Source organism: Pandoraea pneumonica (assembly GCF_049918595.1).
Classification (GTDB): domain Bacteria; phylum Pseudomonadota; class Gammaproteobacteria; order Burkholderiales; family Burkholderiaceae; genus Pandoraea; species Pandoraea pneumonica_A.
Genome location: NZ_JBNCRZ010000001.1, coordinates 851634 through 909304, shown reverse-complemented (window position 1 = coordinate 909304; position 57671 = coordinate 851634). Strand labels below are relative to the sequence as shown.

At 62.9% G+C, this 57671-nt stretch carries 50 protein-coding genes (2 of these 50 cut by a window edge); 36 read left to right on the top strand and 14 right to left on the bottom strand.

What is annotated here, in order from left to right:
* From ACPWR9_RS04265 to ACPWR9_RS04240, 6 genes are all read left to right on the top strand, one after another.
* Positions 1–919 carry the 3' portion of an EscU/YscU/HrcU family type III secretion system export apparatus switch protein gene (locus ACPWR9_RS04265; protein WP_426296328.1) on the top strand. 212 nt of this gene lie to the left of the window's left edge, so the window shows 919 of its 1131 coding nt (coding positions 213–1131); its start codon lies off the left edge, out of view; its stop codon occupies positions 917–919.
* A 118-nt stretch (positions 920–1037) separates the two neighbouring features.
* On the top strand, positions 1038–2273 hold the full coding sequence (gene sicA / locus ACPWR9_RS04260) for a type III secretion system translocator chaperone SicA (RefSeq protein WP_426296329.1): 1236 nt from the start codon (positions 1038–1040) through the stop codon (positions 2271–2273).
* On the top strand, positions 2270–3991 hold the full coding sequence (sctE, locus tag ACPWR9_RS04255) for a type III secretion system translocon subunit SctE (protein ID WP_426296330.1): 1722 nt from the start codon (positions 2270–2272) through the stop codon (positions 3989–3991). Before sicA ends, sctE begins: the two co-directional genes overlap by 4 nt.
* 15 nt (positions 3992–4006) lie before the next feature.
* Positions 4007–5029 carry an IpaC/SipC family type III secretion system effector gene (locus tag ACPWR9_RS04250; protein ID WP_426296331.1) on the top strand — a complete coding sequence of 341 codons (1023 nt, stop codon included), beginning with the start codon at positions 4007–4009 and terminating at the stop codon, positions 5027–5029.
* Between the two features lie 27 nt (positions 5030–5056).
* Positions 5057–6082, top strand: a complete 1026-nt coding sequence (locus tag ACPWR9_RS04245; RefSeq protein WP_426296332.1) for an IpaD/SipD/SspD family type III secretion system needle tip protein — start codon at positions 5057–5059, stop codon at positions 6080–6082.
* Positions 6079–6609: a hypothetical protein gene (locus tag ACPWR9_RS04240; protein WP_426296333.1), complete on the top strand. Its 531-nt coding sequence runs from the start codon at positions 6079–6081 to the stop codon at positions 6607–6609. Before ACPWR9_RS04245 ends, ACPWR9_RS04240 begins: the two co-directional genes overlap by 4 nt.
* A gap of 36 nt (positions 6610–6645) precedes the next feature.
* On the opposite strand, the gene ACPWR9_RS04235 is transcribed toward ACPWR9_RS04240, so the two are convergent.
* The gene (locus ACPWR9_RS04235; protein WP_426296334.1) at positions 6646–8304 is read right to left on the bottom strand and encodes a winged helix-turn-helix domain-containing protein; all 1659 of its coding nucleotides are present in this window, start codon (positions 8302–8304) and stop codon (positions 6646–6648) included.
* Positions 8305–8537: 233 nt separating this feature from the next.
* Between ACPWR9_RS04235 and ACPWR9_RS04230 the strand changes: the two genes are divergently transcribed.
* From ACPWR9_RS04230 to ACPWR9_RS04220, 3 genes are all read left to right on the top strand, one after another.
* The gene (locus ACPWR9_RS04230) at positions 8538–8999 is read left to right on the top strand and encodes a hypothetical protein (protein ID WP_426296335.1); all 462 of its coding nucleotides are present in this window, start codon (positions 8538–8540) and stop codon (positions 8997–8999) included.
* Complete coding sequence (locus ACPWR9_RS04225) at positions 8996–9334, top strand: hypothetical protein (RefSeq protein ID WP_426296336.1); 339 nt, start codon at positions 8996–8998, stop codon at positions 9332–9334. The genes ACPWR9_RS04230 and ACPWR9_RS04225 overlap by 4 nt, the downstream gene beginning before the upstream one ends.
* 71 nt (positions 9335–9405) lie before the next feature.
* Positions 9406–11817: a hypothetical protein gene (locus ACPWR9_RS04220; protein WP_426296337.1), complete on the top strand. Its 2412-nt coding sequence runs from the start codon at positions 9406–9408 to the stop codon at positions 11815–11817.
* A 66-nt stretch (positions 11818–11883) separates the two neighbouring features.
* Here ACPWR9_RS04220 and ACPWR9_RS04215 read toward each other — a convergent pair whose 3' ends face one another.
* The 9 genes from ACPWR9_RS04215 to mreC form a co-directional block, all read right to left on the bottom strand.
* On the bottom strand, positions 11884–12531 hold the full coding sequence (locus ACPWR9_RS04215; protein ID WP_426296338.1) for a hypothetical protein: 648 nt from the start codon (positions 12529–12531) through the stop codon (positions 11884–11886).
* Between the two features lie 31 nt (positions 12532–12562).
* A complete protein-coding gene (locus ACPWR9_RS04210) occupies positions 12563–12949 on the bottom strand; it encodes a CesT family type III secretion system chaperone (protein WP_426296339.1) in 387 nt (128 codons plus the stop codon).
* Positions 12921–13784 carry a hypothetical protein gene (locus ACPWR9_RS04205; protein ID WP_426296340.1) on the bottom strand — a complete coding sequence of 288 codons (864 nt, stop codon included), beginning with the start codon at positions 13782–13784 and terminating at the stop codon, positions 12921–12923. The genes ACPWR9_RS04210 and ACPWR9_RS04205 overlap by 29 nt, the downstream gene beginning before the upstream one ends.
* Before the next feature lie 121 nt (positions 13785–13905).
* Positions 13906–15303, bottom strand: a complete 1398-nt coding sequence (locus ACPWR9_RS04200; protein WP_426296341.1) for a hypothetical protein — start codon at positions 15301–15303, stop codon at positions 13906–13908.
* A gap of 72 nt (positions 15304–15375) precedes the next feature.
* Complete coding sequence (locus ACPWR9_RS04195) at positions 15376–16170, bottom strand: hypothetical protein (protein ID WP_426296342.1); 795 nt, start codon at positions 16168–16170, stop codon at positions 15376–15378.
* 166 nt (positions 16171–16336) lie between these two features.
* Positions 16337–17485 (bottom strand): rod shape-determining protein RodA, encoded by a 1149-nt coding sequence (gene rodA, locus ACPWR9_RS04190; RefSeq protein ID WP_150680369.1) that lies wholly within the window; start codon positions 17483–17485, stop codon positions 16337–16339.
* Entirely contained in the window at positions 17485–19725 is a 2241-nt protein-coding gene (mrdA, locus tag ACPWR9_RS04185) for a penicillin-binding protein 2 (RefSeq protein ID WP_426296343.1), read from the bottom strand. The genes rodA and mrdA overlap by 1 nt, the downstream gene beginning before the upstream one ends.
* Positions 19726–19777: 52 nt before the next feature.
* Positions 19778–20290: a rod shape-determining protein MreD gene (gene mreD / locus ACPWR9_RS04180; protein ID WP_010805639.1), complete on the bottom strand. Its 513-nt coding sequence runs from the start codon at positions 20288–20290 to the stop codon at positions 19778–19780.
* Positions 20291–20299: 9 nt separating this feature from the next.
* Positions 20300–21268, bottom strand: a complete 969-nt coding sequence (gene mreC / locus ACPWR9_RS04175) for a rod shape-determining protein MreC (RefSeq protein WP_150679628.1) — start codon at positions 21266–21268, stop codon at positions 20300–20302.
* On the opposite strand from mreC, the gene ACPWR9_RS04170 reads away from it, so the two are divergent.
* Entirely contained in the window at positions 21267–21431 is a 165-nt protein-coding gene (locus ACPWR9_RS04170) for a hypothetical protein (RefSeq protein WP_426296344.1), read from the top strand. The genes mreC and ACPWR9_RS04170 overlap by 2 nt on opposite strands.
* 21 nt (positions 21432–21452) lie before the next feature.
* Here ACPWR9_RS04170 and ACPWR9_RS04165 read toward each other — a convergent pair whose 3' ends face one another.
* A complete protein-coding gene (locus ACPWR9_RS04165; RefSeq protein WP_010805637.1) occupies positions 21453–22496 on the bottom strand; it encodes a rod shape-determining protein in 1044 nt (347 codons plus the stop codon).
* A gap of 553 nt (positions 22497–23049) precedes the next feature.
* Here ACPWR9_RS04165 and gatC point away from each other — a divergent pair.
* From gatC to ACPWR9_RS04090, 15 genes are all read left to right on the top strand, one after another.
* Positions 23050–23349 carry an Asp-tRNA(Asn)/Glu-tRNA(Gln) amidotransferase subunit GatC gene (gene gatC, locus ACPWR9_RS04160; RefSeq protein ID WP_058376796.1) on the top strand — a complete coding sequence of 100 codons (300 nt, stop codon included), beginning with the start codon at positions 23050–23052 and terminating at the stop codon, positions 23347–23349.
* Positions 23350–23480: 131 nt separating this feature from the next.
* Positions 23481–24971 carry an Asp-tRNA(Asn)/Glu-tRNA(Gln) amidotransferase subunit GatA gene (gene gatA / locus ACPWR9_RS04155; protein ID WP_426296345.1) on the top strand — a complete coding sequence of 497 codons (1491 nt, stop codon included), beginning with the start codon at positions 23481–23483 and terminating at the stop codon, positions 24969–24971.
* A gap of 75 nt (positions 24972–25046) precedes the next feature.
* The gene (locus ACPWR9_RS04150) at positions 25047–25502 is read left to right on the top strand and encodes a hypothetical protein (protein ID WP_426296625.1); all 456 of its coding nucleotides are present in this window, start codon (positions 25047–25049) and stop codon (positions 25500–25502) included.
* Between the two features lie 162 nt (positions 25503–25664).
* Positions 25665–27137, top strand: a complete 1473-nt coding sequence (gene gatB, locus ACPWR9_RS04145) for an Asp-tRNA(Asn)/Glu-tRNA(Gln) amidotransferase subunit GatB (protein ID WP_426296626.1) — start codon at positions 25665–25667, stop codon at positions 27135–27137.
* Positions 27138–27374: 237 nt separating this feature from the next.
* Positions 27375–28181 (top strand): polyphosphate kinase 2 family protein, encoded by an 807-nt coding sequence (locus ACPWR9_RS04140; RefSeq protein ID WP_426296627.1) that lies wholly within the window; start codon positions 27375–27377, stop codon positions 28179–28181.
* A 149-nt stretch (positions 28182–28330) separates the two neighbouring features.
* The gene (locus tag ACPWR9_RS04135; RefSeq protein WP_426296346.1) at positions 28331–29629 is read left to right on the top strand and encodes an efflux RND transporter periplasmic adaptor subunit; all 1299 of its coding nucleotides are present in this window, start codon (positions 28331–28333) and stop codon (positions 29627–29629) included.
* Positions 29626–32787: an efflux RND transporter permease subunit gene (locus ACPWR9_RS04130; RefSeq protein ID WP_426296347.1), complete on the top strand. Its 3162-nt coding sequence runs from the start codon at positions 29626–29628 to the stop codon at positions 32785–32787. The genes ACPWR9_RS04135 and ACPWR9_RS04130 overlap by 4 nt, the downstream gene beginning before the upstream one ends.
* A 524-nt stretch (positions 32788–33311) precedes the next feature.
* On the top strand, positions 33312–33953 hold the full coding sequence (locus tag ACPWR9_RS04125) for a type II secretion system protein (RefSeq protein WP_426296348.1): 642 nt from the start codon (positions 33312–33314) through the stop codon (positions 33951–33953).
* 223 nt (positions 33954–34176) lie between these two features.
* Positions 34177–34518, top strand: a complete 342-nt coding sequence (locus ACPWR9_RS04120) for a TcpQ domain-containing protein (RefSeq protein WP_426296349.1) — start codon at positions 34177–34179, stop codon at positions 34516–34518.
* 50 nt (positions 34519–34568) lie between these two features.
* Positions 34569–36323 carry a secretin N-terminal domain-containing protein gene (locus tag ACPWR9_RS04115; RefSeq protein WP_426296350.1) on the top strand — a complete coding sequence of 585 codons (1755 nt, stop codon included), beginning with the start codon at positions 34569–34571 and terminating at the stop codon, positions 36321–36323.
* Position 36324: 1 nt separating this feature from the next.
* The gene (gene pilO2 / locus ACPWR9_RS04110) at positions 36325–37626 is read left to right on the top strand and encodes a type 4b pilus protein PilO2 (protein ID WP_426296351.1); all 1302 of its coding nucleotides are present in this window, start codon (positions 36325–36327) and stop codon (positions 37624–37626) included.
* The gene (locus tag ACPWR9_RS04105; RefSeq protein ID WP_426296352.1) at positions 37616–38068 is read left to right on the top strand and encodes a hypothetical protein; all 453 of its coding nucleotides are present in this window, start codon (positions 37616–37618) and stop codon (positions 38066–38068) included. The genes pilO2 and ACPWR9_RS04105 overlap by 11 nt, the downstream gene beginning before the upstream one ends.
* Positions 38052–39776, top strand: coding sequence for a GspE/PulE family protein (locus tag ACPWR9_RS04100; RefSeq protein WP_426296353.1), 1725 nt, complete (start codon positions 38052–38054; stop codon positions 39774–39776). The genes ACPWR9_RS04105 and ACPWR9_RS04100 overlap by 17 nt, the downstream gene beginning before the upstream one ends.
* 57 nt (positions 39777–39833) lie before the next feature.
* A complete protein-coding gene (locus ACPWR9_RS04095) occupies positions 39834–40925 on the top strand; it encodes a hypothetical protein (protein ID WP_426296354.1) in 1092 nt (363 codons plus the stop codon).
* Positions 40925–41818, top strand: coding sequence for a prepilin peptidase (locus tag ACPWR9_RS04090; protein ID WP_426296355.1), 894 nt, complete (start codon positions 40925–40927; stop codon positions 41816–41818). The genes ACPWR9_RS04095 and ACPWR9_RS04090 overlap by 1 nt, the downstream gene beginning before the upstream one ends.
* Here the strand turns inward: ACPWR9_RS04090 and ACPWR9_RS04085 are convergent.
* On the bottom strand, positions 41789–43468 hold the full coding sequence (locus tag ACPWR9_RS04085; protein ID WP_426296356.1) for a GMC family oxidoreductase: 1680 nt from the start codon (positions 43466–43468) through the stop codon (positions 41789–41791). The genes ACPWR9_RS04090 and ACPWR9_RS04085 overlap by 30 nt on opposite strands.
* 272 nt (positions 43469–43740) lie before the next feature.
* Here ACPWR9_RS04085 and ACPWR9_RS04080 point away from each other — a divergent pair, with 272 nt between their 5' ends.
* Positions 43741–45405: an isovaleryl-CoA dehydrogenase gene (locus ACPWR9_RS04080; RefSeq protein ID WP_426296357.1), complete on the top strand. Its 1665-nt coding sequence runs from the start codon at positions 43741–43743 to the stop codon at positions 45403–45405.
* A 165-nt stretch (positions 45406–45570) separates the two neighbouring features.
* Positions 45571–46959: a coniferyl aldehyde dehydrogenase gene (locus tag ACPWR9_RS04075; protein WP_426296628.1), complete on the top strand. Its 1389-nt coding sequence runs from the start codon at positions 45571–45573 to the stop codon at positions 46957–46959.
* Between the two features lie 114 nt (positions 46960–47073).
* Here ACPWR9_RS04075 and metK read toward each other — a convergent pair whose 3' ends face one another.
* Positions 47074–48252 carry a methionine adenosyltransferase gene (gene metK, locus ACPWR9_RS04070; RefSeq protein ID WP_150679644.1) on the bottom strand — a complete coding sequence of 393 codons (1179 nt, stop codon included), beginning with the start codon at positions 48250–48252 and terminating at the stop codon, positions 47074–47076.
* Between the two features lie 191 nt (positions 48253–48443).
* Here metK and ACPWR9_RS04065 point away from each other — a divergent pair, with 191 nt between their 5' ends.
* From ACPWR9_RS04065 to ACPWR9_RS04045, 5 genes are all read left to right on the top strand, one after another.
* A complete protein-coding gene (locus ACPWR9_RS04065) occupies positions 48444–49340 on the top strand; it encodes a lipid A biosynthesis lauroyl acyltransferase (RefSeq protein ID WP_150679645.1) in 897 nt (298 codons plus the stop codon).
* Between the two features lie 42 nt (positions 49341–49382).
* Positions 49383–50234: a diaminopimelate epimerase gene (gene dapF, locus ACPWR9_RS04060; protein WP_426296358.1), complete on the top strand. Its 852-nt coding sequence runs from the start codon at positions 49383–49385 to the stop codon at positions 50232–50234.
* Positions 50235–50403: 169 nt separating this feature from the next.
* A complete protein-coding gene (locus tag ACPWR9_RS04055; protein ID WP_150679647.1) occupies positions 50404–51081 on the top strand; it encodes a DUF484 family protein in 678 nt (225 codons plus the stop codon).
* Positions 51082–51154: 73 nt separating this feature from the next.
* On the top strand, positions 51155–52102 hold the full coding sequence (gene xerC / locus ACPWR9_RS04050; RefSeq protein WP_426296629.1) for a tyrosine recombinase XerC: 948 nt from the start codon (positions 51155–51157) through the stop codon (positions 52100–52102).
* 145 nt (positions 52103–52247) lie between these two features.
* Positions 52248–53462, top strand: a complete 1215-nt coding sequence (locus ACPWR9_RS04045) for a class I SAM-dependent rRNA methyltransferase (RefSeq protein ID WP_426296359.1) — start codon at positions 52248–52250, stop codon at positions 53460–53462.
* A 13-nt stretch (positions 53463–53475) separates the two neighbouring features.
* On the opposite strand, the gene ACPWR9_RS04040 is transcribed toward ACPWR9_RS04045, so the two are convergent.
* Positions 53476–54351: a DMT family transporter gene (locus ACPWR9_RS04040; protein WP_426296360.1), complete on the bottom strand. Its 876-nt coding sequence runs from the start codon at positions 54349–54351 to the stop codon at positions 53476–53478.
* A 135-nt stretch (positions 54352–54486) separates the two neighbouring features.
* On the opposite strand from ACPWR9_RS04040, the gene ACPWR9_RS04035 reads away from it, so the two are divergent.
* The 4 genes from ACPWR9_RS04035 to ACPWR9_RS04020 all read left to right on the top strand — a co-directional run.
* Positions 54487–54981 (top strand): Fur family transcriptional regulator, encoded by a 495-nt coding sequence (locus ACPWR9_RS04035; RefSeq protein WP_150566077.1) that lies wholly within the window; start codon positions 54487–54489, stop codon positions 54979–54981.
* 91 nt (positions 54982–55072) lie between these two features.
* A complete protein-coding gene (locus ACPWR9_RS04030) occupies positions 55073–56152 on the top strand; it encodes a CobW family GTP-binding protein (protein WP_426296361.1) in 1080 nt (359 codons plus the stop codon).
* A 389-nt stretch (positions 56153–56541) separates the two neighbouring features.
* A complete protein-coding gene (gene dksA, locus ACPWR9_RS04025; protein WP_150680373.1) occupies positions 56542–56961 on the top strand; it encodes an RNA polymerase-binding protein DksA in 420 nt (139 codons plus the stop codon).
* Between the two features lie 274 nt (positions 56962–57235).
* On the top strand, positions 57236–57671 hold the 5' portion of the coding sequence (locus ACPWR9_RS04020; RefSeq protein ID WP_426296362.1) for a hypothetical protein. 14 nt of this gene lie beyond the right edge of the window; 436 of the gene's 450 nt are visible here — the first part of the coding sequence; it begins with the start codon at positions 57236–57238; its stop codon lies beyond the right edge, outside the window.

Here is a 57671-nt window from a genome sequence, read left to right as displayed (position 1 = left end):
CAGCCTCTTTCAGCACGGCTTGCGCATGCTCGCGCCGGTCTTGCTCGTGTGCGCGACGGCGGCGGTGCTGCCTGCGCTCATGCAAACCGGCTTCGTCTGGGCGAGCGAAGCGCTCAAGCTCAATTTCGGCGCGATGAGTCCGCTGCAAGGCGCCAAGAAGATCTTCAGCCTGCGCACCGTGAAAGATGCCGTGAAATCGTTGCTCTACCTCGCGAGCTTTGTGGGCATCGCCACAGCGCTGTGGTTCAACGCGCGGGGGCTGCTATTCGCTCAGGTGCATATGAGCCCTGCGGGCGTTGCCGCTGCGTGGCGGGTGCTCGTCGGCAAGCTCGCGTGGATCACGCTGGCGTGCATTGCGCCCATCGCCGTGCTCGACGCGATGATCGAATTCTGGCTGTTCATTCGCGAGCACCGCATGGAGGTGCAAGAGGTCAAGCGCGAGCACAAGGAAAGCGAGGGCAACCCGGAAATCAAGGCGAAACGCCGCGAGCGCCATATGGAGTTGTTGTCCGAGCCGCAGCGGGCCGACATTCGCGATTCCCGCCTGATTATCGCCAACCCCACACATATCGCTGTGGGCATTTACTTCCGCCCCGACATCATCGCGTTGCCGTTTATCTCGGTGATGGAGACCAATCAACGTGCGTTAGCCGTGCGCACTTATGCCGAGTCGGTCGGCGTGCCGGTCATTCGCGACATACGGCTCGCACGCCAGTTGTATCGCACGCATCGCCGCTACACGTTCGTCACGCTCGATGCGCTGGACGCCATCATGCGCCTGCTGCAATGGCTCGACGACGTCGAGCGCGCGGGCGCACAAGACGACACCACCATCGACGAGCCAGCGGACACCGCTGCCGACGACACGCACACCGCCGACGCGGGATCGAATGCGCCGCAAGAAGTTCGTCGGGAATAAGCCGCTTTCTGCAAGTTTTTCAGGAGGTGGATTGGTTTAATGAAACGCATCGGGATGCCGCTGACTGCCGGAAGCAGCAACGTCGACACCCCCATTGAATGAGCACTCGGGAGGAGGGATGGGACGACAGGATGAGCAGATACGTTCGGCACCGGTCATTGGATCGCTGACGAATTTGCGCCGCGCTCGCACTGCGGCCAATGCGCTTGCACAACCGCGTGAGACGCACGGCGCGATGCAGGAGACGTTACGCGCCGTAGCGCGCGACGCGATGTCGGGACTCGTAGGGGTGGCCAGCGATAGCCGCATCCAATTGCCCGGTGAACTCGCACGCCCATTGCGCACCCACACGTTCACATCGCTTTCCTTTTGCCGGCGCAGTGCAGCGCTGGCGCTGCGTGTTTGTGCGCGGCGTGCTGAGGCGCGGCACACACGCGCCAGAGAAGCGTTCAGTGCGAGTCAGCAGGCAGCGATTAAGGCCGACTACGTCGTTGCCGAGGCGCAAATGGTGGTCGACGTGCTCTCGCCGCGCGATCCGCAATACGCGCGGGCATCCCAAAAATCACAGACGGCGCTCGCGTTGGCGCGTGCGGCAGCCGCGCGCGCCGATGCCTGCTATCGAGCCCTTCGCGCGGGCAGCGTCGATGGCTGGATTCGCTGTCTGGCGTCGATGCCGCTGCCGGTGACGGACGCAGATACGAGCAAAGCAAACCTCACCGGCAGGACGGTGAAGGGCGCCAACTGGCGCATGGCTGGCGGGACGCCGTGCGGATTTCTACCGACCGGACGATTGGCCGGTCGACGACTCACCCGGTGTCGGGTATCGGAAGGAGTAAAAGCGATGTCAAACGCGGCAAAGCAGTTGGAAACTGAAGAGGTTCGTGCCACGGGAGCGATCTGGGATGCAGTGATCGCCGGGGCCAGTCTGAAAGACATTCAAGGCATCTCCAGCGAGACGATGGATGGCTTGTACGCGCATGCGTACGACTTCTATAGCAAGGGGCAATTGGCGCAGGCGGAAGCCTTCTTCCGCTTCTTGTGCATTTACGATTTTTACAACCCGGAGTACATCGTCGGACTGGCTGCCGTTTGTCAGCTCAAGGGCGAATATCAAAAGGCGGTGGATCTCTACGCCATGGCCTTTGCCGTGGGCAAGAACGACTATCGGCCGGTGTTCTACGCCGGGCAATGTCAGATGCTGATGCAGGATGCGCCCGCCGCCCGCGAGTGCTTCTCGCTGGTGTGCGAGAGCAGCTTCGACGGCGATTTGCGCAGCAAGGCCAAGGCCTATCTGACGGCCCTCGATGGTGCACCGGCGCAGGACACGGGGGCGAGCGCCAAGGAGGCCGCATGAGCTCGACCGCCATCGACACCCGGGCGCCTTCGTATGCGCCGCCATCGGCCGACGGCGGCGACGCTTCTTCCGCCAGTCAATCTGCGCCGCCTGTCCCGGCGAGCAACGCGAACGTGATGCACGACCTGCTGAGGGCCAGCATCGACAAGACGCCGACGTCGCAAGACACACCGGTCGACATGTCCGACGCCCCGGCGTTAGCCCCGCCCCGCAAGCATGACAAGGGCGACCTGACGGCGTTGCTCGGCCGCATGATGCAGATGCTGGGTGAGCGTTCGCTCTCGGAAATCGAGACGCGTCTGGCGCAGTGGCAGGCGCAGGAGTCGTCCAAGCAGGCTGTCCGGAGCAAGGAGAGCGAGGCGTTCCTGAACGCCGTGCGCGAGGCCCAGGATGCGCTGAGCGCACTCGAAGGCGCGGGAAAGTCGACGAACGAGGCGCGCGCAGCGCTCGACCGGGCGCGCGACAAACTTGCCCAGGCCCAGGCGGCACTCGATGCGGCCGCGCCCGATTCCCCCGAGGCCATCGCCGCGAAGACGGCACGCGACACGGCCAAAGCGGAGCTCGATGCCGCGGCCAAAAAATTCGACGATGCGAAGTCGGCGCAGAGCAAGGCGCAAGACGCGGCCACCGCGGCCGCCAAAAAGAGCGATGCCTTGCTGAGCGATGTCATGGCCGCGCCAGATGCCAAACCAGGGGCCGAAGGGGAGGAGCATCTCGATCAAATCAAGTCGCTACTCGCCATGATGGCGATGTACGCCAAGTTGGTGGGCGACTCGGCGCAGACCGCCATCGAAGAGGATATGAAGTTCTTCGAGACGATGCGCGAAGCGCGTGAGAACGATCTCCAGAAGCGCAATGCCGATTACCGCGAGCAGGTGCAGAAAGCGGAACGCCTCAACAAGGCGATGGGGTGGTTAGGCAAGATCCTCGGCGCGATCATCACCGTGGTGGGTATCGTCGGCGCGGCGCTCACCGGTGGCCTGACCACGCCGATGATCGTTCTGGGCGGCGCCATGCTCGCCGATACCACGGTGGGTGCCGCGACCGGCTTCTCGCTATTGGGCGAAGCGCTCAAACCATTGATGACGAGTGTGATTCAGCCGATGGCGGCGGCGATTGGCGGCGCCATCGGTGGCTTCCTCGAAAAGATGGGGGTGGGCAAAGCGACGGCGGAAATGATCGGCGGTGTGGTCGGGGCAGTCGTCGCCGCGGTTGTCGTCATCGCCGCGTTGGCGCTCACGATGGTGGCAGGCTCGGCCGTCGCTAGCAAACTGGGCGGCACCCTCGGCAATCTCGTCGGCGAGGCGGTGAAGAAGATCGTCCCCGATTTGGTTCGAGAATCGCTCAAGTCGGGCAGCAAGCTGATGAGTCAGAGCCTATCGTCGCTAGCGTCGCGCATGGGCGCCAATGAGGGCACGGGGCAGGTCATCGGCAGTGCGCTGACGAAGACGGCCGCGTTGGGCGAAGTGGGGTTGGTCGGCACGCAGTCCGGCGGGCAGGTCGCTGCGGGTGTCTTCGAGAAGAACGCGGCGGACATTTCTGCGGACATGGTCGTCTCGCGCGAAGTGCTGAACAAAATCAGCGAATGGGTCAAACAGGCCGCGCAGAGCTTTACCGCGTCGGATAACGTTTTCACCGGCTTGCTCAGCAGCATGTCGGACGCGGCCAAGAATCAGAACGACGCGGGCCGCTTCATCTTGAACAACGTCCGCGCTTGAGTCCGGAGAGAGATCATGAATACTGTTATCGAAAACCGCCCGGCGTATGTGGCACCGAGCCAGTTGTTACCCGCGTGGGATGAGGCAGCAACGAAAGTCGGTATGGCGCGGCTATTCGACGCCGACGCACAGACCCACGCGCAAAGTGCAACTCACGCGCCGGGGCTGGATGTTCCTTCGTCGCAAGCGGATCGCAATGCTGCGCATGAGTGGCTGCGCCAGTTGAACGCCGCTGGCAACGGCGACGTGCCGGATAGCGATAAACCTGCCAGCGATGACGGGTTTGGCGGGCTCATGTCGAGTCAGGCACTCGTCCTGTTGCGGTACTTCGCCTTCTTTCAAAAGGCCTTCGAGAACGACATCAAGCTTCGCGCCGCGTTGACGCAGTTGAATGCGGATACGCTCAAAGGATCGGTCGACGCCATCAAGCGGGGCGGCATGGCCACCATGATGGGTAACTTGTCGGGGGCGACGATCTCGGTCGCCATGGCCGGGGCCGGGGCGTACCAGCAGTTAAAGAAGGTGCCGGAGGCGAGTGCGCTCAAAGATGGCACGGGAGCCGACGTCCCCTCGCCGACCCCGACATCGACGCCGGGGACAAACGCACCGAATGTCGACGCGACACCCGGCGCGACACCCAGCGGGACGCCCGATGTGGACACGCCAGCGTCGAGCACAACGCCCGCGCCGTCGACGCCGGACGTGGACGTTCCCGAAGGGGGCACGCCTGCGCAGGTGACGCCCGAGGCACGCCATCCGCTCGATGACCAGCGCTTCAAGGCGCAGGTGCTGCTGCAATTGGCAAACACGACGGGCAGCGTCGCGACCGGATCGGGCAATTACGCCTCCGCCATTGCGCAGGCTGACCGGCAGCAGAAGGATGCGGCGATGCAAGTCCATAAGGAATCCACCAGCTCGACACAAGAGCAAGCCAATCGCGATCACTCGATGATTACCGACATGCTCAAAGCGATCGAGACGGCAATGCAATCGCGCACCAGCGCGATGGGTGTGATCGCCGGGAACATACGTGCCTGAGGGCCGAAACATTAGGAGATAAGTCACATGAGCGAAGCGGTGAATGCCAACTACCGGCCCGTGCCAGCGCCAATGAATTCCGATATGACGGTCTTGGCGACGCGCCCGCCCGATGCGCCGATGGAAGTGGTGCACGACCCGGCGACCGATGAAGATCGTGCGGGTGATGTTGTCCTGCTGGCGGGCGCACTTCAGGCGGCGGAAAATTTGGGGGATCGCTTGCGCTCGCTAGATCGCGAGATTCGCCTGCAATCACCTTCACCGGCCACCGCCGATGCGGTCGCGGTCAGTGCGCACGATCTGTCGCGTCGTCTTAAGGGGCTGGCGGCCCTCGATGTGCCGGTCAACGACAAGAATCGCAATGGCTTGGGGACCATGGGCAGCGATGATGACCCTAAGTGGTGGGATGACCCTGCTTTTGACAATGGGGCCTTCTGGAAGGAGATTGCCGAGGCGATCTCCAAGCTCAAAGCCGAGTACCTCGATAGCTACAGCGACGCGGCCGACAAATATCTCAAGTTCAACGAGGCAATCAGCAAGATCGTGGCGCAGTTGTCGACGTGGATCAAGACGGACGGCAAGGGGGAAAAGGTCACACTGGATATCGAGGCACTGAAAGCGGCGCTGGAGGAGGTCAAAAAGGCGTTCGAGCTACCGAATCCCGCGGCGGTGCTTTATCCCCCTCAGGAAAAAGACGCCGACGAGATCAAGGGCGCGAGCAAGGAAGATGCCGAGAAGTGGGCCAAGGATCTCGGCGTCCCCGAGAGCTGCGTCAAGGAGCAACCGGAAGGCAGCGGCAAGTACGTTGTCGTCATCGACACTGGGCCGGTTCAGACCATGATCGACAATGTGCCCAAGAACGGGGAAATGAACCCCTTCGAACTCGATATCTGGCGCTCCGGCTTCTCGTCGCAGGAGAACCTGATCAAAACGTCGATGCAGTCGCTGCTTCAACGCTTCTCCACAGCGACCTCGGTCTACGACAATCTCGTCAAGGTGCTGAGTGCCACGATCAACACCACGCTCGAAGCCTGCAAAGGATATTTGCGGTGAGACACCCGACCGGTGTTCTCGGCGAGGCGGCGCGCCAGCGAGTGCCGCCGACGTTGGCACCCTTTGCGCACCACGCGGGATTTCGGGCTGGGCCGCTACGCAACCTTCCGTCGCAGCGATATCTGTCGGCGATGCTGGCCAGTGGCGACGCGGCGTCGATCGGCGTGGCGCTGATGATGGTGATTCGCGATGCGCTCGACCCCACACCGCTCGACGACATCGCCCTGCGCCGCCGATACATGGCCATGCGCGACGCGATATTGCCGCGCGATGCGATGCGGCAACGGGGCATTCTCGAGCAGTTCGCCACCGGTGAAGCGCGGCTGTTGGCCGACGCCTTGGGTGGACTGATCACGCTGCTCGCGGAACATCCACAGCGAGACTCGTTGCGTGCTTTCGCTTCCGAGTTGATCTTGCGCGGCTCGGCAGCCAGCGTTGAAATTCGCCGGAATCCGCTCGTGGCGGCGATGCTTGCCGGACTCGGGTTGTGCGCGATGCCGCTTCGCGGTGACAGCGGCGTGATGTAACAAGGCCCCCGCCTTTGCAGGTGGGGGCCTTTGGCTTCAGAGCGAAAACAGCGCATCCAGACGCGGATCGTGCCGGTAAAACCGTTGCCAGGGATACCAGTCCATCCGCATTTTTCGCCACGTCTCGCGCGCCGCGGGCAAGCCGTGCACGCGCAAGATCAGGGGCAACAGCCCGGCGCGTACCTGACGGCAATCGACCTCAGCGAGCAGTTGTTCGCCCGCGTGCTTCGCCGCCGGATCGCCGGCGCCGACTTCGACGTAATGACGGTTGATGAGGAGTAGCCCGGCATCGTCGCCGGTCTCGCGCACCGTGCGAACAAGGGCTTCGGCCGCGTCGTGATGACCCTGGTGCGAGAGCATGACCGCCATCGTGCTGGTGAGCACAGGGTGATGCTGGCCGTGTCGCTGCAAATTCTCTCGAGTGAACACGATCGCCTCATCGGTGCGCCGGTCGAAGAACATCGCCCAGGCTTTGAGCATCACCGCGGCGACAAAACTCGGATCGTGTTCGAGCGTCATGTCGAGCGCGGCTTCGGCGGCCGTGGCTTGTCCGGCCAGCACACAGTGCCAGGCGTGGTGATAGCGCACGTACGGGTTCGTCGGTGCCGACCACAATGCGCGATCGAACAGAATGTTCGCAACGCTACTTTCGAACTTCATGCTGTGCAAGATCGCAAGCAGACTGATCGCGTGCGGGTCGCGCGGGGCCAGCGCGAGCGCGGCTTCCACGGCGCCACGCGCCCCTTGCATCGCTGCCTTCTGATCGAACAGCCCCAAATGCGCGAGCGCGAGATAACACTCTGCCTGACCGCAGTACGGTGACGTGCGCGACGCACCGTCGCCTACGCATTGATGGAATAGCTGCAATGACTGACGCAAGCTCGACGGCGTGTGTTGCTGGAGTTTGAAGCGCGCGTGCAGGAACGTCGTGGCCGTATCGAACGTGTCGAACGAGTGCGAGAAATGCACCGATGCCGTGAGGCCCGGGACATGCTTCGTGATCATGTCGGTGACGCGAATTTCGATGGGCAACGTGCCAGCGTTGTCCGCGAGTGAAAAGTCTTCGCTGAAGAGCAACTGATGACCGGCCGAATGCACCAGCTCGATACGCAAGCGGTCGTCGTCGATGCGATGACCGCACACATAAAAATCGGGTGAGAACCGCTCGACGAACGTCGCGATGTCGTGACATTCGAGCGACGTGCGAGTGATCGACGCCGGGAGCACGCGCAGACCATATGCGGTGTATTCGAAGAGCCGTGTCACCAGCCGGTCGTGCAACAGCAGCGCCTGCGACGTGTTGTGCATGCGAAAGGGCATGACGGCCAATGTGCACAGGGCCGCCGCCCGCGAGGCGGCTGACACGATCGCGACGGAGCGCCGGATGCGGTACCCCGTGCCATAAACCGTCTCGACAATGCGATCGGCTTTTTTCTCGCGCAGTAGGCGCCGCACGGCATAAATGCAGCGGGTGAGCGACTCTTCGCTCACGTCCTGCTGCGGCCAGACGAGGCTGAGCAGCTTGTCCTTGCTGACGGTTTCCCCCGCCGCTTCGAGCAGCACGCGCAAGACGGCCGCTTCTTTGGGTGGCAGGCACGTCTGCCGGTCTGCCTGCGTCAAAACACCATTGGCATCGAGCGAAAAATCGTCGAACAGAAACGTCTTGCCTTGGTGCGGGGTGCTGATTTGATTCATCTGCCGTCTCTCCTGCCCGCCCATGTTCCTCAAAGCGTGGAGACTATTCGAAGAACCCTCGTTTTCACCGTAGCGGTGCGTCACAAATGGGTGATTTCCCGCGAGGGGTGGCGGTGCGCGACCTATATCCCCCGCACGCTTGGGCGAAAGCTGGAATTCAGCCGAGCCGCTGGACCGGGATCATGGCTACCAGCAAGACGTATTTCAAAAAATCGTCCCCCTAATCAGAAATCATGGAAGCGCCAATCTCACCCCACCGGTCGATTTCGTCCTCCGAACTGCGGCGGGCACGTGGGCTTCACGGGGAACTGGCCGAACGGGCGGCACCGGCGCAGTCGGGATGTAGCGCGCGATGGTTGTGCGATGCGATGCACGAGCGCTGGCAGGCAGACGTCACCTTGCACCGAGAGGTGATCTATCTCGAGGCTTGCGATGGCGACGTCTGCGTGGTTCGTCACACCGATGCGACGCGCATCGAGCGACATATGGCAGGGGTCGGTGACGCAGGCGCGACACACGCGATGGGATTGAACGCGGCGTTGTGCCGCCAGTGGATGGCTTTCGATTCCACTGGCGGCACGCTCACGCTGCATGGCTACGTGCCGGCACCGATGGATCCGGACAGCCGGTTGATCGCGTTGCGCGATTTCCTTCTCACGTCGAGCGCCATCAAGCGCGAGATCACAGCGCGATGACCGGCGACGGCTTTGCCTTCATCGTGCCGACGCTGGAAGCGGAATTGCCTGACGTCGTGGGCGCGTTCTTTCAGGTGCGCTCGCTTGCGGGCTTCGCGCCGTTCTGGATTTTGGAATACGTCCACGGCCACTTGACGTTGATGTTGTCCATGCCTGCCGACGCCCCGCCGCCGGCCGTTCGTTTCGGCGAGCGCAGCGCGGATGGCGAGTCGTGGCTGTGCTGTCCCGCGCGTTATCGCTCGCAATGGGTGCAGTTGATTCATGCCAGCGATGTGAGCCCCACAAGGGCGGCCATTGTTGCCTTGGTCGAGAGATTCCTGTGTGAATCTCTTTGACATTGAAATCTGTGCGGCGCACCTGACCCGGGGATGCTGCCTCACAAATTTTCATGAAGGAGCCTCAACCAATGATTCAGTTTGAACGGGCAAATATTCCGTTAACCCCGTGGGTCGACTCGACGATTCAGCGCTCGCGGGTGTCGGTCGAAACTTCCTGCGACGCCGCCGATATGGAGATCGGATGCGAAGCGCTCCCAGGCCTCGCCGCGAATGACAGCCATCACAACGACTTGGTGGTCCTGCGCGATCTGCATTTGTCGGGTGTGGAGGTCCCGGTTTCCTACGAGGATGTTCGCAGCGTCGCGATTTCGCTGGCCCAGGTTTTCATGAGTTTTCGTGAAAAACTGAATCTCTCCGGCAGCGGCAGGGTGGAGCGCAAGCTCGCCGAGCGCTACGCGAGTCTGATGGCGCGAGGGCCGGGGCAAGGGGCCGATGCGGCGGAGATGATCGAGACCTACCGGTTCTTTCGGACCATGCAGCACGCCTTGGAACGGCTTGCGCTGAAGTATCCGGAGCGCGATGTGGTGCTCATCAGCGCGATGTATGTCAGCCGGGCCATGAAGTGGCAGTTTCGCGCCAGCGCGCACGAAATGATCAAGGAGACGCTCAACAACGCGTACTACGCGCGGCTGGTGTCGATGATGCCGGGGTCGTCCACGTCGTGGGGCGTGTCGTTCAACGTTCGGGGCGAGGTGGTGCCCGGTGTTGGCGTCGGTCTCAATTTCGGTTACGACGCCGGTATCGAGTTCACCCCGACGGAGTGGTACGTCGAGAGCGATAGCCGCTCGGCGTCGCTAAGCGCGGATGCCGAAATCCTGAGCTTTCTGTCGGCCAACTGTTCGGCCGGGGTGAGTGCGTCGCGCGCCGATATTTATGCGTCGCTGTCGGACTACGTGGCCAGCGCCAGCCACAAGTTCCGAACGTGGATCAACGAAGGGCCGGTCGCGCTGATTGGCAAGGTGCGCGACCTGTTCTCGCTGTCTTCCACCTACGATCGCGATCTCGAGCGTGCGGACCTCAGCCGGGTATTTATCGATCAGCACTTGAAGAACATCGGCTGCCGCAGTATCGACATCGCCCAGCGAAAGTCGTTGCCGGGGCCTCTCGAACAGCACAACACCATTGCCGGATCGGTCGATATGGGGGCCTCGGCGAACTTCTTCGTGTCGGCGGGCGTGACCGCATCGGCCCGCAAGTTCAGGACGACCAAGGTGGTCAAGATCGATGTTCTGGAGCTCGCCACGTCGCGGCCTGAGGCGGCGCGAAGTGTCTTGCAAGGTGTGGCGCCCAAACACGATGCCAAGTCGTTGATGGAGGCGATGAAGCGCCACGTCGAAAAGTCCAGCGCGGAGGTGTCCCACGAACTGATGACGGGGAAAAAGCGCCATGCGATCACGGCAATGGAAGTGGGCTCGCTCGGACTGCTCGAGCAATTGGCGCGACTCAAACTCGACAACCGGCTGACGCCTGGTGAGGAAAAAGACTACATGGCGTTCATCGAGGCCTTCGAACGAATACTTCGCCCGAAGGCTCTGGCCAAGCACGAAATCCAAAGCCAACAGGACAAGTGGCAGGCAGCGCTGGGGTTACATGCCGGTTTCGGCAACGTTCTGCCGAACGGCGGAGCGGTGCAAGTGACATACGAGAAAGTGACGCGCGACGAAGATCCCTTTTACTGCGGCAGCTATCTCGATATCAAGGTCGCAGGCGCCGTCAATCTCATCGGCGGTGTCAACGAGGCCCTGACGCAGGCCGGCGTGAGCCTTGAGAGCGCATGGGACGTCACGAATATCGTCGACGCCGTCAAAGCGGGCGATATCGCTTACGACGCGGGATTGCAAACCACGCTGCGCTACAAACTCAAGGAGGGCGGCGTGGCCCTCTTGTATGCCACGACCGCCGCCGCGACGAACTACCGCTCGACGACTCGGGCACCGTTCGCGCCGGTCTCGGCGAGCGTGACGTCGACGTCGTCATCGACGGTGGTCGAATCGCTCACGTTCGGCAGCGACTGTCTCGATATGCTGGTGCCCATCGCAAGACAACGTCTGGTGGAGTCGGACCATGGTGGCCGGCACTGGTGGTCTAACTTCATCGAGCGTCAACGCGGGACGTTCGACACGCTGTTCTTCAATCTTGCAGAAGGACGGCCGGACAGCCCCTTACACAGGGATTTCCGCAATATCGAGCAGGAAGTGCCGTCCACGGCACCGTTGATGAAAACACTGATCGCATGCGCTCAGCGCATGGCCCAACTACCGACGCCGTCGAATCGCGAAAAGGCCCACGAGGCACTGGCCGACGTGCTGCTGGCTTATATCGGTGGTGGTTACAGCGAGAAGGTCAGCAGCCACTGGCAACACGTGTCGGATCGCAAGCGCGCGCGCGACGAAGCCCACGACGATACGGTGCAAACGCCAGTCACGCAGCGGCCGCGGCTCGAGCCGCGACCGTTCAGCAGACGTCCGTTGGCCGCATAAACACGCAACGACGGGGTACCGGCGCGGGCAAATGCCCGCGCCGTGCTTATCTGGCAATACGGTGCGTTATGCCCTGACCACCGCGTTGGCAGGCGGGGTGAGCTGCGGAGCGCTCGACCAGCTGGACGTGTCTGACGTGCGTGTCAATGCAGGGTGTGTCGGTTGTGAATGCGAGCGCAAAGCTGTCACCGGCGGCGCGCTTGCCCGAGCGCCTTGCGCCGCCGTGCTCGCTGGCATGACGCGCATGGTGGGCATTTTGGGCATGGTGGGCGAAACGGGCTGGCTCGTCCGGGACAAGATCGCACTGCGCGTGCCTGCATTTAGACGGTTAGCCGCGTTGGCGGCGTTCAGCGCATCGCGCAGCGTCGTCGGATTGGCCCGCGGGGGGACGACGACGGGTGGCCTTGGGGCCGTTTTGTCGCCCAGAAACCGCTTGATGAAGTGCGTTGCTTTAACGCCCAAAAAGACGGCCCGTACGTGTGCAAAAAGCTGCCGCAATCGACTCGTGGGTTGTTCGCGTCCGCTAGTGTCGGCTTTTCTGAAGCCTTGAATGAAGCGGCTAACGCGCATGGTCTGTCTCGGGTGGAGGTAGAAGCTAGTGCCACCGTACGACACGAACCCGCCCTTTTTGGTCATGCCGATTCGCGTATTCGCGGGCAGGTCGATCAATTCGGCCACGTTTTGGTGATGGTGAGTTGAGTGGATGGTTGGCATCGTGTGATCTCCAATGTTGAAAGGGGGGAATTCACCCGGCACCGGGCAGGGTCTGGGCGACATCGATGAGCTCGCCAAAGGCGTCGGCGAGCGACACCCGATCGTGTCCGGCGAGCGGCATTTTCAGCCAGCAGTTCAGTCTTCCGTCATCGTTGAGCGAGACCACGGGTTGATAAATGGCTGCGCGCAGGTGATTGGCCTGAAGTGCGGTGACGATCGAATCGGTCGAGGGGCGCCCGTTGATTTCGGCCAACATGAACCACGACACCTGATCGATGGCGCCGAAGTGCACACATAGCCTGTCTTCCACATCGAGACTCACAACTTCCTGATCCGGCTCGGGCGCGAACGCCGGAAAGCCGATATGGAGCAACAACTCGCCGACAACGTTATGAAAGGGGTGAAGATCTTGCGTCATGGAGCGTCCTTGGCGTTGGGGGTGAATCAATCGGAGGCGGGGCGAAGCGTGCCGCGGGCGACGCGAGCGAGAGGGCAGACACCGCCCCGGTTTCGTCGTCGCCCGCGCCGCGACGATGGCGTGCTTTGGCGAACCGCGTGAGTTCCTGATACTGGCCGAAGGTGGGATCGAACGTGAGCGTACCCACGCGGATGTCTCTGAGCACGTTGTCGAGCGAGACCTTGCCGCGCTCGAACAAGGCGGCCGTCGCCAGCCACATCCCCAGCCGTGCACTCCGGTGGGTGGCCTGTATGGCTGGGCAGTTTCGTGTCAGCGCAAGCGTCTCGACGTGATAGACGCTGGTGCGGCGTGTGCGTTGGGCGGGGGTTCCCGTCCGCAGCCGCTCGGTGAGCTGATGCAAATGGGCGAGCGCGTCGGCATGAACGATCGGGTGCCCGTCGCGTGTCCAAGCCTGTATGGCCGGGAAGGTGACGACGCCCGCGCCGTGCGTCAGCGAAACGACGCCGGTACGCATGCGGATGCCATCCAACGGACTCACGTTCTGCGCCAACAAATACGTCGAATAAGCGATGTCGCCGAAGCGTTGACTGGCGCACGACAACGTCGGGTACTCGGCGTTGCGCGCCCGCAGTTCGCTGTCCGAGGCGAGGGTGACCAGCACCGACGGCGGGTCGGCGAACCAGCGGCGCAAGTATCGTTCGATGCCTCCCGCCCTGGGCGGCTCGCGCCGTAGGGCCAGTGTGCGGCCGGCGTGCCGCAACGAAGGGTATTGGCACGTGGCAGTCGTGTTCCCGGCAGGCCCGGGTGATGAGGTGTCGATGGCATCGAGCAGCATGGCGGATCTCCCGCACGCGAGGGCGTCGCGTGATGTGGTTAGTGCATGGTTCGTGCAAAAGGGACGGCAGGCCGGTCACTGCATTGCCAAGCCGGTTGATGCGCCGGACGGCGGGTACGACTTAACGGTCTTTGAGCAAAGGCAACCGGAGGTCGTCGGCAAACGCACTGATGACGTGAATCTGGTGCGTTGTGCCGATCAACTGGGGCGACCCCGTGAGACGAATATCCGTAATCGCCTCTTCGACGCTCACCTGTTGGCATGACCCCGGCGATTCGGCATACAACGCCATCGCGGCGATGAGCACACCCGCAATGCTCTGCGTGTCGTCGAACACAATCACGGGACAACCACCGACCGACGTGTCTGCCTCGCCGTGCGGTTTGGCATGCGGTGGCACATGCCGTGCGGCGTCTTCGATGAACTGAAGTGTTTGCGTGACATACAACTTGTCGGCGGTGACGTCCGGCGTGTGGCGATACGGTGCATGCAGCGTGGCGAACGTGACTTCTTGCGAAGCCGACTTCAGCGTGGTCGCGTACACGCTGAAGTCAGTCATACATGTCGCTGCGGCACTTGTGACGACGTGACGCGTGTCGCGCCGAATCTGCCCCGAGCGTTCATCGTGGGCGGCGCGGGTGCAGACGCAATCCCCCGTCGATGAACCGCTGATTGCCGCCGTTGCGCCGATGTGCACGACGACCGATGGACGAAGTGTCGCCAGCAGTTCGAGATGGCGCTCGACGTCGGCAGGCTGCGGTGACTGACAGGCCACTGCGATGAGTCGACCGCCAACGTGGATGGCATTCGCAGGCAACAAGGCGCCGTTGCGGGCACGCAGCACTGTCTGACGTGCGACCCAGAGCGTGCGATCGCGGCTCGTCGACAACTCGCGATGAAAGTGATCGCGGTAGGGCGAGTCATGCGCCGTGAGCAGCTTGTACAGGCCCGTGACACTCTGCGCCGACCCCATGCGCAACCGGAGCTCCGATGGCGCGTCATGCGGCAGACACCGCTCGGCGATGTCGATCGTGCACAGACTGTCCTTGCCACGCCAACTGAGCTGACGTTTGACCCCCTGAAGCATTCGATCTTTCACGCTGGCAGTGGCGTTGCGCAATAACCAGACGAGCACGTGCGGCTGGTCGAGCCGCATGGTTCGGGTGCTCGAAAGCGCGCCGGCATTGCGCCGGATCCGCGCACTGATGGGCGTCACGGGTTTGAGCGACGCTGTCATCATCTCGCGTGCGCGCCGCCACTGCTGCGGATGCTGGTAGGCGCTCCAACCGACGAGCAACATCAGGTAACCGTCGTGGCTCACGCCGATGATGGTGCGGGCCGGATCGATCGCGTGACGGCAAATGAGACGGTGCAGTCGCTCGGCTTCATGACTGGTCATGGTCGCGGCGTTGATCTGCGTGTGGATCGAGGCCATGCGCTGGGTTTCCTCCAAAATCCAGAACGAGCATGGCGCCATGGTCGTCGCCACGCTGCGATGACGCTTGCAGGTTTGGCTCATGTCTACGGTGGCCTGGCAGGCCCCGGCGGGATATCGCATGACGTCCTGCCGGGGCCGAGGGGCCATGCGGGATCAGAGGCTGCCAGTGGCGATCAGGAGGCGAAGCAGGTCTGAACTGACGTTCGGCTGCTGCCGCAACTGCTCGACTACGGTAGCGTTTCGCGCAAGCAGGTCTGGGCGCGGTTTCGGCACCGGCGGCGGGCTGTCGTTGCCTGATGCGTTCGACGGCGTTCGCGAGCGAGGCTTAGGCACTGGCGGCTCGAAGGTTTCTTGTCTGGATGACGACTCGACCTGCGTTTGCAGATACGCCATGTAGTGACGCAGCAGCGCGGGCCGGTTCATCTTGGGTGGCAAGGGCGGGGGTGTGTCGTCGTCGTGGGTTTGGGCGATCGATGGCGATGGCGCCGACGATTGCGCCGACGATTGCGCGAGCGACGAGGACGGCGTCGTCAACTGGGGAGCGCTTTCGGAGCGGGACATGAACGTCCACTTCACATCGATCTTCGGTGCACGTTCCGACGCGCGATGTGCCACGGACGATTTCCTCGTGAGCACGGGGCTGCCGGTGTACGAATCGCGATGCTTTCGCAGCGTCATGACGAGCGCTTGCGTCGCCGGGTGACTCAGACGGAGCTTGTCTTGCTGGAACGTCAATTTGGCACTCTCGCTGAGCTTGGTCTCTTTGAGAAACTTCAACGCCCGGTGTGTCTCGTTGGGGTGGAGCAGATACTGCATGCCCTTGTAGATCGCGAGGGTGCCGTCTTTGCGAATACCGATGCGTCGATCGTGCGTGTCGAAGGCTTCCGTTCTCAAATACTCCATCGTGGCGGTGGAGTTGTTGGCGAGTGAGTTCAGCGTAATTGACATGGCATATTTCCTCTTCCGGTGCGGGAATAGGATTGTTTTTACGCCATGCGTGTACGACCGACTCGCAGATAACGCTCATCGACCTGAGTGTGAGCGCGCGGTGCAAAGACAAACGGCAGAGCGAAGGCTCTGCCGTTGTTGTGAGGGGACAGCGTGCCGCGCGTCGTCAGCTCTGCATCAAGCGTTTTTCGCGCGCAACGCTCATTAGAATGCCGACCCCGAGGCCAAGCGTGACGAGCGCTGTGCCACCGTAACTCATGAACGGCAGCGGCACGCCCACCACCGGCAGAATGCCGCTCACCATGCCCATGTTCACGAACGCGTAGGTGAAGAAGATCATCGTCACCGCGCCCGCGAGCAGGCGGCCAAACAGCGTCGCGCCCGAAGCGGCAATCATCAATCCGCGGGCGACCAGCAGCAAATACAGCAGGATCAGGACGCCTTCGCCGATCAGACCGAATTCTTCGGCGAACACCGCGAAGATGAAGTCGGTGTGTTTCTCGGGGATGAATTCCAAATGCGCCTGCGTGCCCTTGAGCCAACCTTTGCCCATGGTGCCGCCCGAGCCGATGGCGATCACCGACTGAATCGTGTGGAAACCCTTGCCCAGCGGATCGGAGGTCGGGTCCAGCAGTGTGCACACGCGGTGCTTTTGATAGTCGTGCAGGATGTGCCACTCGACATCGGGCTGGCAAATCTTGTCTTCGAGCGCGAGGATCGTGCCGATGCCGATCACACCCGCGACGAGCACCGGCAGAATCAGCTTCCACGACAATCCGGCCAGATAGATCACGTACAGCCCGGCGGCAGCCACGAGCAAGCCGGTGCCCAAGTCGGGCTGCTTGGCGATCAGTCCCACCGGAATGCCGAGCAGTGCGAGCGCGGCGAGATAGTCGAACCAGCGGATATTGCCTTCGCGCTTCTGGAAGTACCACGCCAGCATCAGCGGCATGGCGATCTTCATGATCTCGGATGGCTGAATGACCATGCCGACGTTCAGCCAGCGCTTCGCGCCCTTCTTCGTCAGACCGAACATCGCCACCGCAATGAGTAGCGCCACGCCCGCGGTGTAGAGCGGCACCGCGAATTTCATCAGTGTCTGCGTGGGCATCATCGCGAGCACCCACATCAGGATGAAGGTCAGCACGATGTTGCGAATCTGGTCTTCGACGCGCCCGGGCACGTCGATGCTCGCGCTGTAGAGCGTGACGAGCCCTACGCACAGCAGCAGAAAGACGATCAGCGCGAGCGGCTTGTCGAAGGCGGCGAACAGGCGCTTGACCTGTTCTTTCCACGTATGTTTGTCGAGCGCCATCATGGCGTTCCTCCTTGCGCGCTTTGGGCACGGATAGCGGCGCGATGGCGGGCCTCGTCGGCAACGGTCGGGCTCACGGCGGGCTGACGTTGCGGGGCTTTGGGGGCATTCGGCGTGTTGGCCGCAGCGGGTGCCGTACCCGGTGCCGTAGCCGACGCCGCGCTGGAGGCAACTCGCGGCACGGTCGTCGCCGTGGCGGTGCCACCGTAAGCGGCGGCGCGCAGGCCGAGTTCGGCGGCGCTAGCGGGCGGTGCGTCGGGGGCCGCCGACACCGTGGCCGCAGCACCGGAAGCCGCACCCGGTACGGACGCACCGGCTTGCAATGCAGCCGCTTCGGCGGCGCGTTCCTTCGGTTCGTCGATCAGGTAATAGTCGAGCAGGCGGCGCGCCACCGGACCGGCCTGCGCACCACCCCAACCGGCGTTTTCGACGATCAGGGCGATGGCGATCTTCGGGTTTTCGGCCGGCGCGAAGGCGATGAACAAGGCGTGATCGCGCTTGAATTCGGGAATCGCGTTGTGGTTGTACTTCTCGTTCTTGCCGAGCGAGTACACCTGCGCCGTACCGGTCTTGCCGCCAGCATCGTACGGTGCGCCCGCGAATGCCTGACGGCCCGTGCCTTCCTTGATCACGCCGACCATCGCCCGTTTGACGAAATCGATGTCCGACTGCTTGTACGGCAGACGGGCGCTCTCCTTCGGCACGGTGAGCTGGCGCGAGTGCGAAACCGGGTCTTCGACGGCTTTCACAAGGTGAGGCTTCATCACCACGCCGTCATTGGCCAGCGTGGCCGTGGCGTGGGCCAGTTGCAGAATCGTGAACGAGTTGTAGCCCTGGCCGATACCCAGGCTGATCGTCTCGCCGTCGTACCACTTCTGTTGCGCCGCTGTTTTGTACGCCTTGCGCTTCCACTCGGTCGAGGGCAGGATGCCGCGCGCCTCGCCTTCGATGTCGATTCCGGTCAACTGGCCGAAGCCGAGCGGCTTCATGAAGTCGTGGATCGCGTTCACGCCGAGGTCGTGCGCGAGCATGTAGTAATAGGTGTCGTTCGACACCACGATCGAGCGGTACATGTCGATCCAGCCCTGACCGTTACGCACGTCGTTGCGGAACGTGTGATTGCCCAGCGTGAACGAGCCCGTGTCCTGGAAGCCCCAGTTCGTGGTGCGCTTGCCCAGCGTGAGCGCGGCGAGCGCCATGAACGGTTTGTAGGTCGAGCCGATCGGGTACGTGCCGCGCAACGGGCGGTTGAGCAGCGGTCGGTCGGGGGAGTTGTTCAGCGCGTCCCAGTTCTGTTGGTCGATGCCTTCGACGAACATGTTCGGGTCGAAGCTAGGTGCCGACACGAATGCGAGCACGTCGCCCGTCTTCGGCTCGATAGCTACCACAGCACCGCGACGGCCCGCGAACGCCTGCTCGGCCACCTGCTGAAGCTTGATATCGATGGACAGCACGAGGTTGTCGCCCGGCGTCGCGGGCGTGCGCGAGATCGTGCGCACCGGACGCCCACCTGCCGTGACTTCGATTTCCTCGAAGCCGGTGATGCCGTGCAGTTGCGTCTCGTAGCTCTGTTCTACGCCAATCTTGCCGACGTAGTCCGTGCCCTTGTAGTTGTTCACGTCGCGCCGGATGTCGTACTTCGCGCTGTCGCTGTCGTTCTCCTCGCTCATCGCCTCGATGCGCTGACGGTCGCGCTGCGAGATGCGGCCGATATAGCCGATCACGTGCGCGGCCGTCTCGCCGAGCGGGTATTGCCGGAACAGACGCGCATGCACGTCGACCCCGGGGAACCGGAAGCGCTGCGCGGTAAAGCGGGCGACTTCGTCGTCCGTCAGGCGCGTGCGGATCGGCAAGCTCTCGAAGCTCTTGCTGTCGTCCATCAGCTTCTTGAAGCGGGCGCGGTCGCGCGGCGTGATTTCGATCACGTCGGACAGATCGGTAATCAGGTCTTCGAGCGGACGGCCGATCTTCGACGGCGTGATTTCCAGCGTGTAGGCGGAGTAGTTGCGTGCCAGCACCACGCCGTTGCGGTCCATGATCACGCCGCGATTGGGCACGATCGGGGCCAGCGAGACGCGATTTTCGTCGGCTTGCAGGGCGTACTGGTTGTGGCGAAAGACTTGCAGATAGACGAAGCGGACCGCGAGCAGGCTGAAGCAAATCAGCACAAAGAGCGCGGCCGCCGTTACCCGTAGGTGAAACGTCTGTAGTTGCTGCTGGGGATTCTTGAACTCGGTCATGCTGGCGGGTACGGGCGGGCCTCGGTGGTGCGATCGTTCGGGCGGTCGCCCATCAGATCGGACGCGTGTCGTCGCGGTCGACGGCGCGCTTCTGAGGCGCCAGCAGCAGGATACTGATCACGGGCCAGAGCAGCGCTTCGACGAAGCTGGCCGCGAGCGGCCACCAACCCGGGAACGCAGCACCCGTGGCGAGCCGAATGATAAACGGCACCACGTGGGCAAGTAACAGCAACGGCAAGACAGTCAACGCCTGGCCGAGCAGCGTGAAAAACAGCACCCGGCGGTGGATCATGATAGCGCCGTACGACAGCAGCGTGTAAGCGAGCGCATGCTCACCCAGCAAGCCGGCGTTGTGCACGTCCATGAGCAAGCCGACGAGGAACGCCACGCCCATGCCCACTTTGCGCGGCTGGTGGATGTTCCAGAACATCAGCACGAGCGCGACGAAGTCGGGCATGGCGGGGGCATGGCCCCACGGCATCAGGTTGACCAGAAACGCCACCACGAGACTGAGCGCGATGAAGTACGGATTGACCGGCAGCAGAATGTATTGCGGTCGTGACATGTCGGTTCCTTAGTGGCCTTTCTTGAGCGTGGGCGCGCGCTTCGGATCGGCGCGCGTCGCACCCTTCTGGCCGGGCTTTTCACCGCTGGCCGACGGATCGGAGGCGCGCGCGAGATCGGCGGCGGCGTCCGGATGCAGGGCAAGCGGCGTGGTGTATTGCAGGACCAGCACCTGACGCTGGCTGCGAAGATTGGCGACCGGCTGGCACAGAATGCGCGCGAAGGCGGTGTCCGAGACGCGGTCGACCTTGGTGATACGTGCGACGGGGAGACCGGCCGGGTAGATGCCGTCGAGCCCGCTGGTTGCGATTTCGTCGCCGACCTTCACGTCTGCCGACAGCGGGATGAAGCGCAAGTCGAGCACGTCGCCGCGCAGGCCGCCGTAAATCACGCTGTGCACGCCGCTGCGGGTGACTTGCACGGGCACGGCCTGTTCCTTGTCGGTGAGCAGCGTCACTTCGCTTTGCAGCAGGAACACACGCGAGACCTGGCCGAGCAGACCTTGTTCGGTCACGACCGGTGCGCCGAGCTTCACACCATGCTTCGTGCCACGGTCGATCACCACACGCTGCGTGAACGGATCGCGCGTGTCGTATTCGATTTCGGCGGGAATGCTGGGCACCGGCAGGCGCTCGCGCAGGGTGAGCAGTTGGCGCAGATGTTCGTTCTCGGCCACGAGCTGGTTATTGCGCTGGGCCTGAACGGCAAGTTCGAGGTTTTGCTCGCGCAGGGCGCCGTTCTCGGTGGTGAGCTGGTTTTCGGTCGAGAAGAAACCCGCAACGCTCAGGATGGCATCGCGCGGCAGCAACATCATGCGCTGCACGGGATAGAGGGCGGTACCGACGACAGTGCGCACACGCTCGAGCGTGTTGTAGTGCGAGTCGACCACGAGCAGGCCGATGGCGAGCGCGACAAAACAGATCAGCCGGGCCAACGCCGACGGACCCTGTTTGAACAGTGGCGGCGGACTGTACTGCATGGTGGGCCCTTCAGGGGAGCACGCGCAGCAAGGCGCTGCGGTGCGCGAATGGTGTCAGTCGGGCGCGACCGGGCGGCATGGCAATGCCTCCCGTGCGCGTATGAGTGCAGCGCAGCCCGTCGCGTCTGGCGGGGTGTGGATGGTGTTCCCCCACCGCGCCTGACGACGGACCACGCACGTTGGCTTACTCGTAGGAGAAGATGCTGCCGAGCTTGTCCATGCGCTCGAGCGCCATACCCGAACCACGCACCACGCACGTGAGCGGGTCTTCGGCGACGAGCACCGGCAGACCGGTTTCTTCGGCGAGCAGGCGATCCAGGTCACGCAGCAATGCGCCGCCGCCCGTGAGCATCATGCCGCGCTCGGCAATATCGGCGCCCAGTTCCGGCGGCGTTTGTTCGAGCGCGATCTTCACCGACGACACGATCTGGTTCAGCGGATCGGTCAGGGCTTCGAGAATTTCGTTGCTGGAGATGGTGAAGGCGCGCGGAATGCCTTCCGACAGGTTGCGGCCCTTGACTTCCATTTCCTTGACTTCGGAACCCGGGAAGGCCGAACCGATTTCCTTCTTAATGGCTTCGGCGGTTTGTTCGCCGATCAGCATGCCGTAGTTGCGGCGGATGTAATTGACGATGGCTTCGTCGAACTTGTCGCCACCGACGCGCACCGAACCCTTGTAGACGATACCGCCCAGCGAGATCACGCCGACTTCGGTCGTGCCGCCGCCGATGTCGACGACCATCGAGCCCGTGGCTTCCGAGACCGGCAGGCCGGCACCGATTGCTGCCGCCATGGGCTCTTCAATCAAATACACCTGCGAAGCGCCGGCGCCGTGAGCGGCTTCCTTAATAGCGCGGCGTTCGACCTGGGTCGAACCGCAGGGCACACAAATAATGATGCGGGGCGACGGCGAGAAGAGGCGCGACTCGTGCGCCATCTTGATGAACTGCTTGATCATCTGCTCGGTGACCGTGAAGTCGGCGATCACGCCATCCTTCATCGGGCGGATCGCCTCGATGTTGCCCGGGACCTTGCCAAGCATTTGCTTGGCTTCCTTGCCGACGGCCTGAATCGTCTTCTTACCGCTCGGGCCACCTTCCTGACGAATAGCAACGACTGAAGGTTCGTCGAGAACGACGCCCTTGCCGCGCATGTAGATCAGAGTGTTGGCCGTGCCCAGGTCGATGGCCAGGTCGTTGGAGAAATAGCTGCGAAGAAAACCGAACATGCAAAATCCTGTGTTTGCGTGAGAGGCCGCCCCAAGGGATGTGACTGGGACGGCTGCCTGTCGTCTGGGTTCCGGACTGTTCGCAAAAAAATCGCCAGGCGCCACGCGGCGGCTCGCGAGTCGTGCGGACAAACCGAGGAATGCTGTACCGGCAGGAGGCGGGGCTGCCTTCGTAAATTCGTCGCGTCAGGGTCTTCCAATTGGACTGCGCGATCGTCTGTCGCGCCCTCCGTACTTACCGTGGCCCACCTGCGCGACAGCGGCGAAGGGTGCAAAAACACGCTCCGACGCAAATTTAATGCGCAATGATACCTTATAATTTCGCAGGTTTTGCAGGAAAAACGAGCACGTTGACACCACATTCGGCTCCCCCGGCCCTCGCGCCGAAAGCCCCGTGGCACGGCGCGCCAGCCCTCCTGCGCAGCCCGGTGCGCGGAGTAAAACAGCGCGCAAGCACCCAAGGGTGCCGCGCATTCTCCGCATCCTGTCCCTAATTTCGGCGTCAGGCCTGCATCCGGCTGCTCTCCAATGCGCATTTTTTCGGGATTTCTTCATGGCTTTGAATCTCTCCGACGTCAAACGCATCGCTCATCTCGCACGTCTGGAGCTGGCGGATGACGAGGCGGCACACATGGAAAAGGAGCTCAACGGCTTCTTCGCGCTCGTCGAGCAGATGCAGTCGGTGGACACCACAGGTGTCGCACCACTTGCGCATCCCATCGAGCAAATTCAAGCAGTTGCCCAGCGACTGCGTACCGATGCCGTGACCGAAGTGGTCGATCGCGACGCCAATCAGCGTCCGGCGCCCGCCGTTCAGGACGGCCTGTATCTGGTGCCGAAGGTTATCGAGTGACGATCGCCGCGCGCGAGTGCATCGGATAAGTCCGGTCATCGCGCGTCACGTTGCGGCGCGGTGGCGGCCTAACTGCCTACCTCGCGTGCGCCTCGCCCCGTCATTCCCTTAAGCGCTCTATTGCCGCCACCATGGAACAAGATCTGATTCATTTGCAGGACCTGCGCGCTGCGCTCGACGCGAAGCGCGTGTCGAGCGTCGAGCTCACGCAACACTATCTGGACCGCATCGCTGCCGCGTCCGACCTCAATGCTTTCGTGCAAGTCGATACCGAGGCGAGCCTCGCGCAAGCCCGTGCGGCCGACGCGCGCATTGCCGCAGGCGAAGGCGCGAACCGTCCGCTGCTGGGCATTCCCGTCGCGCACAAAGACGTGTTCGTCACGCGCGGCTGGCGCAGCACCGCTGGCTCGCGCATGCTCGAAAACTATGTCAGCCCGTTCGACGCCGCTGTGGTCGAGCGTCTTGGCGACGCCGGCATGGTCACGCTGGGCAAAACCAATATGGACGAGTTCGCGATGGGCTCGTCGAACGAAAACTCGTACTTCGGCCCGGTGAAGAACCCGTGGGACAAGCGCGCAGTGCCCGGCGGTTCGTCGGGCGGCTCGGCGGCTGCCGTCGCGGCGCGTCTCGCCCCGGTAGCCACGGGCACGGATACGGGCGGCTCGATTCGCCAGCCCGCAGCCTTCTGCGGTGTGACCGGTATCAAGCCGACGTACGGCCGCGTGTCGCGCTATGGCATGATCGCCTTCGCGTCGTCGCTCGATCAGGGTGGCCCGTTCGGTCACAGCGCAGCCGATTGCGCATGGATGCTTAACGGCATGGCCGGTTTCGACTCGCGCGATTCCACGAGTCTGGAGCGTGCCGACGAAGACTTCGCCCGCGGTCTGGGCAAGCCGCTCGACGGCGCCACGGCAGACAAGCCGCTCGCGGGTCTGCGCATCGGCCTGCCCGCCGAGTACTTCGGTGAAGGGCTTGACGCCGACGTGCGCGAAGCCATCGACAACGCCCTGGTCGAATTCGAGAAGCTCGGCGCCGTGCGCGTGCCGGTGACGTTGCCGAAGACCGAACTGTCGATTCCGGTGTATTACGTGCTTGCCCCGGCAGAAGCGTCGTCAAACCTGTCGCGCTTCGACGGCGTGCGTTTCGGCCATCGCGCTGCGGAGTACGGCGATCTGCTCGACATGTATAAGAAGTCGCGCGCCGAAGGCTTCGGCACCGAAGTGAAGCGCCGCATTCTGGTGGGGGCTTATGTGCTCTCGCACGGCTACTACGACGCGTATTACCTGCAAGCGCAGAAGATTCGCCGCCTGATCGCACAAGACTTCCAGAACGCGTTCGCCCAGTGCGACGTGATCATGGGTCCGGTCGCGCCGTCGGTGGCATGGAATCTCGGCGAGAAGAGCGCCGACCCGGTGCAGATGTATCTGGCCGATATCTACACGCTGTCGGTGAGTCTGGCCGGTCTGCCGGGCATGAGCTTGCCGGTGGGCCAAGGGCGCGATGCGCGCCCGGTCGGCTTGCAAATGATCGGCAACTATTTCGACGAAGCCCGACTGCTGCAAGTGGCCGACGCGTTCCAACGCGCGACCGACTGGCACAAGCGTGCGCCGGCAGGCGTGTAACGGATGGCCCGCCAGCACGTAGTGACTTCGCCGCGCGCCAACACCACCGGTGACGGCGTACGGCCCGTAACGTTGATGCAGCGCACGGGCCGTCTGGCGGCATTGACTGGGATGGTGCTGACGTTGGCATCGTGCAGTCTGCCGTTCAGCCGCCCGACGCCGATTGCGTACCGCGAGATCAATCTGTCGGGCTATTGCTCGCAGACGGACGAGGATGGCTTTCGCGAGCAGGCCACGTTGAAGGTGTCGGCCAATCAGGTGCAGGCACTCGACTGGCGGCTGTGGGTGGGTAAGCGCGGTAGTTGCCACTTCAATCTGGCGGATTTCCATCAGACGCAGTCGCGCCCGAGTATCGAGTTGCGCGCCAACAGCGGCAGTAGTTGCAAGCTGCTGATCTGGCAAGACCCGGGCAACGTGACGATCGGTCACGCGAATTGCGAGGCGTACTGCACGCCGGGCGTCTACGAGAATGCGTGGCCGGTGAGCTTCGATCCGCACTCGGGTGTTTGCGCGGCGGACACGCGTCGTTGATGGCGGATATGCGCCGTTGATTTGAAGAACAGGCTGGGGCGATCGCCCGGCGGCCCACATCGAGCGATGTGGCGGCACCGGGAGCGAACCAGCGAACCAGCAAACCAGCGAAATGGGCAGGGCGAGCGCGCCGTGCCGACAAGTTGAGACAGGGTGAACCTTATGCAATGGGAAGTCGTTATTGGTTTGGAGACGCACGCACAGCTCTCCACCGCTTCCAAGATTTTCTCGGGCGCGTCGACGCAATTCGGCGCGGCCCCCAACACGCAGGCCTGCCCGGTGGATCTGGCACTGCCCGGCGTGTTGCCCGTGCTCAATCGCGGCGCCGTCGAGCGCGCGATTGAATTCGGTCTGGCGATCGGCTCGACGATCGCGCCGCGCAGCATTTTCGCGCGCAAGAATTACTTCTACCCTGACCTGCCGAAGGGCTACCAGATCAGCCAGTACGAGATTCCGGTCGTGCAAGGCGGCTCGCTGAAGATTCAGGTCGAAGCCGATCCGCGCACGGGCCGCGAAGCCTACGAGAAGGTGGTGACGCTCACGCGCGCGCACTTGGAGGAAGACGCAGGCAAGTCGCTGCACGAAGACTTCGCAGGCATGACGGGCATCGATTTGAATCGTGCCGGTACGCCGCTGCTCGAAATCGTGACCGAGCCGGAAATGCGCAGCGCCGCGGAAGCCGTGGCGTATGCCAAGGCGCTGCACGGTCTGGTGGTGTGGCTGGGTATTTGCGACGGCAACATGCAGGAAGGCTCGTTCCGCTGCGACGCCAACGTCTCGGTGCGCCCGGTCGGTCAGAAGGAATTCGGCACGCGTGCCGAAATCAAGAACCTGAACTCGTTCCGCTTCCTCGAAGAGGCGATTCAGTACGAAGTGCGCCGTCAGATCGAACTGATCGAAGACGGCGGCAAGGTAGTGCAGGAAACGCGTCTGTACGATCCGGACAAGAAGGAAACGCGTTCGATGCGCAGCAAGGAAGACGCGCACGACTACCGCTACTTCCCGGACCCGGACCTGATGCCGCTCGTGATCGACGCCGAATGGATCGAGCGCGTGCGCGCAGCGCTGCCGGAACTGCCGGCGGGTATGCAGGTGCGCTTTGTCGAGCAGTACGGTTTGTCGGATTACGACGCCGCCGTGCTCACGCAGTCGAAGGCGCAAGCGGGTTACTTCGAAGCCGTGGTGGCCAAGGCGGGTGCGGCGAGCGCCAAGCCTGCTGCGAACTGGATCATGGGCGAGCTCTCGTCGCTGCTCAATCGTGAAGACATCGGCATCGACGCCAGCCCGGTGTCGGCCGTGCAGTTGGCGGGCTTGCTGGCCCGTATCGCCGACAACACGATTTCGAACAAGATCGCCAAGGAAGTCTTCCAACTGATGTGGGAAGAGCGCGCCACCGACGAGGGCGCGGCCGACCGTCTCATCGAAGCGAAGGGGCTGAAGCAGATCACCGACACCGGCGCGATCGAGAAGATCATCGACGAAGTGCTGGCCGCTAACGCCAAGTCGGTCGAGGAATTCCGCGCCGGTAAGGAAAAGGCGTTCAACGCGCTGGTCGGTCAGGCGATGAAGGCCACCAAGGGCAAGGCCAACCCGGCGCAGGTCAACGAACTGCTCAAGAAGAAGTTGGGCGCGTGAGCCAGGCTTATGAGTTGAGCGCCTAACTGTCGAAGTATCGACGCAGTACGGGCGCAGCGGCCCATCAAAAGCGCGGCAGCCAGTTCGGTGCCGCGCTTTTGCATTTCCGCCTCGAAAATGCGCTTTAGCTTCGGCGGCGATTCGCTTATATCGCGCTTTTTTTTCGCCCCCCGCAATTTGCGCGATACTGCCACTCTGGCGCCCCGAGGGCGCGTGCTTGTCACGAAGGAGCTGGCGATGTTCGAGAAATACCGCGTACCGTTCGGCAAGAAGCTGAACCTGTCGGACTACGATCCGGCCGACAAGCCCTTCTCGGGCGACAGCAAGGACGACGACAAGGAGCGGCTGGCCGAATTGGCCGCCAAGCTCGACGAATTGCAAACCATCCTGCACGCCAACAGCAAGCACCGGGTGCTGCTCGTGCTGCAAGGCATGGACACCAGCGGCAAAGACGGCACCATTCGCGCCGTGTTCCAGAATGTGGACCCGCTCGGCATTCGCGTCGCCAACTTCAAGTCGCCCACGCCCATCGAGTTAGCCCGCGACTTCCTGTGGCGCGTGCACATGGTGGTGCCCGCCGCGGGCGAGTTGGCCATCTTCAACCGCAGCCACTACGAAGACGTGCTGATCACGCGCGTACACGACTGGATCGACGCCGACGAGTGCAGGCGCCGCTACACGCACATCAACAACTTCGAACAACTGCTGCTCGACAACAACACGACCATCATCAAGTGCTTCCTGCACATCTCGAACGAAGAGCAGCGCAAGCGCTTGCAGGAGCGTATCGACGACCCGAACAAGCATTGGAAATTCGAACTGGGCGATCTCAAGGAACGCAGCTTCTGGCCGCAATACACCAAGGCGTACGAAGCGGCTTTATCGGCGACCTCGACGGAAAATGCGCCGTGGTATATCGTGCCTTCCGACTCGAAACGCCACCGTAACCTGATGGTGGCAGAGTTGCTGGTGCAAGCGCTGACTGACCTGAAGTTGTCCTATCCACCGGCAAGACCCGAATTGACAGGCATGAAGGTGGAATGAGATCTATCGGCTATCGATGCCACGTAGTGTTGAGCTGATGCGTTACGGCCATGGCGAACCATGGCCGTTTTACTAGAAAAAACCGGCGCAGTCGGGCGGGCGGGGGCCTGCCGGGCTGAATGACGCCGCATGGGGAAACGGGGAAGAAGATGAGTGACGAGAACGCCCGTCGGCCAGTGCCGACGGCGGGGAATATGGCTGCCGTCGATGCGCCGCAACACGCGGGTCATGGCGGTGCCACGGCGGCTCAACCATCGTCGGGCGGCAAACGCCCGCGCCGCTGGGTCGTGGCAGTGCTGGCGGTCGTGGTGGTGATCGGTGTGGGCGCATGGCTGCGTTCGCGCGGGGCCGAGAAGCCGATCAAGGCGGCGCTGGCCCCTTCGGTAACGGCCGCCACCGTCGAGGTGCGCGACGTGCCGGTGCGGCTGATCGCCAACGGCACGGTCACGGCGCGCCAGACCATCGAAGTCCGTCCGCAGATTTCCAGCACCATCCGGCAAGTCCATATCAAGGAAGGCGACTTCGTCAAAGCGGGGCAGTTGCTGTTCTCGCTCGACGCGCGCATGGACGAGGCCAACCTCAAGAAGGTACAAGCCCAACTCACCAAAGACGAAGCCGATCTCGCGAACGCGCGCCGTACGCTGGCGCGCACAAAGCAACTGATCGCCGAACACTTCGTCTCGCAGAGCGCGCTCGATACGGCGCAGAGCGGTGTCGATAGCCTGAGCGCGCAAGTCGCCGCTGACCGTGCCGCCATCTCGGCCAGTCAGGTCGCGGTCGACTACAACCAGATTCGTGCGGGCATCGACGGGCGTACCGGCGCGATCAACGTGCACCCGGGCAGCCTCGTGACGCCGGGCGGCGCGGCGCTCGTGACCATCACGCAACTCGATCCGATCGACATCAGCTTCACGCTGCCCGAAGGCGAACTGGCTGAATTGCAGGCCGCACGCGCGGGCGGACCAGTGGCGGTGACTGCCACGCTGGGCACGACGGGCATGACGGCGACCGGTCAGTTGAGCTTTATCGACAATGCGGTGGATTCGCAGACCGGCACGATTCGTCTGAAAGCGGCGTACGACAATCGCGACGCCAAGCTGTGGCCCGGCATGTATCTGAACATCGCCGTGATCGGCCGCATTCTCAAACAAGCGAACGTGGTGCCGCCGCAAGCGGTGCAGACCGGCCCGGACGGCAAGTTCGTCTACGTCATCGGCGCGGATGGGAAAGTGAGCGCCAAGCCGGTGAAAGTCGGCTACGTGGAAGCCAAGCTCGCAGTGATCGATGGCGTGCCCGCAGGCGTTCGCGTCGTGCAGGAAGGCGCGGAGAACCTGCGCCCGGGAAATAAGGTGACGGTGGTGGCGGCACGTGAGGGTGGCGCAACCGCGACTGCCCCTGCCGCCGAAGTGCGCACCGCCGACGCGGCTTCGCCGAAGAGCACGCCATGAACCTCTCCGAACTCTGTATCCGCCGCCCGGTGATGACGATTCTGCTGTGTGTGGCAGCGGTTGTCGCCGGGTTGATCGCTTACGGCCAGATTCCGATCTCGGCACTGCCGAGCTACAACTCGCCGGTGATTCAGGTCACGGCGACGCTGCCCGGGGCGAGTCCGGAGACCATGGCGGCGTCGGTCGCCGCGCCCATGGAGAAGCAGTTCTCGACGATCGCGGGCGTCGCGGTCATCAGTTCGACCAATACCCAAGGCACGACGTCGATCATCATCGAATTCGATAGCGACCGCGATATCGACGCGGCCGCCGTCGACGTGCAGGCCGCGCTCTTCCGTGCCCAGCGCAAGCTGCCGGTGGAGATGACCACGCCGCCGTCGTACCGCAAGGTGAACCCGGCCGACGCGCCGATTCTCTTCCTCGCGATGAATTCGCCGTCGATGTCGCTGGCCGAACTCGACGACTACGCCGAAAACCTCGTCTCGCCCACGCTCTCGACGCTGCCCGGTGTCGCACAGGTGCTGATCTTCGGGCAGAAGCGTTTCGCGGTGCGTGTGAAGGCCCGGCCTGACGCGCTCGCCGCGCGCAAGCTCACGCTCGACGACGTGGCGCGTGCGCTGGCTTCGGCCAACGCCAACAGCCCCGTGGGCACGCTCGACGGCAATCGCCAGACGCTGACCATCGAAGCCAACCGTCAGATGACCAAGGCCGACCAGTTCGCGAGCCTGATCATCGCGAGCGTCAACGGCAGCCCGGTCTATCTGCGCGATGTGGCCGAAGTGCAAGACAGCGTGGAGTCGGTGAAAACCGGCAGTTGGGTCAACGGCGAGCGCTCGATCGTGCTGGCCGTGCTGCGTCAGCCGAATGCCAACACGGTCGCGACGGTCGATCAAGTGAAGGCGGCGCTGCCGCGTCTGGCCGAGCAGATGCCGCAGTCGATTCAGGTCAAGCTGCTCAACGACCGGTCGGTGTCGATTCGCGAGTCCATCGATGACGTGCAGTTCACGCTGGGCCTCACGGTCATTCTCGTGACGCTCGTGATCTTCCTGTTCCTGCGCCGGTTGGCAGCAACGCTGATCCCGGTGATGTCGCTGCCGGTGTCGCTGATCGGCACCGTCGCGCTCATGAAGGGCATGGGCTACTCCATCGACAACATCTCGCTGCTGGGCATCACGCTTGCCGTGGGGTTGGTGGTCGACGACGCCATCGTGATGCTCGAAAACATCGTGCGCCACATCGAAAACGGTGTGCCGCCGCTGCGTGCGGCGCTCGTCGGCTCGCGCGAGATGGGCTTCACGATTCTGTCGATCTCGATCTCGCTGGTGGCCGTGTTTATCCCGATCTTTTTTATGCCGGGCGTGATCGGGCTAATGTTCCACGAGTTTGCGGTGGTGGTGTCGCTGGCGATTCTGGTCTCGGCGGCGGTGTCGCTCACGCTGATTCCGATGCTGTGCAGTCGCTATCTGAAGCACGAGCAGAGCGAAGGTTTGGGATTGCGTGCGACGCAATGGTTCGAAGACGGCTTCGTTTGGGTGCAGGACCGCTACGTGCGCAGCGTGGATTGGTGTCTGGCGAATCGCAAGTGGGTGATGGGCGCCGCGGGCGCGACGTTTATCGCAACCGGGGTGCTGTTCGCGACGATTCCGAAGGGCTTCTTCCCGAGCGAAGACATCGGGCAGGTGCAGGTCACGGCTGAAGGCGCGCAGGATATTTCGTTCACGGCGATGTCGACGCTGCTGCGTCAGGCAGGGGACATCATTCGTGCGAATCCGGCAGTGGATACGGTGATCGTGTCGGCCAACGATAGCAATCAGGGCCGTATGTTTATCAACCTGAAGCCGCATGGCGAGCGCCCGCACATGAGCGAGGTGCTGGAGACGCTGCGTCGCGAGGTCAAGCAGGTGCCGGGCCTGAACGTGTATTTCAACCCGGTGCAGAACCTGCAACTGGGCGGCAAGCAGAGCAAGAGCCGCTATCAGTACGTGATGCAGAGCGTGAAGGCGGGCGAGATGCAGGTGTGGTCGGACAAGCTGATGACCCTGATGCGCGCCGACCCGATCTTCCGCGACGTGACGACCGACGCGCAGATGAAGGGCTTGCAAGCGCAACTCACCATCGATCGCGACAAAGCGAACACGCTCGGCGTGGCGATTGGTGACATTCGAAGCGCGTTGTATAGCGCATTCGGCGAGCGGCAGGTGTCGACGATCTACACGCCGAGCGACAGCTATCAGGTGATTCTGCAAGCGGCGGATAACGACCGTCGTGACGAAGGCGCGTTCGACAAGATCTACGTGCGCGGCAAGGGCGGCGCGCTGGTGCCGTTGTCGGCGGTAGCGACGGTGGAGCGCAAGATGGGGCCGGTGGCGGTCAACCATCAGGGGCAATTGCAGGCGGTCACGTTGTCGTTCAACTTGGCTCCCGGCGCAGCACTCGGAGACGCGTCGAAGAAGATCGTCGGGTTCCAGCGGCAACTCGGTTTCCCGCCGAGCATCATCACGAGTTGGGGCGGCGATGCGGCGGCGTTTCAGGCGTCGCAGTCGAGTCAGGTGGTGCTGCTGGTGGGCGCGTTGTTGGTGATTTACGTGCTGCTGGGTGTGCTCTACGAGAGCTACATCCATCCGATCACGATTCTGGCGGGCTTGCCGTCGGCGGCGGTCGGGGCGTTGCTGACGTTGCGGATCTTCGGCATGGACCTGTCGTTGATTGCGGTGATCGGTATCTTGATGCTCATCGGCATCGTGAAGAAGAACGCCATCATGATGATCGACTTCGCGCTCGACGCACAGCGCAACGGCGGCATGACGCCGGACGAAGCGATTCGTCAGGCGTGTGCGCTGCGCTTCCGGCCGATCATGATGACCACGCTGGCGGCGCTCATGGGTGCGCTGCCGATTGCGTTGGGCTTAGGCGCGGGCGCGGAATTGCGTCAGCCGCTGGGGCTGGCGGTGGTTGGCGGGTTGCTGTTCTCGCAGGTGATTACGCTGTACATCACGCCGGTGATTTATCTGTATCTCGATCGGTTTGCCGGGAAGGGGCCGCTGGTGCTGCCGGGGGATCGCGCCGCGAACGATGGAGGTGGCGATGGTCGCAGCGATGGTGACGCCGGTCACGAAGTGGCGCGAGTGGACACGCGGCATGCCGCCGGGGTGCACTGACGAGTGATGTTGGTTGAGTGACGGTGGCGGTGGATGACGTGACGTTGTTGCGTGATCCACCGCCATTTTTGTTTGTGCTGTTGCAAGCGATGTGCACGCACACGCATTCGTGGGAAACGCAGGAATTTTCCTCACGTATATGAATTCAAGCCATGCAACGTGGCTTGTGAAACCGCTGATTCGCGGCGATTTGGCCGCGTTTCGTGACTACTCGTTTTGCGGTTGGTTGGATTCTTAATCGCGTCTCGACGGACGTGTTCGCTTCCCGGTGTCGTTCGCGCTGTCTCGCCTTGATGTGCCGAGTGCACGCGACGTTGGGCGTGGTTGCCGCTGCGCGAAGTGCCATATCGGAAATCGTGCGCGAATGGGTGTTTTCACGCCCGTCTCAATTGTCAATTTGCTAAAGACCGCGTTCACCCCCGACAACGGGGCACGTTGCGTTCAGGCATAAATCGGCCCTGTCGTTGCGAGGGCGATTCTTCTCGCATCGCATTTCATCAAATTCCAATATCGAACGAGGACTTATGACCATGCAAGTGAACGCGGGTGCGCTCGCGCAATTCAAGACAAACATGACGAAGCGACTGAACAAGCGCCGTCAACGCGGCGTGACGCTGGTGGAACTGGCGGTGGCCGTGGCGGTGATGGGGATGATTATGGCCGGGGCACTGGTGGGTGTGCCGGCGTTGATGACTAGCTTGAAGACAACCAGAACTGTGACCGAACTTCAGCAAATCGTCGCCAAGGCGCATGGAGCATTCGGGACGGGAATTTTGACCGGGGATGGTGCGGGTCGAGCGACTACCGATCCGGGCTTCAATTCGCTTTTCGAGGAACTTCCGCCGTCAGGTACTGCGGGTGAATATAGAAATCAGTTTGGTGGCGTCACACGAGGCGTGAATGTCGTCGTCAATTCAGCCGTCAAAACAGGTGCGGTATTTGAATACACCAATATCCCCGCAAAAGCTTGCGAAAAAATCATTCCCCAAGTTGCCGCAAACTTCACGACCATTCTTGCGAATGGAGTTCCCGTCAAGGATTACGGTGGCGCGCTCGGAGACGCGACTGCGATTGCGAACGCTTGTGGTACCGAAGCAGCAGCGGACCCCGCTGATCCTCGCGTCAACACCACTGTCACGGCGATTCGATTCGGAATCTCGCAATAAGCGGAACCACTAAACGGAGGCAACCATGCGCATGGCGCGTTGGCATCCCGGTCGGTGCGTGGTGGGTATCTGCGCCGTCGGTATCTCTTGTTCATCCGGCGCGAGCGCCTCGGCGTTGCCTGACAGTGAGCTGTTCGGGCATCCACGCCTGACGGCTTCAGTCTCGCCTTCCGCTGTGGCATCGATGAACAGACCGTTGTTGGGTGGCGTTCCGGACACTTCGTTGCCAGCCAGCACCGTCACAGACAACGTTGCGCTACCCGTTGCGCAGACAGTCGATGAGAATCCCGTCGCGGCGCTCTCGGAACCTGAGCTTACGTTTCAGCTTGGCGGCGATGGCAGGCGCGTCTCGGCGGTGTTGCGCGACTTCGTCGAAACCCAGCATTGGCAACTCGCCTGGGAAATCGAACGTGATTTCCCTATCGAGTATCCGGCGACGTTCACGGGGGATTTCCTCGGCATCATCGAGCAAGTGGTGTTGTCGCTGCAAAACAGCGACGCACCGATTCGCGTGAAAGTCTACGAGGCCAATCGCGTGCTGCGCGTCGTGCATGCCACGCAATAACGTCGGTCGTGCGTCACACGGCAGCTCACTATAAAAAAGACCAGCAACCCATGAGAAAGCGACTCGGCGTATTGTGCGCCACCACGTTACTGGCGGCGTGCGGTACGCCGGGAATGCTCAGCAAGACCGACGAGAACGTCACGCACGCGCAGCAAGCCGTGCAATCGGCGCTCGACGCAAAATCTGCAACGCCGATCCGCGCGATAGAACATGTCGACGGCGCATGGCTCGCCAGACGCTCGGTGGCGATCGAAGCCACCGAATCCCTTCCCGATTTCTTCAAACGCAATGTCCGGTTCTCCACCGGCGCGCCACTTGCCATGTCCGTAGTACTCGGACAGGTTGCGCGTGGCAACGGGCTGACGATTCGCGTTTCCGCCGACGTGTCGTGCGACGACGGCGGAAGCGGAGGGCGTGGGGGCAGCCGCGGTGGCGGTTCCTCAAAACTCTTCCAGATGAACTGCACCGAGAGCGGCGAACCGGCCGTGCCATTGCACTACAACGGCACACTGTCCGGCTTGCTCGACGCCATCGCGCATCGCTCGGGTACCCACTGGTCGTATCGCGACGGTGTCGTGCAGTTCTCGCGCTACATCACACGAAGTTTCCAGATCAAGATGATGCCGGGTAGCTCGACCATCAGCGCGTCGGTCGGCAAAAAATCGGAGATGAAGGCCGATCGCGGTGCTTCGGGCGGCAGTGGCGGGGGCGGTTCCGCAGGCGGCGTCAAACTCGATTTCAACGCCGACGCCAAAGTTAGCACCGAATCGAAACTCGACTACTGGGCCGATCTCGTGAAGACCGTCTCCGACATGCTCTCCGATGGCGGACGTGTCACACCGTCGGTCGTCACGAGTTCTCTTGTCGTCACGGACACCGCGGAAGTGATGGAGCGCGTCAAACGCTACATCGACGCCGAAAACGCGGTACTCGGCCGTCAGGTGAAACTGCGTGTTCAGGTCTACTCCGTCACCCTCGAAGAAAACTCCGCCGCCGGTATCGATTGGAATCTCGTCTACCAGTCGGCGAGTGGGCTCGTTGCCGGTCTCGGCGGTCCGGCACTCGGCGGCGCACTCATGGCACGCAAAGGCGGCTTGAGCGTCAGCAAGATTCCTCGCGGTGTCCTCGCCGGTTCCACGGCCTTCATCAAGGCACTCAGCCAACAAGGACGCGTGAGCACCGTCATCGACACGACAGTCGTCACGCTGAACAACCAACCTGCGCCCGTCGCCGTCACGCAGAACCAAGGCTTCGTCGCCGAAACCAAAATGACCCCGGGCAACTTCGGCGGTCAGGCCGTCGTCACCGCCGAGCAATCGGTGTTGACCACCGGCTTCGTGATGAACCTGCTGCCGACGCTGATGGATAACCGCAGCGTGATGTTGCAAGTGCAGATCGATATGTCCGATCTGAAGAAGCTGGAGAAGATCAATCTTCGTACCGGCAAGGAAGCCCCTAGCGGCAGCGACGCCGGAGGCAAAGGCGGTGGCGGTACGAGCGTCAGCGTCGATGGAAAAGACGTAAAGGTCGCCGTCGACGGCAAGGACGACGATGACAAATCCCGCCACGACGATGGCCTCGGTGTCGGCACGTTCATGCAACTCCCGCTCACGGCGTCGATCCAGACGATGCAGCGCGCATCGCTCAAGTCAGGCGACACGCTGGTGCTCAGCGGCTTCCGGCGCAAGGACGACAGCACGGACCGCGACGGCATCTTCGCTTACGAGGGCGGTACGAAAGAAGCACGTCAGCGGGTGAACGAGGTCGTCATCGTGATCTCGCCGGAACTCACCGAGGGCGTGTGAGATGACGCGCGCACTCTCCAATCATCTCGTCGTCGGCGCGCAGTGGGAGACGCTCATCGGTTTGCAAAAAGAACCGACCGAGATTCGCGGGCTCGCCCGAAGCCGCGACGCCGCTCACTACGCGCTCGCCGATGACGGATCGGGCACGCGCACGGTCGGCCTCATGTCGTTGCCCGCAGCCGCCAAGGGTGAGGCAGTGCCGGACCGCTACGCGTTGGCCGCCGTGCTCGAGCAAATGGTCGAAGCCCCGAACGTGGCGTTCGTGCACGCTGACCCGGATGATCCGACCTCCGCTATTTTCGTCACGCTGCGCGACCGTCGCCCGGAGATCGATACCGTCCTGCCGCTCGCCCATCTGAAAGCGCGTCTCGCAGGATGGACGGCCGAAGTCGAAGGGCCGGTGAAAATCGTGGGCGCTGTATTGGACGACCAGCCGCCGCCCGACATCCCCCTAACCCTCGATGACATCGCGTCCCACGCCCGTCGTGAACGCCCCGCTGAAGCGCGCCTGCAACTCGTGCGCAAGCCGTTGCCAACGCGTGAGCTGGCCATCGCTGCGGTGGGCCTGCTGATCGTCGCAGGGCTCGGCGGCGCGGGGTGGATCGGATGGTCTTGGTACGACGACATGCAGAAGCAAAAACAAGCGGACGCCAATCGCGTCGATCCCGTCGATGCCTACAAACAGGCGCTGGCTCGCGCAATTGCCGCCGAGCCATTTTCGTCCGGCGCCAGCTATGCGCAGCGCGTGCAGTACGCGGTGCAGACGTTGCCTTCAAGCGCTGGCGGATGGCGCCCGGCGACTATCGATTGCAATGCCGAACGCTGCAACATCGACTGGCTGCGCAAGGAGGGCGGTACGTTCGACCTGCTTCTGTCGCAACGGCCAAGCGCGCAGATCGTCGACCTCGATCACGCGAAAGAGGTCATAACGATCGCTTCGGCGGGACCGGCCGATGATGCCATCGCTAGCGAAGACACCGACGCGCACGTCACGCCAATTCCTCGCAATCAATTTCTCCGTACCGCCGGTGCGCGTTTGCAGTCTCTCGGCGACTACGGCATGGATATCTCGCTAACGATGGCCGAGCCCCTTGTGAGACCACCTGCATCGGTGGCGTCACGGCCAGACGTACCGCCGCCCATCGCCAAAGGGGAGTGGCAAATGGCCGGTCATCTCGCGTTCCTCGACTCGGTCGCCGGTTTGATGATGCGCGCAGGCAACATGTCGCTGCGCGAACTCAAGATCGATATCGGCGACGGCAAGCCTGTCTTCACCGCTCAAGGTACCTACTATGTCCACTAGTTTTCGTCACGCCACAGCGTTGGTATTGGTGCTCGCGGCAGCTATCGGTGCGCCTGCCCATGGCGAAGAAAATATCGACGCCTTCGCTCGCGCGCATCTCAAGGCGTCGCAGGAGGCGCAGGACAGCAAAGCGGTGACTGGCGACGCACCGTCGACGGAGAACACCGATGACGCATCCACGAAACCCGCCCGCGCCGACATTCCGCCAGAGTTGCTCTTCATTCAAGGCGTCGAGAACACGACGGTTGCGTATCTGCGCATCGATGGCCGTTTCGGCCACACGGTCAAACGGGGCGATACCGCAGGTGAGTGGAAGGTGGTGACCATTGGCGACGATTTTGTCGACGTGACCCGGCATGGCAAGCCGAAGCGTCTGCTGCTCCCCGACGCCTTGGCTGTCCAGCATGCGGCACAGGGGCGACGCGATGGCAACGATCGGTGAACGCCTACGCCTCGCGTGGGAGCGCGCTAACGGGCGCAGCGGCACGCGTCCTGTTGCGCGGCCGGTGGCCGATCTGCGCTCGGAGGATATCCAGACATTCGGCTGGCGTCAGGATCTCGGGCTGACGCTTGCCGGTGCGGAGCAAGGGTCGCTCGTCCTTGTGGCGATGAAGCCCCGTCTCTATCTGGTGCTGATCGAACATACGACGTTTGTGCGCATGCAGGGCTCCGATCTGCTCGAACGCTTCGATCAGGCCGTGCGAGCGACGCATCGCCTCGATCTCGAAGGTATCTACGTCGGAACCACGGAAGAGATCCTGCTCATGCAGTCGCAGTTGCAGCAGCAAGGCGACGACGATGGGCGCTCCGACGAGCAACGCACCGGTGCGTATCGCAACTTCGATCTGATTATCGAAAAGGCGGTGGAAGCCGGGACGTCCGACATTCACTTCGAGTTTCGCGACGCACAGCACGTAAAGGTGCGCATGCGCATTCACGGCAAGCTGCGCGTGACGGGCGACAGCGACCGGCTCTCGCGCGACTATCACGCGATGCTCGACGCGGTCTCTGCGGCTTACAACTCGCGCGCCGATCCGAGCAGTCGCAGTCACAACCACTTCGATGAAGATCAGCATCAAAGTTGCTCGATTCCGCTCTCGATTCGCCAGCGCAAGTATCAGTTGCGCTTTCAGAGCGTGAAAGAGAATCGCGGTGTCGACGTGGTGCTGCGCCTGCTGCTCAATGAAGCGGTGGAAGGCGACGTGCTCTCGCTCTCGCAACTTGGCTATTCCGACGATCAGGTCGAAGTGCTCGAAGACGCGGTACACCGCAGCCCCGGACTCACGATCATCGCGGGCGAAACCGGATCGGGGAAGTCCACCACGTTGCGCACGCTGATGATGTACGAGCGCGACTCAGGCAAGAAATTTTTCTCCATCGAAGATCCGGTCGAGTACATCCAGCCGCACATGACGCAGATTCCGATTCAGCGGCGCGCGGAAGACGGGCTGGGGGAGTCGGCATTCGGCGCGGCAGCCAAAGTGCTGTTGCGCGGCGACCCCGACAAGCTCATGCCCGGGGAAATTCGCGATGCCGAGACGGGCTCGTTTGCGAAGTCGATGACTGAAACCGGCCATCAGGTGCTGTCTACGGTGCATGCGTCGAGCGCGTTCGGGATCATCCCGCGACTGGTGAGCGATGAAATCGGCATGCCGCTCGCGGCTGTTACCTCACCGAATTTTCTGACGGCGATGGTGTATCAGAAGCTAATCCCGGTGTTGTGCGAACACTGCAAGCTCCCGGCCACCGACCATCTCGACGTGCCAACACTTGCCGTCATTGCCGATCTCGGTATCGATGTCACCAAGGTTTGTGTGGAAGGGCCGGGGTGCGAGCGTTGCAAAGGACGCGGTACGGCCGGGCAAACCGTCGTCGCCGAAGTCTGCGAGCTGAACGACGCGATGCTCGACTTGCTGCGCGAATCCCATTTCTGGGAAGCCGAACGGCAATGGCGTGCGGGCCACAACGGCGATCTCACGAGCCCGGACATGACCGGCAAGACGGCCATCGAGCATGCCATCTACAAGATGTCGCAAGGGCGTATCGATCCGCGCGATATCGAAGCCTCGTTCTACAAGCTCAAGAAGTACCACCTGCCGCAAGCGATCGCACCGACGCCCGCGACGCCGCGACGACTCGCCAGTGTGTGAGTCGTCGCGGCGATTCATGTTTTACGCCACGACGTTCTGACATTCCCCCTTCTCGCCATGCTCGAAGCCGCTAATCGATTCCTCGCCAAGCTCTCTCCCCCGCGTGACGCCTATCCGGGCTTGGCCAAGGCAAAACGCCACTTCCTCAAGACACGCGCCAATTTCTACAGCGATTTTGCCGATGCCATCGAAGACGGCGCGAATCCGTTCGATTTGTTTTCGCGCCGGTGCGCGCGGGCGAAAGAACGTCGCAATGTGATGGCGCCGCTATATGCCGTGTGGCGGGACAGAGCCAGCTCGAAGAACTTGCGCAAGTCGCTGGAAGGCACGATCCCGGAGGCCGATCTCGTGGTCATTGCGGCGGGAGAGAAGGGTGACCTTCCCGGCACCTTGCGTTTTCTTGCGCGCGTCGTCACGTTGCAACAACAGACACGCAGCGCAATCGTGGGCGCCGTCACGTTGCCAATTTTCATGTCGGTATTATTGGCGGCCATTCAGTTGGGTGTGGCCTACGGCATGATGCCCATCATGACCGAGATCATGCCGCCGGAGAAGTTTCCGATGCTGGGGGCCGGGCTATATGCGATGTCTGGATTTGTGGCGAATTGGTGGCCGCTGCTCTACGGTATTCCCGTCGCGTTGTTGGTACTCGTTTCATGGTCGATGGGCCGTTGGACGGGGCCGTTGAGGCGGCACTTCGATAACGTCGGCCCTTACGCGGTGTATCGCGATGTGCGTGCCGGTGAATTCCTGGTCGCCCTCGCCGCACTCACCAGCGCAAAAACATCGGTGTTCGACGCGGTGTCGCTGCTGCTTTCGGGGGCGTCGCCGTGGATGCGTTCACATCTGCTTCGTATGCGTGCATCGCTCAAGAGTGACCGGAGCATGACCAAGGCGATGGACACGGGGCTGTTCAACGAGGAAGTCTTCGACCGTCTCGTCGAGTACTCCGGGCGTACGAACTTCGATGTCGGTATTCGCAAGATCGGTCTGATGACGATTGAAGAAACCGCCGCGCGTATCAAAGTGCGCGCGGGTGCGCTTCGCTCGCTGCTCATGGCAATGGTGGGGTTGACGATCATTTTCACCGTGGGCGGCATGCTGCAAATCGGGCGGGCGGCCGGTGAACACGCGCAGTCGATGATGTGATGGCTGCGCATTTTCTCGACCTGTTGGCGCATTGCGTCAAAGCACTGCCACGTGAGTCCTTCGCCGCAATGCTGGGCATTCTCGGGATGTTCATCGGCAGCTTTCTCAACGTCGTGGTCTGGCGGCTGCCGCGCATGCTCGAAATCCAGTGGGCGCGCGAGGCGGCGCACTGGGCTGGGCATATTCCGCCGGTGACGCCGGTTTTCAATCTGGCATGGCCCCCCTCGCGTTGTCCGCGCTGCGATAGCAACATCCGCGCTTGGCACAACCTGCCCGTGGTGAGCTATCTGCTGCTGCGCGGCCGCTGTGCATATTGCCGGACGGCCATCAGCGTGCGCTATCCGCTGGTGGAGTTGATCGTGGGGGCGATGTTCGCCGCTATCGGCTGGAAGTTCGCGCCGTCGATGCAATACGCGACGATGTTCGCGTGGTGCGGGTTTGGCGCCGCGCTGCTGGCGCTATCCATCATCGATGCCGATACGCGTCTGTTGCCCGATGCCATCACCTTACCGCTGTTGTGGGGTGGCCTATTGTTGAGCGTGGCCGGTGTCACGTTGCCAGTCGACGACGCCGTGCTTGGGGCCGCGCTCGGCTACTCAGCAATGTGGTTGATTTCCGGTGGCTACTTTCTGCTGACCGGACAGGAAGGGTTAGGCGGCGGCGACGTGAAACTCGTCGCCGCCTGCGGGGCATGGCTCGGGTGGATCGGTGTACCGCTCGCGCTCGCTTTTGGGGCCGTGGCGGCGACCGTCGCCTTTGGCGGACTCGGTCTGCTGCGCGGCCGCACCTTGTGCGGGCCGCTGCCTTTCGGCCCGTGGCTTTGTGCTGGGGCCGTCGCGAGTGCGCTGTGGGGCGACCGGTTCTTAGGTCTGTGGTTGTACACGGGCGGCTAACGTCGCATGCCCCGCGTTAGCGGCCCGCTCGTACCCGATATCCACATTGCCGGGTTGACGCTGCGCTTGTCTCAGGATCATGTCCGCCGCTTTCTCTCCGATCACCATCGATGGTGCATTGGTATTGCCGCCGATGAGTGTCGGCATGATCGAGGCATCGACGACGCGCAGCCCTTCGACGCCGCGCACACGCAATTCCGTATCGACGACCGACGCGGCGTCGCTGCCCATGCGACACGTCCCGACGGGGTGATAGATGGTGTCGGCGCGCTCGCGAATCAACGCTGTGAGCGCTTCGTCCGATTCCACGCCGCGACTGTGCAGTTCCTTGCCGCCGAATTTCGCCAGCGACGGTGCCGCCAATATCCTGCGGATCACGCGTGCACCACGCAGCAAGGTGTCGACATCCTCTTGTGCTTGCAGGAAGGCCGGGTCGATAAGCGGCGCATCGCGCATATCGCCCGATGCCAGCGTGACGCGGCCACGGCTCTTCGGACGCAACACGCACGCGTGTAACGACAAGCCGCGGCGCAGATGCAGGCGGCGATTGTGGTTGTCGCAGATGCCTACGAGAAAGTGCATTTGCAGATCGGGCCGCGCGAGGCTTGGGTCGCTTTTGAGAAAGCCACCGGCTTCGGCCACGTTGCTCGCGAGAAGGCCACGCTTGTCGCGCAGATACGCCACGCCCTGCATCAACAGGTGCCAGAGACCGGGCGGCGTGTAGCCGACCAGATCGCGATGGGCGACGTACTTGTTGATGATGAAGTCGATGTGGTCTTGCAAGTTCTCGCCGACGTTCGGCGAATCGACTCGCACCGCAATGCCATGCTCGCGCAGTTGTTCTGCGGGGCCTATGCCCGAGCCCATCAGTAATTGCGGCGAATTGAATGCCCCGGCGCTGAGGATCACTTCCGCGCGTGCCCGCAGCGTTTCGAGCGAGCCGTGCCGTTGCAGCGTCACACCTGTCGCGCGCATGCCTTCGAACGTGATGCGCTGCACGAGGGCGTCGGTGATCACATGAAGGTTGGCGCGGGATTTTCCGTGCAGGTACGCGCGTGCCGCATTCCAACGCTCGCCGTCTTTCTGCGTCACCTGATAGATGCCCGCACCTTCGTATTGCGCACCATTGAAATCGCTGGACACGGGAAAGCCCGCTTCACGCGCCGCATCGACGTAGTGCCGCGAGAACGGGTTCACGGTGCGCAAGTCCGCCACATTGAGCGGGCCGCCGCTGCCGTGCCAATCGTCGGCGCCGCGCTCGTTGTTTTCGCTGCGCCGGAAGTAGGGCAGCAGGTCGTCCCAGCCCCAGCCTGTGCAACCCGCCTGCGCCCAATCGTTGTAATCGTCGGGATGGCCGCGCGTATAAATCATCGCGTTGATCGAGCTCGATCCACCTAGGCCGCGTCCGCGTGGCTGATAGCCCTGACGCCCGGCAAGACCCGCCTGCGGTGTCGTGCGAAAGCCGTAGTTGCGCCGCGAGCGAAACGGCACGAGTGCAGCGAGTCCGAGTGGCAGTCTGACGAGAAAGCTGTTGTCGGGCGGTCCGGCTTCGATGAGCGCGATCGTGCGCCCGGGCAAGCCGTCGGCTAAGCGCGCAGCGAGCGCACAGCCCGCCGAGCCGCCACCGACGATGACGTAGTCATAGTCCATGCTGACATCCTCCCTTGGATGGGCACTGCATTGCCTGCTTTGTATTTATCTTTCTTGTGCACTGCTATTCGCCGGAACGGATGTGTCCTCAGTTTCGGTCACCCGAAGCGGCGGCACTCATTGTAGGCAGACATTTCCCGTATTCGAGCGTGATGTGAAGTATTCCTCTAATTTGTACGGGCAGTGAAGTTCAGCCGCTATGATGAAATGATCCACTCGGCGTGAACGCCCGATCGAGCGCGCATACGATGGGCAGCCCTAGGGAGACATGGATGACTGAGGCTTGGCAAACCCACGACGTCACCAATCAGGTGCCGCCGCTAGTCGATTACAACCTGTACACCACCGATGCCGCGTTGCAGGCCGCTGTGAGCGCGTTTAACGCTGGCTGGCATGCGAAGGAACTGCATCGGCAGGGCGCGCGTTTGGGCGAAGCCGAGGTGCAGCAATGGGCTGAGACGGCGAATCGCCACGAACCCGAGTTACAGACGTTCGATGCGCGCGGCAACCGTATCGATCATGTGGCGTTCCACCCGGCGTGGCATGCGCTGATGGGACTTTTGCGCGGTGCACAATTGCAGTCGCTGCCGTGGGCGCACCCGCAGGCAGGCGCGATGGCGGCACGCACGGCAGCGTATTTTTTGCATGCGCAGAACGAAGCCGGTTCGCTGTGCCCCACGACGATGACGTTTGCCAGCATCCCGGTGCTCGCAAAGGTGCCGTCGCTCTATCCCACCATCAAGGACAAATTGCTCGCGCCGCAGCATGACCCGCGCGATATTCCGCTCGCGCAGAAGCACGCGATGCTCGTCGGTATGGGGATGACGGAAAAACAGGGCGGGTCGGATGTTCGCACGAACACCACCGTGGCCCATGCACTTGGCGGCGATACGTATTCACTGGTCGGGCACAAATGGTTCTTCTCGGCGCCGCAGTGCGACGCGCATTTGGTGCTCGCGCGCGCTGACGACAGCGACGCGCTGTCGTGTTTCTTCGTACCGCGCTACACGCCGGACGGCCACAAGAACGCTGTGCAGATTCAGCGCCTGAAAGACAAGCTCGGCAACCGCTCGAACGCGAGCAGCGAAGTGGAGTTCCAAGGGGCCTACGGCACACTCGTGGGCGCGCATGGACGCGGGATTCCCACCATCATCGAAATGGCGACGTACACGCGGCTCGACTGCGTGATCGGCAGCGCCGCGATGATGCGCACTGGTGTGGTTCAGGCGATACATCACGCCCGGCACCGCACCGCATTCGGCGCAAAGCTCGTCGATCAGGATTTGATGACGACGGTGCTCGCCGATCTGGCGCTGGAGTCGGAGGCCGCGACGTGGCTCGCCATGCGGCTGGCACAGTCGTTCGATGCTGCCGAGTCGGACGACGACGCGCCGCTCGAGCGTGCATGGCGTCGCATCGTGCTGCCCGCCGCTAAATTCTGGGTGTGCAAGCGCGCGCTCGAACTGGCAGGCGAATGCATGGAGGTCTGGGGCGGCAACGGTTATGTCGAAACCGGTCCACTCGCGCGGTTGTATCGCGAAGCGCCGGTCAATTCCATCTGGGAAGGCTCGGGCAATGTGATGTGCCTCGACGTGTTGCGCGCCATTGGACGCGAGCCGGAAGTGGCACAGGCATGGTTTGACTGGCTGGGCGAGCGCGTAGGGTCGCACGCGCCGTTACGTGCGGCGTTGGCGCAATTGCATGGATGGCTCGCGGCTGACCCGGCGAGGCACGCGGTGCGCGCACGCGCCATTGCTCAACAAATCGTGCTGCTCGCGCAAGCAGCGTTGCTCCTCGAACATGCGCCGGCCGAATTGGCGCATGGGTTTGCCGAGAGCCGTCTGTCGAATCACGGCGGCCGCGTCTATGGTGTGATGCCGGATTCGCTGGCGGTGGGGGTGCAACGGGCGTGGCTCGATCGCGCGTTTTTAGGCTGAACGGCAGGATTAGGGTGAGCAGGCCCTAGACAAGACAACAACAAGGACGATGGCTGCCACCGGCGGCCACAGGGAGACGGCATGGGACATAACCACGAACTGGGCGGTTTGCACGACGTGCCGCCTGCACTACACGCGGCTTCCGAAGACGATAGCGCGCGGGCCATGCTGTTGCCCAGATTCGACGCGATGCGCCGCGCGCACGACAGCGCACCGCACGTCGACTGGCCGACTCGCAAGGGGCATTTGAAGGCGTTGCAGGCGATGTTGCGCAAGTATCGGGAGGCGTTCGCGAAGGCCATCGACGAAGACTTCAACGGTCGATCGGCGCAGGAAACCGACATGCTGGAGTTGTTCCCGTCGCACGGCAATCTCAAGCATGCGCTGGCCAACACGCGCCGGTGGATGCGCGGCACGCACGGCTGGGCCAATCTCTGGCTACTGCCTGCGCGTACGGCCATCGTGCCGCAGCCGCTGGGGGTGGTCGGTGTGATCGTGCCGTGGAATTACCCGCTGTTTCTGGCCGTGGGGCCGCTGACCGATGCACTGGCGGCGGGAAATCGCGTGATGATCAAGGTGTCGGAAGTGGCGCCTCGTTTTGCGGATGTCTTCGCGAAAGCCATCGCCGAATTTTTCCCCGCTGATTGGGTGACGGTGGTCGCCGGAGATGCACAGGTGGCCCGTGCGTTTTCCACGCTGCCGTTCGATCATTTGCTGTTCACCGGCGCGACGTCGATCGGCCATCACGTCATGCGCGCGGCGAGCGAGCATCTCACGCCCGTCACGCTCGAACTCGGTGGCAAATCGCCCGCGATCATCGGCCCCGGCGCACGCTGGGACCACGCGGTCGAGCGCATCATGTTCGGCAAGCTGGTCAACGCCGGGCAAACCTGTATCGCCCCGGACTACGTGCTCGTGCCGCGAGAAAAACTCGACGCGTTTGTGACGTCGGCGCGTCAGGTGGCGGCGCGTCTTTATCCCGATGCGGTGAACAATCCGCAATACACGAGTATCGTCTCGCCGCGCCATTTCGAGCGACTGATGGGGCTCGCGGGAGAGGCCGCGGCACAGGGCGCGACATCGCACGCGTTATTCGACGCACCTGCGCAAGCTGAACGTCGACGCTTGCCGCCGGTGATTCTCACGGGCGTGCACGAAGGGATGCGCGTCATGCGCGAGGAGATTTTCGGGCCGTTGCTGCCGGTGGTGCCTTACGACGATCTCGATGCCGCCATCGCCTATGTGAATGAGCGTCCGCGTCCGTTGGCGCTCTACATCTTCGACACCGACGACACGCGTATCGACCGGGTGGTCGACGGCACGATTTCCGGCGGGGTGACGATCAACGACACGCTGCTGCACGCCGCCGAACACGGGCTGCCATTTAGCGGGGTGGGAGCATCAGGGATGGGCGGATACCACGGCGAAGTCGGTTTCCGCACGTTCTCGAAAGAGAAGCCGATTTTCCGACAGGCACGGTTCAACGGCGCCGGGCTGCTCAATCCGCCGTACGGCAAGCGCTTCGCGATGATGATTCGGCAGTTGCTTGGCTAACATCACGTGCCGACAAAGAAAAACCCCGCCGGGGTGACCCGGGCGGGGTTTTTTCATCACGCTGCCGGACTTGCCACCAGCGATTGCCGATGGCGCGTCGAGAGCGTCTGACGCTTACGCGACGGCGCGCAGACCGGCGTCGGCCAGCAGGGCGTCGGCGCGATCCGTGGCTTCCCACGAGAATTCCGGCTCTTCACGGCCGAAGTGACCGTAGGCGGCCGTCTTCTCGTAGATCGGGCGCAGCAGGTCGAGCATCTGGATGATGCCCTTCGGACGCAGGTCGAAATGCTTCTCGACGAGTTCCGCGATGCGCTGATCGCTGATCTTGCCGGTACCGAACGTGTTGACCATCACCGACGTCGGGCGCGCCACGCCGATGGCGTACGACACCTGAATCACGCACTTCGAAGCCAGACCGGCGGCCACGATGTTCTTCGCGACGTAACGGCCAGCGTAGGCGGCGGAACGGTCGACCTTCGACGGGTCTTTGCCCGAGAAGGCGCCACCGCCGTGCGGTGCGGCACCGCCGTACGTGTCGACGATGATCTTACGGCCCGTCAGGCCGGCATCGCCTTGCGGACCGCCGATCACGAAGCGACCGGTCGGGTTCACGAGGAACTTGATGTCGCCCTTGATGAGGTCAGCCGGGAGCACCGGCTTGATGATTTCTTCGATGACGGCTTCGCGCAGCACGTCGAGTGCGATATCCGGCGAATGCTGAGTCGACAGCACGACGGTGTCGATGCTGTGCGGACGGCCGTTTTCGTACTTGATGGTGACTTGCGATTTCGCGTCCGGGCGCAGCCAGTTCAGGCGGCCGTCGCGGCGCACTTGCGATTGGCGCTCGACCAGACGGTGCGACAGGTGAATCGGCAGCGGCATCAGTTCCGGCGTTTCGTCGCAGGCGTAGCCGAACATCAGGCCCTGGTCGCCGGCACCTTGATCGAGGTTATCGTCATGGGCACGGTCGACGCCTTGGGCGATGTCGGGCGACTGGCGGTCGTAAGCGACCAGCACGGCGCAGCCCTTGTAGTCGATACCGTAGTCGGTGTTGTCGTAGCCGATGCGACGGATGGTGTCGCGCGCAACTTGCTGATAGTCGACCGTAGCGGTCGTGGTGATTTCACCCGCGAGCACGACGAGACCGGTGTTGCAAAGCGTTTCGGCGGCGACGCGCGCGTACTTATCCTGGGTCAGGATCGCGTCAAGGACAGCATCCGAAATTTGGTCAGCGACCTTGTCCGGGTGACCTTCGGATACCGATTCGGAAGTAAAGAGATAGTCGTTCGCCACTTCTGGCTCCTCTATAACGAATGATTGGCGACTCACGCGCCGTCATCGGAGAAGAAGCGGCGACGCTTTAGCGGATAAATTAATCGGATGCGCTGCCTTTAAAGGGTGGCTCATCCGAATCGCCCCGCAAGTTGTCAGTTAACTCGGCGATGTCGCTTATTATACGCCCCTGTAGAAAATCTGCTGGCGACATGGCAACCACTCCCAAGAAATCCATCGGGTACTACCTGAGCGTAGGCCTGTTGCGGGGGCTCAACCTGCTCCCCTATAGCTGGGTCGCGCGTTTCGGCGCGGGCCTTGGACAACTTTTGTACCTCATTCCCAGCTCGCGAAAGCGCGTGGTGCACACCAATTTGCGCCTGTGTTTCCCGCACTGGGATGACGCCACCCGCGAGCGCGTGGCCCGGGCGTCGTTCGTGCACGCCATTCGCAGCTACGCCGAGCGCAGCGTGCAGTGGTTTGCCGACGGCAAGAAGCTCGAACGCCTGATTGAGCTCGATTCCGCCGTCGATCTGCGCGATCCGAACATGCCGCCGACCATTCTGCTCGGGTTCCACTTTGTGGGCATCGAAGCTGGCTCGGTATTCATCAATTATTCGCTGCACCGGCCCTGCGCCTCGCTCTACACGCCGATGTCGAACCCGGCGTTCGACGCAATGGCCAAGGAACAGCGTGGCCGGTTCGATGCCGAGATGATTCCGCGCGGCGACAGCGCACGCGACGTGTTGCGCATGTTCCGCAAGAAGAAACCGGTCATGCTGGCGGCCGATATGGACTACGGCGCCCGGAATTCCACGTTCGTGCCGTTTTTCGGCGTCGAAGCCTGCACGCTGACGTCGGTGTCGCGCCTGGCCGAAGTGGGCCGCGCGCAGATCCTGCCGTTCATCGGCGAAGTGCTGCCTAACTACAAGGGCTACCGCCTCAAAGTCTTCCCCGTGTGGGAAAACTACCCGAGCGGCGACCCGGATGCCGACGCCCGGCGCATGAACGCGTTCCTGGAAGAACAGATTCTGAAGATGCCGGAGCAGTACTACTGGGTGCACAAACGCTTCAAGACCCGCCCGGAAGGCCAGCCGGGCGTGTATTGAGCGGCACCGGATGCGCGTCGACTTCTCCTCTACAATAGCGGCATGAAGCTCAAATTCACCAAGATGCAAGGTGCCGGGAACGACTTTGTCGTGATCGACGGCATCTCGCAGACCATCGATTTCACGCCCGAGCAGTGGCGTGCGCTGGCCGACCGCCACTTTGGCGTCGGCGCGGACCAACTATTGCTCGTCGAGCGCTCGGCGCTGCCGGGCGTGGACTTCCGTTACCGCATCTTCAACGCCGACGGTGGCGAGGTGGAGCATTGCGGCAACGGCGCGCGCTGTTTCGTGAAGTTCGTGCGCGACACGGGCCTCACCGACAAGCGTTCGGTGCGCGTCGAAGTGCAGCAGGGTGTGATTACGCTCACCGCGCGCGAAGACGGGCAGGTCAGCGTGGATATGGGCGCACCGATTCTGACGCCGTCCGACGTGCCGTTCGATGCGACCGGTCTGGAAGGCCGCCGCGAGGGCGACGACACGCTCTGGCCGCTCGATGTGGCGGGCAAGACCACATGGATTTCGGTCGTATCGATGGGCAACCCGCACGCCGTGCAGGTGGTCGATAACGTCGATACCGCGCCGGTCGAGACGGATGGCCCGCTCGTCGAGCGCCACGCGCGCTTTGCGCGCCGCGTGAACGCCGGATTCCTGCAAGTGGTGGACAAGCATCAGGCACGTCTGCGCGTGTACGAGCGCGGGGCAGGCGAGACGCTGGCCTGCGGTACTGGCGCTTGTGCCGCCGCGGTGGCAGGGATTCGCCGGGGCTTGCTGGCCTCGCCGGTCGCCATCGAGACGCATGGCGGCACGCTCACCATCGAGTGGGATGGCGCCGCCGGCCCGGTCATCATGACGGGGCCCGCCGCAACGGTCTTCGAGGGCACCATCGAGATCTGATACCGTGTTGCCCGCAAGGCGCCCTTTGGCATTGGCCAACGTTGAAACGGGGCGCTCGCAAGACCGATTTGGTTTCTGAAGCTTCTGATTTCGCGACCCTGACGGCCGCACGCTCTCCTTGTGCAAACTCGGCGCGGTGCGGTTTTCGATGAACAGCAGACGGACACTCATGAACGACCGAGATATTGCGGAATACCTGATCGCGCATCCTGACTTCTTCGAGCGCCACGCCGAATTGCTGGCTGGCGTGCGGCTGACGAGCCCTCACGGGCAGCGGGCGGTGTCGTTGCAGGAGCGTCAGATCGAGATGCAGCGCGAGAAGACCAAGCAAATCGAGCGACGCCTCGCCGAATTGCTGCGCTACGGCCACGAAAACGACGATATCTCGGCGAAATTGCACCGCTGGACCCTCGGCCTGCTCGGCGAGCGCGACCCGCACGCGCTGCCGGACGCCATTGCTCGCGGCCTGCGCGATGTCTTCGACGTGCCGTTTGCCGCTGTGCGTGTGTGGAATGTCTCCGCACCGTATCAACCGGCCGAATTCGCCCGCAGCGTGAGCGAGGAGGTCAAGATCTTCGCGTCGAGCCTGGTCACGCCGTATTGCGGCGCGAACACCGGCTTCGAAGCGGTGACGTGGTTGGGGGCACCGAGCGATCCGGCATCCGTAGCGCTGTTGGCGCTGCGCGACCCGCTGGCCCCGCAAGGCGCCGAAGCGCCGGTGTTCGGTTTGCTGGTGATGGGCTCGGACGATGCCCGCCGCTTCCACGAAGGCATGGCGACCGACTTCCTGTCGCAGATCGGCGAACTCGCGGGCGCGGCGCTGAGCAAGCTGCGCGCGGACGACTGAGTCGTGGCGGGGCGCCATTGTGGCCAAACCAACCACCAAGCCTAGCGTCAAGCCGAAGGGCACCACCGACGCTATCGCTGCGCCCGACACACCCGAAGTCCCCCTCCAGCCCGGCATTCAGGCTTATCTCACCGTTCTGGCGAGCGAGCGCAAGCTCGCCGCGCTAACCCTCGAAAACTACACGCGTGACCTGCGGCAGTTGCAGGTCATGTCGGGTGGCCGCCCGCTCGACACACTGGCGCATGGCGACATTCGCAAGTTCGTCATGCAGATGCACAGCCAAGGGCTGGTAGGCCGCTCGATTGCCCGCAAGCTTTCGGCATGGCGCGGCTACTACGCATGGCTTGCCCAGCGCTCGGCGCTGGCGGCGAACCCGGTCGACGGCGTGCGCGCGCCGAAGCAGCCCAAGCCGCTGCCCAAGGCACTGTCGCCCGATCAGGCGTCGGCGTTAGTGGAGCATTCGACTGGCACCTCGGCCGAAGCGCTGCGAAACCGGGCGATGTTCGAGCTGCTGTACTCGTCGGGGCTGCGGCTCTCGGAACTCACCGGCCTCGATCATCGCTATGTCGAAGCCGATGGCTACCGGTCAGCGAGTTGGTTGGATCTGGCAGAGCGCGAAGTGATCGTCACCGGTAAAGGCAATAAACGGCGTCGCGTACCGGTCGGCGAGAAAGCCGTACAAGCGCTAACGGACTGGCTGGCTGCCCGTACCGGCCTCACGGCGGGCGAGCCGAACGCGCTATTCCTGTCGGCGCGCGGCAAACGCATCGGTGCGCGCGCCGTGCAGCAGGGGCTTTCGCGCCACGCATTGGCGGCAGGGCTGCCCACACACGTGCATCCGCATATGCTGCGGCATTCGTTTGCCACTCACGTGCTGCAATCGTCCGGCGACCTGCGTGCCGTGCAGGAAATGCTCGGTCACAGCAATATCTCGACCACGCAGATCTACACGAAACTCGACTTTCAGCATCTGGCCAAGGTCTACGATCAGGCGCATCCGCGCGCACGTAAGAAGACTTGAGCCTGCCGGGGGCACCCCCGACTCGGTGTAGAATCGCGCCTTCCCCAGCAAGTCCCGCCGCTGTCCCGACGCCCAGTCGTGGCGAGGGTGCACACCGTGCCGCAGGACTTGCCGCTCTCCGAATGCAACTGTTGGCCTGCTCCGCATGAACACCTTGATCCTCAAGCCCGGCAAAGAGAAGTCCTTGCTGCGCCGCCATCCCTGGATTTACGCCACCGCCGTGGCCAATGTGGAAGGCAAACCGGCCTCCGGCGCGACGGTCGTGGTGCGTGCCGCCGATGGCCGCTTTCTGGCCCGCGCGGCGTTCAGCCCGGTCTCGGCCATTCGCGCACGCGTCTGGACGTTCGACGAAAACGAGCCTGTCGATCACGCCTTCTTCAAACGCCGCGTGTCGGCGGCGCTGGCTTATCGCCAGCAGATGGTGCACGACACCGGCGCGACGCGCCTGATCTTCGGCGAGGCCGACGGTCTGCCGGGGCTGATCGTCGACCGCTACCAGTCCGCACCGGGCGAGCCCGCGAGCGACCAACTCGTGTGCCAGTTCATGGCTGCGGGCGTGGAGATGTGGAAGGACGCCATCACGAAGGCGCTCGTCGGCGCGACCGGCTGCCCGAACGTTTATGAACGCTCCGACGCCGCCGTGCGCGAGCGCGAAGGGCTGCCGAGCCTGACCGGCGTGCTCGCCGGGGCAGAGCCGCCCGAAGCGCCCGAGTCGCTGACCACGCACGAGTGCGGCGTGAAGTACTACGTCGACGTGCGTCACGGCCATAAGACCGGCTTCTACGTGGATCAGCGCGATAACCGACTGCTGGTCAAGCAACAGGCCAAGGGCCGCGACGTGCTGAACTGCTTCTGCTACACGGGCGGCTTCTCGCTCGCGGCACTGGCGGGCGGCGCACAGAGCGTACTGTCGATCGATTCGTCGGGCGATGCACTGGCGATTGGCGCGCGCAATGTCGAACTCAATGGTTTCGATGCCTCGCGTGCCGAGTGGCGTGATGCCGATGTGTTCAAGACGCTGCGGGCCTTGCGCGAAGAAGGGCGCACGTTCGACATGATCGTGCTCGATCCGCCGAAGTTCGCGCCGTCGGCCCATCACATCGATCGGGCGGCACGGGCGTACAAGGACATCAATCTGGCGGGTTTCAAGCTGCTGCGCCCGGGCGGCCAGTTGCTGACGTACTCGTGCTCGGGCGCGATCGACGCGGATCTGTTCCAGAAGATCGTGGCTGGTGCCGCCGTCGATGCAGGCGTGGACGCGCGTATTCTGCGTCGCCTGTCGGCAGGCATGGATCACCCGATGCTCACGCAATTCCCCGAAGGCGAATACCTCAAGGGGCTTTGGCTTCAGCGGGTCTAAGGCTGTCGAAGCCTTAGCCCAGCGTCAGCGCCACGACACCCAGCGCGATTAGCACCGCGCCGCCGACCCGGCGGCGCATTTCGCCTTCTCCGAGCAGCCGCACGCCCAGCAGGGCCGCCACCATCATCGACATTTCGCGCGCCGGGGCGACGTGCGAGACCGGGGCGTACTTCAGTGCCGTCAGGATCAGAAAGTAGGAAATCGGCGAGATCAGCGAAATCAGCATGATCTTTCGCCAATTGGCCCGCCAGAGCAGCGCGACGCGGGCAGGCCGGGAGCAGGCCACGGGCGCTGAGAGCACCACGCGCACCACATTTTCAAGGTAGTAGTAGACGAGCGGCACGAGCATTAGCGTCTTGACAGCATAAGCATCGGCCAGCGTATACGCCGCGATGAACGCGCCAGTGAGCACTCCCCAACCGGCCCCAGCATGCATGCTGCCGCGCCGAAATAGCCGCTCGCCGCCCGCGATGATCAGCACGCCGCCCACCACGAGCGCGATGCCGATGAGCGCCACCCAGCCCGGCCGTTCCCCCAATAGCAAAATCGCGCCGAGCGACGAGAGCAGCGGCCCCGTGCCGCGTGCGAGCGGGTAGACGACCGACAAATCGCCCACCCGGTAGCCACGCTGCAACACCAGCGTGTAGCCGTAGTGGAGCAAGGCACTCAGGGTAATAACTGCCCAGCCGCGCCAGTCAGGCCAGTCGGCGTGGGAACCGATCAGAAAGAACAGCGCCACCGGCGTGTAAAGCACGACCGTCAGCAGCGCGTACAGAAAGACCAGTTGGGGACCGCCACCCTCGGTGGTGTCGATGCGCTTGGCCAGAAAATTCCACGTGGCATGCAGAAAAGCGGCGGTAACAACGAGGGCGAGGGCGGTCGGCGACATGGCGGGAGGCGTTTTTTGTGACAATTGTATGACGCATCGCCTGTCCACTTTCAGTCAATTTGGGTGGACATCCCGTGAAATGCCCACTTTTGCAACTCGGTTGCAGCGTTCACGGCGCTGTGCTTAAATCGATTCATGAGCCTTACTCAACTACAACCGTATCTGGAAGCCGCCCGCGCGAGCTTGCAGGAGCAATCGGGGCGCGTGACTTCGGGGCGTGTCCGTGTATTGGCGCTGCTGCTCAAGGCGGGCCGTCCACTCACCCATCAGGAAGTGCTGGCCGATCTGGCGACCGACGCCGATCCGCTCGACCGTGTGACCGCCTACCGTGTGCTCGACTGGCTGGTCGCGCAGGGCTGGGCGATCAAGCAGGCGGGCGACGACCGTATCTTCCGCTTCGTCATGGCCGAGCACGTCGACCCGCAACGGGCCGCGTCGCCGCGTCCGCATACTCAGCACGGTCATTTCCGCTGTGTACGCTGCCATCGCACGTTCTGCCTTGACGATTGGCCCCAGCATCCCCAATTAAGTGAGCGCGAACTTAAGCGCCTGCCCAAGGGTTTCGTGGGCGAACAGGTCGAGCTACTGATTCACGGCACTTGCGCCCAGTGCGCGGGCGCCCCCAACTGACGCGTGCCAAGCCGCTTTTCGCCAGCTCAGGTACATTGAGCGGCATTCCGGCGGCTAGCGACACACCGCATCACTACAGGACATTGCATCCATGACCCCCGTCACTATCCTGACCGGCTTTCTCGGCAGCGGGAAAACCACGCTGCTCAAGCGCATCCTGACCGAAGCGCACGGCATGAAGATCGCCGTGATCGAGAACGAATTCGGCGAAGAGAACATCGACAACGACATCCTCGTGCAAGACAACGCCGAGCAGATCGTACAGATGAGCAACGGCTGCATCTGCTGCACGATTCGCGGCGATCTGGTGCAGGCGCTCTCCGACCTGAACAGCCAGCGCGATGCCGGCACGATCCAGTTCGATCGCGTGGTTATCGAGACCACCGGTCTGGCCAACCCGGGCCCGGTCGCGCAGACGTTCTTCATCGACGACGAAGTGGCCGACACCTATCGTCTGGACGCCATCATCACGCTGGTGGACGCCAAGCACGCGCAGAAGCAGCTCGACGAGCATGAAGTGGTGCAGCGTCAGGTCGGCTTTGCCGATCGCCTGTTCATCACGAAGGCCGATCTGGTGACCCCGGAAGCGCTCGACGACCTGAAGCACCGTCTTGGCCACATGAACCCGCGTGCGCCGCAGCAGGTGGTCGACTTCGGTCAGGCCGATCTGGAAGAGATCTTCGACATTCACGGTTTCAACCTGAACGACAAGCTCGACATCGATCCGGAATTCCTCGCCGCCGACGATCACGGGCATGACCACGGCGCCGCGCACGATCACGACGACCACGCGCATTGCGACCACGACCATGGCCATTGCGACCATGAAGGTCACGATCACGGCCATCATCACCATCACCACGCCCATCACGACGACGCCATCAAGTCGTTCGTGTTCCGCAGCGAGAAGCAATTCGATCCGGCCAAGCTGGAGGATTTCTTGGGAAGCATCCTCCAGGTGTACGGCGAACGCTTATTGCGTTATAAAGGCGTATTAAACATGCGCGGCATCGACCGCCGGGTTGTGTTCCAGGGCGTGCACCAGATGATGGGCAGCGACGTGGGCGCGAAATGGCAACCGGGCGAGACACCGAATACGAAGATGGTATTCATCGGTGCCGAGCTGCCGAAAGACATCATCCTGCAAGGGCTGGAGCGCTGTCTGGTCTGAGCGGGACCGCCGTTTAGGGCAACGGGAAACCCCTTAACCGGGGCTGTTGACCGATTCGGTTACAATAGCTGCCCACTGGGCTGCCGCCAGCGAGATCACGCGGCATACCGGGGGGAAGGCAGGGGAGCACCGCAATGGCCACCGCCTCTCGCAAGACAGCCACCGCACGCCCCACGCGCCGGGCAGAACCGGCGCCGGATGCGGGCGCCAAGCGTGCTCCAGCAGGCAAGCCGAAGACGGGTGAAAAAGCCGCCGCCAAGAAGGGGCCGCCCAAATCACCCGGCAGGAACGTAACCCAGGAAGCCGCCAGCGGCACCGCCGGCAAGCAAGACGCTCGATCCGCTAAGGGAGCGTCGCCGGACTATCCGAAAGAGACGCCACAAAAACCCATGAGCAAGAAAAGACTTTTGACCGAGGCCGAAATTCTGAAGATGGGCGAGAAGGACTACATGAATGAAGATCAACTCGCCTTCTTCAAGGATCGTCTGGAAAAGCTGCAAGAGGAAATTCTGCGTAACGCCGGTCAGACGACCGAGAACCTCCGCGAAACCATTCTCGTCCCCGATCCGGCCGACCGCGCCACGATCGAAGAAGAACACGCACTGGAGCTGCGCACCCGCGATCGCGAGCGCAAGCTGCTGAAGAAAGTGCAACAGTCGCTCGCCCGCATCGACGCCGGCGATTACGGCTGGTGTGAAGAAACCGGCGAGCCGATTGGTGTGCCGCGTTTGCTCGCGCGTCCGACGGCCACGCTGTCGCTCGAAGCGCAAGAGCGCCGCGAACTGCGCCAGAAGCTGTTCGGCGATTGATTCGAACTTGATGTGAACTGGGTTCGGATCGGATTCGAACCCAGGGTAGTCAGGCCTGACGCCGCGCGGTGGCGGTGCTCAAGGCCCCTCGGTTTGCAAAGGGCATGTCCTCGCGACATGCCCTTTTTGTTTTCTTTTTTGATCGGCGTGCCGGTGCGAGGCGCCAGTTGTCGTCTGCGCGCAACGTCACACAGCGTCACGCAAGGTCACGCAAGGCTCGCCGCCGCTCCCGCTTTATGGCAGAATTGCAACTCAGTTGCAATTCATCCTGTCCATGCCGTCCTTCCCGTTCACCTTCCGCCATTGGCGTGCCCGTTTGCGCACGCGGATGAGCCATGGGCGCGCCGGTTGGACCGCGTGGCTAATCGTCGCGCTGTTGTGCGTGCAGATGTGGGGCTTGCAGCACGAGATCGTGCACGCCCGGCAACTGGCGGGCGGCGCGGCGTCGACGGCGGTGGTCAACGCGGACCCAGAAGACGACGCCGATGCACAGACAGCGTGGACGCCCGCCAGCGCGCGTCTTGTTCATGTCGATTACGGCAGTCACCACCACCATTGCCATCTGTTCGAAGGCGCGACGCTTGGCGCCGCCATGGCGGTGGCCGTATTGGCGTGGCGTGCCGATATCACCGCCGCGCTTGCGCCATCGTTTGCCATCGGACGTTCTCACAACAGCGCGCTCGCGCTGGCGTTTCGCTCCCGCGCACCTC

What these genes read in the sequence shown, in the direction of transcription:
- ACPWR9_RS04105 (WP_426296352.1), top strand. Translation starts at nt 37,616, where the DNA reads ATGTCCACTAGTTTTCGTCACGCCACAGCGTTGGTATTGGTGCTCGCG.
- ACPWR9_RS04220 (WP_426296337.1), top strand. Translation starts at nt 9,406, where the DNA reads ATGATTCAGTTTGAACGGGCAAATATTCCGTTAACCCCGTGGGTCGAC.
- ACPWR9_RS04215 (WP_426296338.1), bottom strand. Translation starts at nt 12,531, where the DNA reads ATGCCAACCATCCACTCAACTCACCATCACCAAAACGTGGCCGAATTG.
- mreD (WP_010805639.1), bottom strand. Translation starts at nt 20,290, where the DNA reads ATGTCACGACCGCAATACATTCTGCTGCCGGTCAATCCGTACTTCATC.
- ACPWR9_RS04170 (WP_426296344.1), top strand. Translation starts at nt 21,267, where the DNA reads ATGGTGGGCCCTTCAGGGGAGCACGCGCAGCAAGGCGCTGCGGTGCGC.
- ACPWR9_RS04080 (WP_426296357.1), top strand. Translation starts at nt 43,741, where the DNA reads ATGACTGAGGCTTGGCAAACCCACGACGTCACCAATCAGGTGCCGCCG.
- ACPWR9_RS04085 (WP_426296356.1), bottom strand. Translation starts at nt 43,468, where the DNA reads ATGGACTATGACTACGTCATCGTCGGTGGCGGCTCGGCGGGCTGTGCG.
- ACPWR9_RS04250 (WP_426296331.1), top strand. Translation starts at nt 4,007, where the DNA reads ATGAATACTGTTATCGAAAACCGCCCGGCGTATGTGGCACCGAGCCAG.
- rodA (WP_150680369.1), bottom strand. Translation starts at nt 17,485, where the DNA reads ATGGCGCTCGACAAACATACGTGGAAAGAACAGGTCAAGCGCCTGTTC.
- ACPWR9_RS04140 (WP_426296627.1), top strand. Translation starts at nt 27,375, where the DNA reads ATGTTCGAGAAATACCGCGTACCGTTCGGCAAGAAGCTGAACCTGTCG.
- ACPWR9_RS04135 (WP_426296346.1), top strand. Translation starts at nt 28,331, where the DNA reads ATGAGTGACGAGAACGCCCGTCGGCCAGTGCCGACGGCGGGGAATATG.
- ACPWR9_RS04065 (WP_150679645.1), top strand. Translation starts at nt 48,444, where the DNA reads ATGGCAACCACTCCCAAGAAATCCATCGGGTACTACCTGAGCGTAGGC.
- ACPWR9_RS04225 (WP_426296336.1), top strand. Translation starts at nt 8,996, where the DNA reads ATGACCGGCGACGGCTTTGCCTTCATCGTGCCGACGCTGGAAGCGGAA.
- pilO2 (WP_426296351.1), top strand. Translation starts at nt 36,325, where the DNA reads ATGACGCGCGCACTCTCCAATCATCTCGTCGTCGGCGCGCAGTGGGAG.
- ACPWR9_RS04115 (WP_426296350.1), top strand. Translation starts at nt 34,569, where the DNA reads ATGAGAAAGCGACTCGGCGTATTGTGCGCCACCACGTTACTGGCGGCG.
- ACPWR9_RS04230 (WP_426296335.1), top strand. Translation starts at nt 8,538, where the DNA reads ATGGAAGCGCCAATCTCACCCCACCGGTCGATTTCGTCCTCCGAACTG.
- ACPWR9_RS04165 (WP_010805637.1), bottom strand. Translation starts at nt 22,496, where the DNA reads ATGTTCGGTTTTCTTCGCAGCTATTTCTCCAACGACCTGGCCATCGAC.
- ACPWR9_RS04195 (WP_426296342.1), bottom strand. Translation starts at nt 16,170, where the DNA reads ATGTCAATTACGCTGAACTCACTCGCCAACAACTCCACCGCCACGATG.
- ACPWR9_RS04100 (WP_426296353.1), top strand. Translation starts at nt 38,052, where the DNA reads ATGGCAACGATCGGTGAACGCCTACGCCTCGCGTGGGAGCGCGCTAAC.
- mreC (WP_150679628.1), bottom strand. Translation starts at nt 21,268, where the DNA reads ATGCAGTACAGTCCGCCGCCACTGTTCAAACAGGGTCCGTCGGCGTTG.
- sctE (WP_426296330.1), top strand. Translation starts at nt 2,270, where the DNA reads ATGAGCTCGACCGCCATCGACACCCGGGCGCCTTCGTATGCGCCGCCA.
- ACPWR9_RS04130 (WP_426296347.1), top strand. Translation starts at nt 29,626, where the DNA reads ATGAACCTCTCCGAACTCTGTATCCGCCGCCCGGTGATGACGATTCTG.
- gatC (WP_058376796.1), top strand. Translation starts at nt 23,050, where the DNA reads ATGGCTTTGAATCTCTCCGACGTCAAACGCATCGCTCATCTCGCACGT.
- ACPWR9_RS04040 (WP_426296360.1), bottom strand. Translation starts at nt 54,351, where the DNA reads ATGTCGCCGACCGCCCTCGCCCTCGTTGTTACCGCCGCTTTTCTGCAT.
- ACPWR9_RS04035 (WP_150566077.1), top strand. Translation starts at nt 54,487, where the DNA reads ATGAGCCTTACTCAACTACAACCGTATCTGGAAGCCGCCCGCGCGAGC.
- ACPWR9_RS04045 (WP_426296359.1), top strand. Translation starts at nt 52,248, where the DNA reads ATGAACACCTTGATCCTCAAGCCCGGCAAAGAGAAGTCCTTGCTGCGC.
- ACPWR9_RS04210 (WP_426296339.1), bottom strand. Translation starts at nt 12,949, where the DNA reads ATGACGCAAGATCTTCACCCCTTTCATAACGTTGTCGGCGAGTTGTTG.
- dksA (WP_150680373.1), top strand. Translation starts at nt 56,542, where the DNA reads ATGAGCAAGAAAAGACTTTTGACCGAGGCCGAAATTCTGAAGATGGGC.
- gatB (WP_426296626.1), top strand. Translation starts at nt 25,665, where the DNA reads ATGCAATGGGAAGTCGTTATTGGTTTGGAGACGCACGCACAGCTCTCC.
- ACPWR9_RS04030 (WP_426296361.1), top strand. Translation starts at nt 55,073, where the DNA reads ATGACCCCCGTCACTATCCTGACCGGCTTTCTCGGCAGCGGGAAAACC.
- sicA (WP_426296329.1), top strand. Translation starts at nt 1,038, where the DNA reads ATGGGACGACAGGATGAGCAGATACGTTCGGCACCGGTCATTGGATCG.
- ACPWR9_RS04090 (WP_426296355.1), top strand. Translation starts at nt 40,925, where the DNA reads ATGGCTGCGCATTTTCTCGACCTGTTGGCGCATTGCGTCAAAGCACTG.
- ACPWR9_RS04075 (WP_426296628.1), top strand. Translation starts at nt 45,571, where the DNA reads ATGCTGTTGCCCAGATTCGACGCGATGCGCCGCGCGCACGACAGCGCA.
- ACPWR9_RS04200 (WP_426296341.1), bottom strand. Translation starts at nt 15,303, where the DNA reads ATGAGCCAAACCTGCAAGCGTCATCGCAGCGTGGCGACGACCATGGCG.
- ACPWR9_RS04055 (WP_150679647.1), top strand. Translation starts at nt 50,404, where the DNA reads ATGAACGACCGAGATATTGCGGAATACCTGATCGCGCATCCTGACTTC.
- ACPWR9_RS04205 (WP_426296340.1), bottom strand. Translation starts at nt 13,784, where the DNA reads ATGCTGCTCGATGCCATCGACACCTCATCACCCGGGCCTGCCGGGAAC.
- ACPWR9_RS04245 (WP_426296332.1), top strand. Translation starts at nt 5,057, where the DNA reads ATGAGCGAAGCGGTGAATGCCAACTACCGGCCCGTGCCAGCGCCAATG.
- ACPWR9_RS04095 (WP_426296354.1), top strand. Translation starts at nt 39,834, where the DNA reads ATGCTCGAAGCCGCTAATCGATTCCTCGCCAAGCTCTCTCCCCCGCGT.
- ACPWR9_RS04150 (WP_426296625.1), top strand. Translation starts at nt 25,047, where the DNA reads ATGCAGCGCACGGGCCGTCTGGCGGCATTGACTGGGATGGTGCTGACG.
- dapF (WP_426296358.1), top strand. Translation starts at nt 49,383, where the DNA reads ATGAAGCTCAAATTCACCAAGATGCAAGGTGCCGGGAACGACTTTGTC.
- mrdA (WP_426296343.1), bottom strand. Translation starts at nt 19,725, where the DNA reads ATGACCGAGTTCAAGAATCCCCAGCAGCAACTACAGACGTTTCACCTA.
- ACPWR9_RS04235 (WP_426296334.1), bottom strand. Translation starts at nt 8,304, where the DNA reads ATGAATCAAATCAGCACCCCGCACCAAGGCAAGACGTTTCTGTTCGAC.
- gatA (WP_426296345.1), top strand. Translation starts at nt 23,481, where the DNA reads ATGGAACAAGATCTGATTCATTTGCAGGACCTGCGCGCTGCGCTCGAC.
- ACPWR9_RS04125 (WP_426296348.1), top strand. Translation starts at nt 33,312, where the DNA reads ATGACCATGCAAGTGAACGCGGGTGCGCTCGCGCAATTCAAGACAAAC.